This window comes from Sphingomonas adhaesiva, from assembly GCF_036946125.1.
In the GTDB taxonomy this organism is placed as follows: Bacteria; Pseudomonadota; Alphaproteobacteria; order Sphingomonadales; family Sphingomonadaceae; genus Sphingomonas; species Sphingomonas adhaesiva_A.
In genome coordinates, this window is record NZ_JAQIJT010000002.1 from 669,173 (window position 1) to 723,867 (window position 54,695).

Genomic DNA, 54,695 nt, shown 5'->3' on the forward strand with positions numbered 1-54,695 from the left:
GCCGGATCGGTTCGATCGGGAAAATGCGAAATCGCGCAGGGTGTGATTGAGAGAGGCGATTAGAGCCTTCTCGTCATGCCGGGCTTGTCCCGGCATCCAGGGTTCCGCGCCCCCCCGACGACCATCGGCGCGCGGAACCCTGGACCCCGGGACGAGCCCGGGGTGACGTTCCGTGCGCGGCAGGCGTGGCGAGCTCAGTCCTCCGCATCCTCCGGCACCGGAACCGGCGGATGGAGGCGCAGGCGGTTGATCCGGCGCTCGTCGGCGTCGACGACCTCGATCCGCCAGCCGCTGGGATGATCCAGGCAATCGCCCGGTTGCGGCACGTGGCCCGCCAGCACCGCGGTCAGCCCGCCGATCGTGTCGACGTCGCTTTCCGCCGCGGCGAGGCGGGGGTCGACGGTCTTGCCGACGTCCTCCAGTTCCATCCGCGCGTCGACTTCCCATGCCCCGCCGTCGAGCGGGACCAGCAGCGCCTCAGGCGCTTCGTCATGCTCGTCCTCGATCTCGCCGACGATCTCCTCGATCAGATCCTCGATCGTGACCAGGCCCTCGGTGCCCGAATATTCGTCGAGCACCACCGCCAGGTGGATGCGCGACTGGCGCATGTCGGCCAGCAGGTCGAGCGCGCCGCGGCTCATCGGCACGTACAGCGGCTGGCGGATCAGCGCCTCGATCGAGGCCGGATGCTCGCCGCCCGCGGCCAGGATCGCGAACACGTCCTTGATGTGGACCATGCCGATGATGTGATCCAAGCTGCCGCGATAGACCGGCAGGCGGCTGACCCCGGCCTCCGCGAACACCTGCACCAGATGGCCGAAGGTCGTCGCCTCCTCCACCGCGATCACGTCGGCGCGGGGCACGCCCACGTCGCCGGCATCGCGCTCGCCGAAATGGAGCAGGTTGCGCAGCATCTGCCGCTCGAGCGGGGTCAGGTCGCCCTTGGCGTCGGGCGCGGGATCGTCCTCGTGCCGGTCGATCGCCTCCTCCAGCTGGTCGCGCAGCGTCTCCTCGTGCTGCTCGCCGAAGATCAGGTTGCGCAATCCGGCGAAGATGCCGCTGTCGTGATGCTCGCCGTTGCCGGCGCTACTTCGGTCCTCGGCCATCGCCGCCCGTTCAGCCCTCTCTTATCAGATAGGGGTCCGCGATGCCGAGGTCGGCGAGCGCCGCACGCTCGATCTCCTCCATCGCATCCCCCTCGTCGTCGGTCAGATGGTCGTATCCTAGCAGATGCAGCACGCCATGCACCACCAGATGCGCGAGATGATCGTCGGTTCCGATCCCGCGCTCGCCGGCCTCCGCCACGCAGACGCCGTGCGCGAGCACGATGTCGCCCAGCAGCACCTCGCCATCGTCCGAATTCTGGCTGACGGTGTCGATCAGGTCGCGCTGCACCATGGGGAAGGACAGGACGTTGGTCGCCTTGTCCTTCGCCCGGTACTGGTGGTTGAGCGTGCGCACCTCCTCGTCCGAGGTCAGCCGCACGCTGATCTCGACATGCGCGCGGGTCGTCAGCAACCCGCCGTAAGGCGTGTGCGCGATCGCGGCGCGCGCGGCGGCGTTGGCCAGCTCGTCCCAGCGGCCATCGGGCCAGGGCTCTTCACGGGCGAGTTCGATGTGGATCATGCGAGCGTGGCGTCCTTCAGATCGGTCTGCGCGAAGTCATCACCCTTGAACAGGATCGTGTCCGCGTGACGGCGCGTGCTGGCGTAGGCGAAGCAGTCGCCCATGTTCAGCCCGGCTGGATGTATCCCTTTTCCGAAACGTATGTGGGCGTCGATCGCGACATCCGCGTCGTTCCGATCGATATCGATCAACCCGACATGGGCATCGCGCAAGAAATCGGCGACCAGGATCCGGGCTTCCTCCATGTCGACCCGGCGCACGCGCGATACCGCTCGTGCCGCCTCCCAGATCGCGATCGGCGAGGTGAGCCGCGTCGATGCGTTGCCGATCACGTGGCCGAAGGTCGTCGCCTCGGGCTCGCGCCCGATCATGGCGACGATCGCGGAGGCGTCGACGAAGACCTTCACTCTTCGTCGTTGAGCGTATCGTAGAAGCGCTTGTCCGCTTCCAGGCCGGTCGGGAGCGGGAGCGGGTGCTCGCGCCAATAACGCTGCAACCAATCCGGAGCGGGCGTGGCGAGCGAATGGCGACGGGCATAATCCTCGACCGCGCGGGCGACGATCTCGTGCATGGCGGTTCCCCGCTCGTCCGCCAGCCGAGCGATCGCGCGCACGACCTCCTCGTCTTCGATGAGGAAAGGCGCGGACAGCGCCTGCCGCTCGCCGCGGCTCAAAGGCGAAGGGGGTGCGTTCATCTCAACCGTCCGCTCCCTCATACGCCTCCACGATGCGGCCGACAATCGGGTGACGGACGACGTCGGCGGCGGTGAAGCGGCAGAGCGAGATGCCCTCCACCCCCTCCAGCCGGATCGTGGCGTCGGCCAGGCCGCTCGCCGCGACGCCGCCGGGAAGGTCGGTCTGGTTGGGATCGCCGCAGATCACCATGCGGCTGTTCTGGCCGAAGCGGGTCAGGAACATCTTCATCTGCGCCGGGGTGGTGTTCTGCGCCTCGTCCAGGATCACGAAGGCGTCCGCCAGCGTGCGCCCGCGCATGAACGCGATCGGCGCGATCTCGATCTCGCCCGACGCGATGCGGCGCTCGACCTGTTCGGCGGGCAGGCAATCGTACAGCGCGTCGTAGAGCGGGCGCAGGTACGGATCGACCTTCTCCTTCATGTCGCCGGGCAGGAAGCCGAGCCGCTCGCCCGCCTCCACCGCGGGACGCGACAGGATAAGCCGCTGGACGCTGCCGGTGATGAGCTGCGCCACCGCCTGCGCGACCGCGATATAGGTCTTGCCCGTGCCCGCCGGGCCGAGCGCGAAGATCATGTCGTGCGTGGTCAGCTCACGCATGTAATGCGCCTGTGCTGGGGTGCGCGGGACGATCGTCTTCTTGCGGGTGCGGATCATCACCGAGGGCGCGGGCGCACGCTCGGTCGAGATGATGCCGTCCAGCACCGGCTCGGACGCCATCGCGATCGAGGCGTCGACCAGCCCGCCGTCGACCTCCTCGCCGCGCTGGATCCGCGCGTACAGGTCGTGGAGCACGTCGCGCGCCAGCGCCACCTGCTCCGCGGTACCCTCCAGCCCGACACGGTTGCCGCGCGCGGTGATATAGACGCCGAGCCGGTTTTCGAGCGCCACGAGGTTGCGGTCGTATTGCCCGAACAGCTGCGCCAGCAACTGGGGACGGTCGAACAGCAGTTCGGTGCGCGAACGCTCGCCCGACTGGGCGGGAACGGGTTTACGGCTCATGCAGCTCCTGTGCGGGGAAGGGACGCGGACGGCTCGCGGCACCCGCAGGTGCGATGTGGGGGCGAGTCGGGGCGACGCAATGGCATCGCCGGCGAATGTGGCAGCGCGACGCCCCAGCGAACAGCGAAAAGTCGCGGCCGGCGCCCTCAGTCGAACGCCGCAGGTGCCGGACGGCCCGCGCGATAGGCGCTCGCCGGGGCGTCGAACGGGAAGCCCTGCGCCGCGAGTGCTCCCATCAGGCGGCGCAGATTGGCGTAGCTCGCCGCGCTCGCCTCGCGCGCCATCGGGCTGGACAGCCATGCCTCGCGCGTGACCAGCCCGCCGTCCAGCATCACCAGCGGCCCCTCGATCAGGCGGTCGATGCGGCGGCGGACGGTCGCCTCGGACAGGCCCAGGAGCGCGGCGAGGCGACGGGTGCGCACCGGGCGCTTGGTCCCCTCCGGCGGGACGACGTCCAGCGTGGCGTAGGCGCGCGCCAGCACGGGGTCGAGCGTCAGCGCGCGACTGCTGGCGCACAGCACCGTGGAGAAGAGGACGAGGTCCATCCGGTCCTGGTGCGTCTCGGTATTGGTGCTGGCGACCGACAGCATCAGGTCCGCCGCCGCCGCCAGCCCGGCGTACCAATGATAGGGCCGCGCCGCCGGCGGATAATCGGGCAGTGCGTCGATCGCGCCCATATCCTCGATGAAGCGCACCATTGCGTCGTGGGTCACGGTGGCGAGCCGGGCGACGGGGCCGTCCTCCACGCCGACATGGACGACGATACCGCCGCGCTCGCGCCCGACCCAGCCGGCGGCGGTGAGTTCGGCGACGTGCCGGCGCGTGGTCTCGAACGGCAGGCCGAGCGATTCGGCCACCGCCAGCACCGGGGTGGGGCGGCCGCCGTCGATCATCCGCCGCACCAGCAGCGTGAAGATCATGAAACGGTCGACGCGCCCGTCGAACAGCGGCAGCGCGGTGGACAGGATCGTCGTCTGCATCTCCGCGAGCAGCCGCGTCATCGCGCGTAAGGGCGGGGGAGGCGGAGCAGACACGGTCATGTTCGCGTTACGGCCCAACTTCCCTCAGAAAAGAACCCCTGCTGCGTCGATTCGGGTAATCACCGTCCGTCAGCAGGCGGTCGCGGCGGCCGGCGCGGTCACCCGGCCCGTCAGCGAATTCGGTCCGGCTTGCGTCAGGTCGACCTCCACCATGTCGCCGATCGCGTGATCGCCGATGACATGGACCGATTGCAGCCAGGGCGACTTGCCGAGCCACTGGCCGGGCAGTTTCCCGCGTCGCTCGATCAGGATCGTGCAGCGGCGGCCCACGGTCGCGGCGTTGAACGCGGCCTGGTCGCGGTTGAGCGCCGCCTGGAGCCGCTGCAGCCGGTCGTCCATCGCGGCGTCGCCCACCTGCGCCTCCATCGTCGCGGCAGGGGTGCCGGGGCGGGGCGAATATTTGAAGCTGAACGCCTGCGCATAGCCGACCGCGTCGACCAGCGCGATCGTCTCGGCGAACTCCGCTTCGGTCTCGCCGGGGAAGCCGACGATGAAATCGCCCGACAGCGCGATGTCCGGACAGACGGCGCGGATGCGGTCGATCAGCCGCAGATAGCTGTCGCGCGTGTGGCTGCGGTTCATCGCGCGCAGCACGCGGTCGCTGCCGGCCTGCACCGGCAGATGGAGGAACGGCATCAGCGCCGCGACGTCGCGGTGCGCGTCGATCAGACCCTGCGTCATGTCGTTGGGGTGGCTGGTGGTATAGCGGATGCGCGCCAGGCCGGGGATGCGGTCCAGCGCGCGGATCAGCCCGTGGAGCCCGCGGTCGTCGGCGTCGTTCCACGCGTTCACGTTCTGCCCCAGCAGCGTGATCTCGCGCGCGCCGGCGTCGACCAGCGCGCGCGCTTCCTCGACGATCGCGTCGAACGGGCGGCTGACCTCCGCGCCGCGGGTATAGGGGACGACGCAATAGGTGCAGAATTTGTCGCACCCCTCCTGCACCGTCAGGAACGCCGACGCGCCCACCCGCCGCCGCGCCGGCAACGCGCCGAATTTGGAGGCCAGCGGCATGTCGGTATCGAGCGCGGGGGTGCCCGCGGCGGCATCGGCGACCAGTTTCGGCAAATGGTGATAGGCCTGCGGGCCGACCACCACGTCCACCTTCGCGCGGCGCACGATCTCCTCGCCCTCGGCCTGCGCGACGCAGCCGGCCACCGCGATCATCGGGGCGGCGCGATCCTGCTCGCGCGCGTGCTTGCGCAGCCGGCCGATGTCGGAATAGACCTTCTCGGTCGCCTTCTCGCGGATGTGGCAGGTGTTGAGCACGACCAGATCGGCCGCGGCGGCATCGTCGGTCGCGGTCAGGCCATCGGCGGCCATCAGTTCCGCCATGCGCTCGCCGTCATAGACGTTCATCTGGCAGCCGAACGACTTGACGTGGAAGGTCTTCGGCGGGGTCTTGGGCGTGGCGTGGACGGGTGCGGACATGGCGGTCCCATATCCCAGCGAAGGCGTTGTCGCCAGCGTTCAGCGCCCGGCCGCCTCGATCCGCGCGCGCGCCTCCGCCGCGATCGCCTTGCGCCCGCCCTCGGGCACGAACGGTTCCAGGAAGTGGAGCGTCGCGGTGAAGCGCCCGGCGCGGTTCAGGACGCGGGCGGCGTGGTCCTTGCCGTGTTCGTCGCCGACCCAGGCGAGCTCCGCGGTGGCCTCGCCATAGTCGATCCGGACGGGCTGGATCATCAGGCCGGCGGGTGCGGGGTCCAGCGCGGCGAGCAGCGCCGGCTTGAACGGGAGGAGGGTGGAGCCGTCGCCCGTCGTCCCCTCCGGAAAGATCGCGATCGCCCAGGCGTGCGCCAGCGCGTCGCGCAGGTCCGCCACCTGCCGCTCGATCCCCATGCGATCGCCGCGGCTGACGAAGATGGTGCGGTTGAGCGTGCACAGCCAGCCGATCAGCGGCACCGCGCGCAGCTCCGCCTTCGCCACGAAGGCGGTGCCGGTCGCCCCCGCGAGCAGCGGAATATCCATCCAGCTGAGATGATTCGACAGGAAGACGACGTCACGCCGCAGCGGACGCCCGAGGATGCGCGCGCGCGCGCCGAATAGCCGCGCGGCGGTGCCGAGGAACAGTCGCGGCCAGGGGGAGGGCGCGCGGACCAGACGCCAAAGCCCGTGGAGCACCAGCGCGCCGGGCAGCACGAGGACCAGCGCGGCGAGTCGGACGTAGCGGCGGGCGATCATGGCCCTTCGTCACCCAGCCTCAAGGCCGGGGCGACGCGGCGGGGAGAAGACGAGCTCAATCCCGCTTCAGCGAGACGCCGTAGAGCTCCATGCGGTGATCGACCAGGCGGAAGCCGAGGCGCTCCGCGATCGCCTTTTGCAGCAGCTCCAGCTCGGGATCGACGAACTCGATCACCTTGCCCGTCTCGACATCGATCAGGTGGTCGTGATGCGCCTCCGGCGACGGTTCGTAGCGCGCGCGCCCGTCGCCGAAATCGTGGCGGTCGAGGATGCCGGCCTCCTCGAACAGACGCACCGTGCGATAGACCGTGGCGATGGAAATGCCCGGATCGATCGCCGAGGAACGGGCATAGACCTTCTCCACGTCGGGATGATCCTCCGCCTCGGACAGGACGCGCGCGATGACGCGGCGCTGTTCGGTGATGCGGAGCCCCTTTTCGTGGCACAATGCTTCGAGATCGATCTTGCGAGCCATGAACGGGTAGATAGTGCGAACCCCTTGTTGCGAAAAGCGCTACCGACTCGCAACAGGCCGAAATCGCGTCAGTCCAGCGCGCGGGCGTAGGTGCAGGCGTCGAACGTCTCGCCGCTGCGGCTGCGATAATAGTCGCGCCGCGTGCCGACCGGCGCGAAGCCGTGCGCGACATAGAGCGCGATCGCGGGGTTGTTGGCGCGCACCTCCAGGTGGAGACGGCGCACGCCGCGCCCCTCGCACTCCGCGATCACGCTGCGCAGCAGGGCGCCGCCGATTCCGCTGCGGCGGCGCGACGGGTCGACCGCGATCAGCAGCAGTTCCGCCTCGTCCATGATCGCGCGCGACAGCGCGAAGCCCGCCAGCGCGCCATCGACATGCGCCAGCGTCAGCCAGACGCCGGGCATCGCCAGGATGCCGACGCACTGGCTGCGCGTCCACGCCTCGCCGAAGCGCGGGTCGAACGCGCGGGCCATGATCCGCTCGACGGCCTCGGCATCGGCGGCGCCGCCGTGCGACAGCTCGATCACGCGCGTCGTCATGCGGCGCGGGGCGCGGGCGGCTTCGCGTCGGGCGCGCGACCGTAGAAGGGGGCGGCGGGCAGCGCGCGCTCGATTGCCGGCAACAGCATCGCGTGGCGCGCATCGGGCAGGGTGTCGTCGCGGGGAACACGATCGTCGAGCGCGGCGAGCCAGCGCGTGCCCGTGCCGACCGCGCGACGTCCGTCCAGCGCGGCGAGCGCGGCCTGCGGCGTCAGCGAGCGCGGCGCGTCGAGGGCGGCGAACGGAGCGTCGAAGGCCTGCATGAAGACCTCACCGTGCCCGCCTTCGGTCACGACCGCAAGCGGGCCGCCGTCCAGCGCCGCGGCGGCGATGATCGCCAGCGTGCCATAGCCCGACAGCCTCGCGCCCCAACCCAGCGCCAGACCGCGCGCGGCGGCGATACCGACGCGGATCCCGGTGAAGCTGCCGGGGCCGACATCCACCAGGATGCGCGAGGCACGCCCGCCGCCCGCCAGATCCGCGATCATCGGCACCAGCCGTTCGGCATGGCCGCGTCCGACGACGTCGTGACGCGCATCGATCAGGGTCGCTCCATCGAAGAGCGCGACGGAGCAGGCGGCGGTGGCGGTGTCGATGACGAGGGTGCGGGTGGACATGAGATGCGTTCGGCTGTCGCGTGGGAGAGGTTGAGATGCAAGACCACGTCGATCCGCCGTCACCCCGGCCTTGAGCCGGGGTCCCGCTGTTTCACGACCGCCGGAGGAAAGCGGGACCCCGGGTCAAGCCCGGGGTGACGAAGGTGTCGAGCGCGGAAAACGGCATCAAACGATACGGTTGAACTTCTCGAACGCCGGGCGCGGGCTGCGGTCGAAGATGGTCGACGGGTCGCCGTAGCCGAGCGTGGAGATGAAGTTGGTCTTCACCGACGGCGTGTCGGCGAAGAACGCGTTGTCCACCGCCCCCGCGTCGAACCCCGACATCGGCCCGGTATCGAGCCCCAGCGCGCGCGCCGCCATGATGAAATAGCCGCCCTGGAGCGAGGAATTGCGGAACGCCGATGCCTCCCGCAGCGCGCGGTTGCCGTCGAACCACGCCTTCGCATCGGTGTGCGGGAACAGCTCGGGCAGATGCTCGTGGAAATCGATGTCCATGCCCAGCACGACCGTGACCGGCGCGTTCAGCACCTTGGGCTTGTTCGCCGCGGAGCAGGCATCCGCCACCTTGGCCTTGGCCTCGTCCGACACGCACCAGACCAGCCGCGCGGGCAGCTGATTGGCGGAGGTCGGCCCCATCTTCATGAGGTCCCAGATGGCGCGCAGCGTATCCTCGCCCACCGGCTGGTCACGATAGCCGTTGTAGCTGCGCGCGGTGCGGAACAGCTGGTCGAGCGCGGCATCGTCGAGGATGTGGGACATGGTTCACCCGGTAGCGAAAGGGAGGGAAGGCAAGACGGAGCGCGCGCGCGTCAGACCGCGCGCACCTCGGTAACCTCGGGGACATAGTGGCGCAGCAGCTGCTCGATGCCGTTCTTCAGCGTCGCGCTGGACGAGGGGCAGCCGGCGCACGCCCCCTGCATGCGCAGATAGACGCGGCCCTTGTCGAAGCCGCGATAGACGATGTCGCCGCCGTCGTTGGCGACCGCGGGGCGCACGCGCGTCTCGATCAGGTCGCGGATCTGCGCGACGATATCCGCATCGGCGGGATCGTCGGCGAACGCCTCCTCCTCGGGCGGGACCGAGAAGCCGGCGGAGGGCGCGCGGAACAGCGGCATCTGCGCGGTGAAGTGATCCATCAGGATCGCGAGCACGTCGGGCTTGGCCTCGCGCCAGTCGACGCCGGGCGCCACCGTGACCGAGACGAAGTCGCGCCCGAAGAACACGCCGGTGACATCGCCCAGCCCGAACAGCGCCTCGGCCAGCGGGCTGGCCTCCGCTTCCTCCGGCGTGGCGAAGTCGCGGGTCCCCGCGTCCATGACGGTGCGACCCGGCAGGAACTTCAGCGTGGCGGGGTTCGGGGTGGCTTCGGTTTCGATCAGCATCGCTGCGATGTGGCCCGCGCGCGCGCGCGGATCAAGCGCCGGGCGCGAAAGGGATCGTTTCTCCGCCCGAAGCCGAGCGTCCGGCGCCGGGACATTGTCACGCAACCGACATGGATGAGTCATGCGGCTGTCTCCAAACCTGCATTTGCGTGTCACGCAACGCGCCTAGCGGCGCTCCCAGGACGAAAGCGGATGGGCAGCAGCCCGGTGCCGCGTCCGGGTTCCGGGGGACGGACCCGCCATCATTAGGGAGTGTTTCATGCTCAGCTTCACGCGCCGTCGCACCCTGCTCGCGACCACCGCCTGCCTGTTCCTCGCATCGTGCGGCGGCGCTGACGACATCGCGTCGCCGGGCGAGGGGTCGTTCCCGCCGGGCGTCGGCACGCCGACGCCGTCGCCCACCACCTCGCCGTCGCCGACCCCCACGTCGGGCGTGCCCGCCGCATCCTGCCCGAGCAACACGATCGACGCGGGCGTCGTCGGCAACTACCGCGGCTGCCGCCTGCCGAGCCGGATCGAAGGCACGCTGTCGCTCGCGCGCCTGCCGGGCGTCGCCTATGAGATCAACGGCCGCGTCGACGTGGGCGTCGACGTCGGCGGGGCCGGCACGGCCGTGGGCGGCGCATCGGCGACGCTGAGCATCGCGCCGGGCGTCATCGTCTATGCCAACACGACGAACGGCGACAACGACTATATGGTGGTCAACCGCGGCTCGCGCCTGAACGCCGAGGGTTCGGAGACGCTGCCGATCATCTTCACCACGCAGGAAAATCTGCTCGGCACCGTCACCGACGAGACGCAGGGGCGGTGGGGCGGCATCATCATGGCGGGCCGCGCGCCGATCTCCAACTGCAACGCGACCGTCACGCCGGGCAGCGCGCAGTGCGAGAACGTGGTCGAGGGCACCACGACCGCGCTGTACGGCGGTGCGACCGCGACCGACAGTTCGGGTATCATCCGCTATGTCCAGATCCGCTACTCGGGCACCGTCATCTCGCCCAACAACGAGCTTCAGGGCCTGACCCTCGCCGGCACCGGCTCGGGTACGGTGGTCGACCACGTTCAGGTCCACAATTCGTCGGACGACGGCATCGAGGTGTTCGGCGGCCGCACCAACCTGCGCTACCTGGTGCTGACCGGCGCGGACGACGACGGCCTGGATACCGATGTGGGCTGGCAGGGCTTCGCCCAGTTCGTGCTGGCGATCCAGAAGCCGAACAACAACCAGACCGACAACTATTCGACCGAGATCGACTCCAACGGCAACGAGGATGCGCTGCCGCGTCAGCGCTACACGCTGGCGAACTTCACCTTCGTCCAGACCTCGACCGCGACCAACGCCGCGATCCGCCTGCGCGGCGGTGCCGACGCCACGTTCGTCAACGGCATCGTGACCGGCCCGCGGGCCTGCCTCAACATCGTCGCGGGCGTCGATGCGCAGGGCAAGTCGACGATCCGTCCGGCGAATGCCGGGCTGGAGGACAACGGGCCTCCGGTGTTCAGCTCGGTGCTGTTCGGCTGCGCGCAGCCGTACGCGGAAACGGCGGTCAACAGCATCACCGTCACCGAGGCGGAGCAGCGCGCGGTGTTCACCGCGGGCACGAACAACCTGGAGAGCGGTACGGGCCTGCTGACGGGCACGTACCTGCCGGCCGGGGCCGCGACGTCCGCGACCGCGTTCAACGCCGCGACGCTCAACCCCGCGGGCACCTCGTTCCTGGTGCGCACCAGCTACGTCGGCGCGGTGAACGGCTCCACCGACACCTGGTACCAGGGGTGGACCTGCAACTCGGACCGGGCGAACTTCGGCAACCGTTCGAGCGCGTGCACCAGCCTGCCGAACTGATCGTCGCCACTTCCCGCGGGCGGCCGGCGGTCGCCCGCGAACATCATAGATAAGGCGCGGCCTTCATGACATTCTCGATCCATTCCCTCCTGCTGGCCAGCACGATGCTGATGCCGGCCGTCGCCGCGGCGCAGACCGCGTCGCCCGCCCCGACCTCGCCATCGGCCACGCCGCCGGCCGGCGTCGCGCCCGATGCCGCCGCGGAGCCGCAGGCCGCGGAGGAGCAGGTGGAGGTGTCCACCCCGGGCGGCGCGCTGGAAGGGGACATCGTCGTCGTCGGCCGCAACATCCCCAATGCGGTGCGCGCCACGCCCGCGGTGGTGAACATCCTGTCGAGCGCGGACATCGCGCGCACGGGCGAGGGCGACATCGCCGGCGCCCTGTCGCGCGTCACCGGGCTGTCGGTGGTCGGCAACGGCTTCGTCTATGTCCGCGGCCTGGGCGATCGCTACTCGTCGTCGCTCCTCAACGGTTCGCCGCTGCCGAGCCCCGAGCCGCTGCGCCGCGTCGTGCCGCTCGACATCTTTCCGACCAGCGTCGTCGCGTCGTCGCTGGTGCAGAAGAGCTATTCGGTCAATTATCCGGGTGAGTTCGGCGGCGGCGTCATCAACCTGACCACGAAGGCGGTTCCCGACGAGACCTTCCTTCAGATCGGCGGATCGCTGGCCGCGGACACCGTCACCACCAGCGAGCTTGGCTATACCTATCGCGGCGGCGACTATGACTGGACCGGGTTCGACGACGGCACCCGGCGGGTGCCCGGCGCCGTCCTGGCGGCCGGGGCCGCGGGGCGATCGGTCCAGACCGCCGACGTCGTCGGCCTGAACAATGCGCAGACCACGGTCCTCCAGCGCAACCGTCATCTGCCCGCCAACTTCTCCTACGAGGCGAGCTTCGGCAGCTCGACCGACCTGGGGTCGGTGCGGCTGGGCGTGATCGCGGCGGCGGGGCTGTCGAACACCTGGCGCACGCGCAGCTCGCGCCAGCAGCTGACCGACGATCCCTCGGGCGGTCTGCTCAGCGATTTCCAGACCGTGCTGACCGACCACCGCGCGGTCGTCAACGGCCTGCTGGGCGTCGGGCTGGAGTTCGACGAGCACAAGATCCGCCTGACCAACCTCTACATCCACGACACGCTGAAGCAGGGGCGGTTGTCGAGCGGGCAGACCGCCAACATCGGTACGCTCCCCAACGGCATCGACCCGTTCAAGGTGCAGAACACCAACTGGTTCGAGCGCGAGCTGCGCGACACCCAGCTGGTCGGCGAGTTCAAGTTCGGCGACGTGTCGCTGGACGCGCGCGGCGCCTATGCGCGCACCAAGCGCAACAGCCCGTACGAGCGCGCCTTCACCTATCAGTATAACGAGGGGCTGGGCCGCTACACCAACACGCTGACCGGATTGCAGAGCGCATCGGTGGCGTTCAGCGCGCTGCAGGAGGAATTGTGGTCGGGGCAGGTCAATGCGACCTGGAACGTGCCCTTCGATCGTCCGCTCGCGCTGTCGGCGGGCTATGCCTATACCGACACGACGCGCACCTCGAGCCGCTATACCTTCCGCTATCAGACGCGGTCCAATTCGGCCCTGTCCGATGCGGTGTCGTTGCTGCGGCCGGACTATCTGCTGTCCGACTTCATCATCCAGAACCAGGGCATCTACCTTCAGAACACGTCGAGCGACAGCGGGACCGCGGCCTATGATGCGTCGCTGCGCGTCCACGGCGCCTATGTGCAGGCCGAGGGAGAGATCGCCGATGGCCTGCGCGCGACCGCGGGCGTCCGCTACGAGAGCGGCGACGAGCGCGTCGTCCCGGTCGGGGCGGCGGCGGGGACGCGGATCCAGAACAACTACTGGCTGCCCGCGCTGACGGTGACGTGGAATTTCGCCAGCGACATGCAGCTGCGCGTGCACGGGTCCAAGACGATCGCGCGCCCGCAATTCCGCGAGCTCGCGCCGCAGCTGTACCAGGATTTCGAGAGCGACCGCCTGTTCTCGGGCAATCCGTTCCTGAAGGACTCGCAGCTGTACAACGCCGAAGCGCGCTACGAATGGTATTTCGCGCGCGACCAGCGCGTGAGCGTGTCCGGCTTCTACAAGCGGATCGACGATCCGATCGAGGCGGTCGCGTTCTTCCCCGGCGGTGCCTCGATCCTGCAGACGGGCTTCGCCAATGCGCCGCGCGCCAAGCTGTATGGCGGCGAGTTCGAGCTCCAGAAGTACGTGCCGCTCGACACGATCGGCGTCGATGCGCTGTCGACCTACCGGATCGTCGCGATCGCCAACTACACCTATACGCAATCGTCGATCACCGCCGGCAGCGAGGCGATCGCCAGCCCGCTGAGCGGCAACCAGCTGGTGCTGACGCCGGCGAACGTGCTGCTGCGCAACGGCGGCGCGCTGACCGGCCAGTCGGACCATCTGGTCAACCTCCAGCTCGGGCTGGAGGACAAGGAGCGCCTGTCGCAGCTGACGTTCCTGTTCAGCTATGCCAGCGACCGCGTCACCAATCGCGGCCCGGTGGCGGGCGGCGGCGGCGTCCGCCTGCCCGACCTGATCGAGCGCCCCGGCGTCCGGCTGGACATCGTCGCGCGGCAGGGCGTCAGCGCGTTCGGCGGCCAGTTCGAGATCAAGGCCGAGGCGCGCAACCTGACCGGCACCGGCTATCGCGAGTTCCAGACGTTCGCCGACCGGCAGGTGTTCACCAACCGCTACCGGCTGGGCCGCATCTTCTCGCTGGGCGCCAGCGTCACGTTCTGATCTGCTTCGTCACCTCGGGCCTGACCCGGGGTCCCGCTTCCTCTGCGACGGAGCGTGGAAAGCGGGACCCCGGACCTGTTCGAAACCTCTGCGAAACTCGGTTCCTTGTTCCCCGGCGAAGGCCGGGGCCCAGGTGGGGGACGGTGGTAACGGACGGAAAAGCCACGCCAACTGGACCCCGGCCTTCGCCGGGGAACGGCGAAATCGTCCAGCGATCCACGACCTTCGCAGAGGTTTCGATCACGTCCGGAGTGACGAGATACGAGGCTCACCAGCCCCACGGCCGCTCGCGGTACCATTTCGTGATGACGTGCTTGGTCCCGGCGCGCACCTTCATGCCGTGGTGGATCGTCGCGGGGTTGAGCGAGCCGTCGGGACGGCGGTTGTTCCAGCATATCAGCTTGCCGGTTTCCGGCTGGATCGTCTTGTCGACCGCCTTGAAACGCGTCGCGCCGCCTGCGTCGGGCACGTTCAGATAGACCATCGCGGTCCACGTGCGGTTGCCCGCGACGCTGCAATAGCGGTCGTAGTCGATGCCATCGGGCTCGAAATAGTCGGTGTGCGCCTTGAACTCCTGCCCCACCGCATAGCGCTGCCCCTGGAGCGGCTCGCCGTACGCGGGGTCCAGGCCGGTGACGTCGGCCAGCGCCGCATCCACCCGCGCCACGACCGCGTCGCCGGCGGGGAGGTCGCAGGTCTCGCTGGTGCGGAAGGCGGCGTCCCCGTTCGAATCCGAGATGGTCGACGGCCGCCGGTGCGCGTCGATCTGCGCGACCAGCGCGGCGCAGGTGTCGGGATCGAGGAAATCACGCCTGATGAACAACGTCAGCTTCGGGCTGGGCACGCGCTGGATGCCGGGCTGTGCGGCGAGCCGCGTGACGATGGGATCGCTGGCCATGCCGATGCCCTTGCCACAGCGCCGCCACTGCACCCAAGCGGAGAAATATTACACAAGGCCGCAACGCCGCTGTAACATGGCGACCCTAGCCGGGCGGTGGCCGGGAGTTGGGGCGGGGAGTTGGGCCGACCGAATGCGATTGAAGTTCGACGCCCGCGCGCGGGCGATCCTCAGGCGGCTGCCCGTCGTGAACGTCTATTCCGCGGCCGAACTGGCGCTGCTGGGCGTGCTGGCGGTGCAATGCGCGCGGCTGATGTGGGTCGTCGTGACGCCGGTATCGCCGCTGGGCGCGTGGATTCCCGCGGGGCCGGCGATTCCGGCCGATCCGGCGGCGGTGATCTCCGCCTTCGATCCCTTCTACCGGGGCGCTGCGGCGCAGGCGCCGGGGACGGCCGGCGTTGCTGCGCTACAGCTGACGCTGTTCGGCACCCGCATGGATAGCGCGCAGGCGAAGGGCGGGGCGATCATCGCCGGGCCCGACGGCGTCCAGCGCAGCATCGCCGTGGGCGAGGAAGTGGCGCCGGGCGTCACGCTGAAGGCGGTCGCCTTCGACCATGTGACGCTCGACCGCGGCGGCGCGAGCGAGGAGCTGTTCCTCGACCCATCCCAGGGCGGCGGCGGAAGCGCGGCACCGCCGCCGCCGGCACCCGGCGGTCCGCCGCCCGCCAATGCCCCCGCGCTCGCCGGGCGCACGCTGCCGCTCGACGAACTGCGCGGCGACATCAACGCCATCCCGCGGATCGAGGGCGGCCGGATCAGCGGCCTGACCGTGCGCGGACAGGGCGGCGAGGCGTTTCGCGCCGCCGGCCTGCGCGACGGCGATGTCGTGACGCAGGTCGGCGGCCGCCCGATCAACGGCCCCGGCGACCTGGAACAGCTGACGCGCCAGGCCGCGAGCGGCGGCACCCTGTCCCTGACCGTGGAGCGCGACGGCCGTCCGCTCCCGCTGACCATTCCGGTACAACAATGATGCGCTCGCTGACCCCCGCCATTCTTCTCGTCCCGGCGTTGTTCGGGGCTGCGGCGGCTCCCGTCGCGGCGCAGACCACGCTCAACGTGCGCGACGCCGATATCCGCGCCTTCATCGCCGATGCGGCGAAGGTGACGGGGCGCACCTTCATCATCGACAATCGCGTCCAGGGGAAGGTAACCGTCGTCACCGACCGCCCGCTGTCGCGCTCCGAATATCTGGAGGTGTTCCTCTCCACGCTGCGCGCCAATGCGCTGGTCGCGGTGCCGACCGCCAACGGCGCGTTCCGCGTCCAGCCGATCGACAATGCCGCGCAGCAGCCCGGCCGCGTCGGGGTGGCGGGGGCGGCGCGCAACCAGCTGGTGACGGAGATCGTGCGGCTGCGCTCGATCGACGCGGCCCAGGCGCTCGACACCGTCCGCCCGCTGGTGAGCGCGCAAGGGTCCGTCACCGCCAATCGCGGCGGAAACAGCCTGGTGGTGGTCGACTTCGCCGACAACGTCCGCCGCGTTCGCGAGGTGATCCGGCGGATCGACGCGGATACCGCCGCCACCCGCATCATCGCGCTGAAGAACGCGCGCGCGCAGGAGGTGGCGACCGCGCTGCAAGGGCTGATCGGCGGCAATGCCGGCGCGGGCGCGGCCGGGGGCACGGGCGGCGTCTCCGCGGTGGCGATCGAGAGCAGCAATGCGGTCGCGCTGCGCGGCGATCCGCAGACGGTCGCGCGCCTCGCCGCGGTCGCGCGCGATCTGGACCAGAGCGCGCGCAACGCGACCGAGATCAAGGTCGTGTTCCTGGAGAATGCCGACGCCAACCAGCTGCTGCCGGTGCTGCAACAGCTGGTGGGGCAGGCGCCCGATGCGGTGCAGGAGCAGGGGCTGACGCGCACCGGGCTGACGTCCAGCACCGGCGCGACCGGCACGGGGGCCACGCCGCAGCCGATCACGCGCGCGCCGGCCGCCAGCGCGCCGGTGCAGCAGGGCAGCCAGCCGCAGCAGGCCGCGATCACCGGGCAGGGCGGGCGCACCGCCGCGGTCGTCACCCGCTATGCCGGCGCCAACGCGATCGTCATCGCCGCGCCCGGCGACGTGCAGCGCCAGTTGTCGGACGTGATCCGCCAGCTCGACCAGCGCCGCCAGCAGGTGCTGGTGGAGGCGATCGTCGCGGAGGTGTCCGACAGCACAGTCAACCGGCTGGGCGCGCAGTTCATCCTGGGCAATCTGGACGGCGGCGCGTTCGCGGCGTCGACGTTCAGCAATTCCGCGCCCAACATCCTCCAGATCGCGGGCGCGATCGGGGCGCAGAGCCTGGGCAGCACGCGCACCGTGGTGACCGCGGCGGACGGGACCCGGACGGAGACGACGACCAACAATTCGGCGTCGAACACGCTGACGCAATCGGCGATAAATTCGATCATCGGCTCGACCGGCGGGTTCGGCGGCTTCGGCGGGCAGATCGGCCAGACCGTGTTCGGCGCGATCATCAATGCGGTGAAGAGCGATACGCAGTCCAACCTGCTGCAGGTCCCGCAGATCATGACGATCGACAACCAGGAAGCGCACACGCTGGTCGGTCAGGAGATCCCGATCACCACCGGCGAGGCGCTGTCGGGCAATTTCGACAACGCCTTCCGCACGACGCAGCGGCAGAATGTCGGCATCGGGCTGGACGTGCGGCCGCAGGTCAATTCCTCCGGCACGATCAAGCTGAACCTGCATCTGGAGGTCAGCTCGATCGCGGGGCCGGTGTCGAACGACAATTCCGACCTGATCCTCAACAAGCGCGAGGTGGAGACGGTGCTGACCGTCGACGACGGCGCGATCGGGGTGATCGGCGGGCTGCTGAGCGACGAGGAGCGCCGCACGATCGAGAAGATCCCGCTGCTGGGCGACATCCCGGTGCTGGGCAACCTGTTCCGGAGCCGCGCGAAGAGCCGGGCGAAGACCAACCTGATGATCTTCATCCGCCCGACCGTGATCCGCAGCGCCGCCGACAATCGCCGCGTGACCGAGCAGCGCTATGGCTACCTCCGCCTCCAGCAGGGGCAGCAGGACCCGCTCGGCGAGCCCTCGATCGACACGCTGGTGCGCGATTACATGGGTACCACCCCGCCGCTGCCCCCGGCGGGTCAGCCCGGCAGCATCGAGGATCTGCGCATCGGCGTGCCGGTCTATCGCAACTCGGTCGTGACGATCCCGGGGAAGCGGAAATGATCGTGCGCACCGGCGCGGACGTGGAGGCGGCGCAGGAAGCGACGTCTGGGCCGACCGCGGCAATTCCCATTGTCGTGCCGCCGGTGCAGCTGCCCTATGCCTTCGCGCGCAAGTTCGGCGTGGTGCTGGACGGCGCCGGATCCGACCTGCGCGTCGCGCTGCGCGAGGGGAGCGATCCGCGCGCGCTGATCGAGGTGCGCCGCGTGCTGGGGCGCGCGTTCGATGTGGCGGTGGTGGAGCCGCCCGCATTCGACCGGCTGCTGAGCGACCATTATGCGATGGACGGGCAGGCGACCGCCGCCGCCGCGGTCGGGATGGGGGATGAGCTGGACCTGCTGGCGGAGGGGCTGCCGACCGCGGAGGACCTGCTCGACACCGCCGACGACGCGCCTGCGATCCGCCTCATCAACGGCGTCATCGCGGATGCGGCGCGCAACGGCGTGTCGGACATCCATATCGAGCCTTATGAGACGGGCCTCGTCGTGCGGATGCGGATCGACGGCGTCCTGCGCGAGACGCTGCGGATGCCGCCGCATGTCGCGCCCGTCGTGGTCAGCCGCATCAAGGTGATGGCCAGGCTGGACATCGCCGAGCGGCGCGTGCCGCAGGACGGGCGCATGGGGCTGACGCTGGGGGGCAAATTGCTCGACGTGCGCGTGTCCACCTTGCCCAGCCGTGCGGGCGAGCGGGTGGTGCTGCGTATCCTCGACAAGGAGAATGCGGGCATCGACCTCGACGCGCTGGGCATGTCGCCGGCGATGTACGCGCTGCTGCGCGAGGCGATCGCGGAGCCCAACGGCATCGTTTTGGTGACGGGGCCGACCGGCAGCGGCAAGACGACGACGCTCTATGCCGCGCTGCGGCTGCTGAACGACGGCAGCCGCAACATCCTGACGGTCGAGGACCCGGTCGAATATGCGGTCGAGGGCGTGGGGCAGACGCAGGTCAATCCGAAGGTCGGGCTGACCTTCGCCGCCGGGCTGCGCGCGATCCTGCGGCAGGACCCCGACGTGGTGATGATCGGCGAGATCCGCGACCGCGAAACCGCGGAGATCGCGGTGCAGGCGTCGCTGACCGGGCATCTGGTGCTGTCGACGGTCCACACCAACGACGCGGTCGGTGCGATCACGCGGATGCGCGATATGAAGGTGGAGCCGTTCCTGCTCGCCAGCACGCTGCGGGGCGTCATCGCGCAGCGGCTGGTGCGACGTTTGTGCCAACATTGCGCACGTCCGGTGGCAGCATCCGCGACGGTCGCGCCGCTGCTCGGCATCGATCCGAACGCGACCGTGCACGAGGCGGTCGGGTGCGAGCAGTGCAACCGGACCGGCTTCCGCGGCCGGATCGGCGTGTACGAGGCGGTCCGCGTCGACGCGACCGTCCGCCGCCTCATCAACGAGGGCGGCGACGAAGATGCCATCGCGCGTCACACCTTCGCCAACAACGACACCCTGGCCACCGCCGCGCGGCGGCTGGTCGAGGCGGGCGTGACCACCGCCGAGGAAGCGGTGCGGGTGAGCCGCAGCGAGAATGCGGACGTCGCGCAGGAGGTGATGGGGGATGGGTGAGGCACGACCTGCCCCCCTCCCTGCAAGGGAGGGGCCGGGGGTGGGTAGAGGCCGGGTGATACGGACCCGCTCACCAGCGGGAGGCCGCATCGCGAGCACGCGACCCACCCCCAGCCCCTCCCTTGCAGGGAGGGGGGCGTCACATGCCTGACTTCGACTATCTCGCGATCGACACGCGCGGGCAGGAGACGCGCGGGCATGTCGCCGCGGCCACCGTCGAGGCGGCGCGCGCGGCGCTCGACCGGCGGCGGCTGTATGTCGTGCGGATCGAGCCCGGTGCGGCCCCTGCCGCGCGCGGGCGGCCGTTGTTCGGGCTGGATATCGCGCGCACCCGGATGTCGGGGAAGCAGCTGACGCTCTTCACGCGCCAGCTCGCGACGCTCAACCGCGTGTCGCCGCTGGAGGAGAGCCTGCGCACGATCACCCGCCAGACCGAGCAGGAGGGGGTGCGCGCGATCGTCCAGACCGTCCATGCCGGGGTGGTCGAGGGGCGGCGACTGGCGGACGCGATGGCGCGCGAGGCGAAGAGCTTCCCGCCGCTCTACCGCGCGATGGTAGCCGCGGGCGAGAGCTCGGGCTCGTTGCCGGAGATCATGGAGCGGCTGTCGACGCTGCTGGAGCGGCAGGCGGAAATCCGCGGCAAGCTGTTGACCGCGATGGCCTATCCAGCGGTGCTGGCGACGGTGGCGATGGGCGTGGTGATCGCGCTGATGGCGTTCGTGGTGCCGCAGGTGGTCGAGCAGTTCGATACCGTGGGGCAGGAATTGCCATTGCTCACGCGGTTGGTGATCGGGCTGTCGGACCTGCTGGTCAGCTGGTGGTGGCTGATCCTGCTGGTGATCGCGGGCACCGGGTTCGCCGCGTGGGCGGCGCTGCGCCAGCCGCCGGTGCGGCTCGCGTTCGATACCTGGCTGTTGCGCGTGCCCTTGCTGGGGCGGCTGCTGCGCGACCTGCATGCGGCGCGGATGGCGCGCACGCTGTCGACGATGGTCGCCAGCCGCCTGCCGCTGCTGGAGGGGCTGACGCTGACCGGCAGCACGATCCACAACCGTCGTCTGAAGCTCGCATCCGACGAGATCACCGAATCGATCCGCGGCGGCGGCAGCCTGTCGTCCGCGATGCGGCGCGCGGGCGTGTTCCCGCCGCTGCTGGTCTATCTGGCCGCCAGCGGCGAGGCGGCGGGGCGGCTGGACGAGATGCTGGAGCGTGCCGCCGACTATCTGGAGCGCGAGTTCGACCGCTTCACCGCCACCGCGCTGTCGCTGCTGGAGCCGTTCATCATCGTGGTGATGGGCGCCATCGTGGCGACGATCGTGCTATCCATCCTGCTTCCCATCCTCCAGCTCAACACGTTGGCAGGGCAATAGGGGCAGGCCAGTGAGGGTTTCTATGCGGACCGAGACGAAAAGGCGGAAGAAGCGCAACGGCTTCACCCTGGTCGAGCTGATGGTGGTGATCGTCATCATCGGCCTGTTGGCGACGATCGTCGCGCTCAACGTGCTGCCGTCGGGCGACACCGCGCGGGTGCAGAAGGCGAAGGCCGACATTGCGACGATCGAGCAGGGGCTGGAGCTCTACCGGCTGCAGATGGGCACCTATCCGACGACGCAGCAGGGGCTGGCGGCGCTGGTCTCCCCGCCTGCGGGCGCCGACGCGGCGCGCTACCAGGCGGGCGGCTACGTCAAGCGGCTGCCCAAGGATCCGTGGGGGCGCGACTATCTCTACGCCTCGCCGGGGCAGCACGGGCAGGCCGACGTCTGGACGCTGGGCGCGGACGGCAAGGACGGCGGCGACGGGATCGATGCCGATATCGGGTCGTGGCAGTGACGACCGTCACCCCGGACCTGATCCGGGGTCCCGCTTCCGCGCCGTCGTGCGAAAGAAGCGGGACCCCGGCTCGAGGCCGGGGCGACGGGAAGGAGGCGGGCTTCACCCTCATCGAACTGATGGTGGTCATCACCGTCATCGGGCTCGCCTCAGCGGCGGCGGTGCTGGCGATGCCGGATTCGCGCGGGCGATTGATGGACGAGGCGACACGCTTCGCCGCGCGCACCCGCGCTGCGCACGACAGCGCGATCATCGAGGCGCGCCCGGTCAGCCTGTGGATCACCCCGACCGGCTATGGCTTCGAACGGTGGCGCGGCGGGCAATGGGCACCGATCGTGGAGGGCGGGTTGAGGGTCGAGCGCTGGGGCAACGGTACCTCCGCCGGCAACGGACTGGTCCGCGAACGGGTGACGTTCGACGCCACCGGGCTGGCCGACCGGCCGATCACGGTGACGCTACGCCGCGAGGGCGCGCGCGCCGACGTGGAGATCGCTGCGGATGGAAGCGTCCGTGTCGCGGGGTGACGGGATGGTGCGCTCCGCCCCCAGGCGCCGCCACAGCAACGGCTTCACGCTGATCGAGATCATGGTGGCGCTGGCGGTATTCAGCCTCGCGGCGCTGGCGCTGATCCGGCTGGAGGGGCAGACGATCCGCTCCACCGGCATATTGTCCGCCACGCTGCTGGCACAGACGGTCGCGCGCAACGTCGCGATCGAGGCGGTGACCGAGGCGCAGCCGCCGCTGCGCGGACGCGCCACGGGGGTGGAGCAGAACGGCGGGCGCGCCTGGACGTGGACGCGCAACGTGAGCGCGATCGGCGACGGCGATGTGATGCGTATCGATGTCGCGGTTGCGGGGGCGGACGGCGCGGTGCTGGGGCGGATGACGATGGTTCGACCGCCCGCCGACCCGACGCTGGCGACCGCATCGTGAGGCGCGCCAACGGCTTCACCCTCGTCGAGGTCATGATCGCGCTGATGATCTTCGGCATGATCGCGGCGGCCGGGGTGGCGCTGCTGTCGTTCAGCGTCAAGGCGCAGGGGGCGACCGCGGTGGCGCTGGACGATACCGGCGCGCTCAACCGGCTGTCGTCGATCCTGACCGCCGATCTGGCGCAGGCGCAGGACCGGCCGACGCGCGACGTGCGCGGCGTCCGTCTGCCCGCGTTCAGCGGCGATGCGATGGCGACGCCGATGCTGCGGCTGGTGCGCGCCGGCTGGAGCAACCCCGATGCGGCCCCGCGCGCGACATTGCAGAAGGTGGAGTATCGCCTGAACGCCGGGGCGCTGGAGCGGGTGGCCTATCCCGCGCTCGACGGGGCGCCGTCATTGCCGCCCGCGGTGCTGCTGGAGCGCGTACGGGGGGTGCGCTGGCGCTTCCGCTTCGCGGGTGCGTGGAGCGATACGTGGAATGGCAACCCGCGCGCCGCGCTGCCGCAGGCCGCGGAGATGGTCGTGACGCGCGCGGACGGCACCACGCTGCGTCTGCTGTTCCTGGTCGGTACCGGCGCGGTGCGCCTGCGCGCGATCCCCACCGCCGCACCGACCGCGGGACCGACGAATGCGCCCGCCTGATCGTGAGCGCGGGGCCGCGTTGCTGACCGTCCTGCTGCTCGTCGCGGTCATCGCGGTGATGGCGGCGACCGCGCTGGAGCGGCTGCGGCTGTCCACGCGGCTGACGGCGAATGCGGTCGCGCTGGATGGCGCACGCGGCTATGCCTATGCCGCGGAGACGCTGGCGACGACGCGCGTGACCGCGCTGCTGCGCCAGGCGACGGACCGCGTGACGCTGGACGGTGGATGGAGCGGACGGCCGTTCGGGCTGCCGATCCCCGGAGGCACCGCGGTGGCGCGCGTGGTCGACGGCGGCAATTGCCTGAACCTCAACGCGCTGGTCGCGCGCAACCCGGACGGGACGTCGATCGCCAACCCGCTGGCGGTGGCGCAGTTCGCGCGACTGCTGCGGTTGCTGCGCGTACCGGGCGCTGAGAATATCGCTGCGGCCACCGCGGACTGGATCGACAGCGACGACGTCGCGCTGCCCGGCGGGGCGGAGGACGAGAGCTATCGCGGGTATCGCACCGCCGGCACCGCGATGGCCGACCCCAGCGAATTGCGCGCGGTGCGCGGCGTCACCGCGGAGGCGTATCGCGCGATACGGCCATGGGTCTGCACGCTGCCGACCGCGGACCGCTCCGTCATCAATATCAACACGCTGCTGCCCGAACAGGCGGTGTTGCTCGCGATGCTGCTGCCCGATGCGGCGGGGACGGCGCAGGCGGAGGCGCTGATCCGCCGCCGCCCGCCCGGCGGTTATGGCAGCGTCGATCCGTTCTGGAACCAGCTGTCGCTGGCGGGCGGCGGGACGCCCGCGATGGATGCGCGCGCACAGACCGGGGTGACGTCGCGCTGGTTCGCATTGGCGGTGGATGTGACCAGCGGCGACGCCGAATTGCACGAACAGGCATTGATCGACGCGAGGAGTCTTCCCGTCCGCGTCGTGTCGCGGCAATGGGGGGATGCGCCATGACAGCCGCCACGGTCCTTTTCCTGCCGCCCGACGATTCGCTGCCCTGGCGCTGGTGGCGGATCGAGGGCGAACGCGTCGCGGACGAGGGCGAGGGAGCGCCCGTGGCCGAGGCGGATCGCGCGGTGATCGCGGTCGCGCCCGCCGATGCGGTGACGCTGCACTGGGCCGCGCTGCCCGCCCGCTCCACCGCTCAGGCGAGTGCCGCGGCACGGATCGTGGTGAGCGATGCGACCGCCGAGCCCGCGCACGACCTGCATGTCGCGGTGGGCGAGGAACGCGATGGCGAGCGGGCCATCGCGGTCGTGGCACCGGCGCGGATGGCGGCGTGGCTGGCGGCGCTGGCCGAGCGCGGGATCGATCCCGCCGCGGTCGTCCCCGCGCCGCTGCTGCTGCCGGTGCCCGAGGAAGGCTATGTCCGCGCCGATCTGGCGGGGCAGAGCGTCGCGCGCGGGCGCACCACCGGCTGGGCGGACGAGGCGCGCCTGACCGATCTGGTCACCGCGGGCGAGGCGCCGGTGTCGCTGGAGCGCAGCGTGGTGCAGGCCGCGGCGATCGCGGCGGCGGCGGCGCCGGTGGTCGACCTGCGGCAGGGACCGTTCGCGCGCAGACGGCGGCGCGCGATCGACTGGGCGCTGGTACGGCGGCTGGCGGTGCTCGCCGGGCTGATCCTGCTGGCGACGCTCGCGATCGATGTGGTGCGGGTGATGCGCTATTCCTTCGGCGCGGATGCGATCGAGGCGCGCGCCGACGTGATCGCGCGCCAGGGGCTGCCGCGCGGCGCGCCGAAGGGCGGCGACCCGGCGCGGCTGCTGGCGGACCGGCTGGCGCGGCTGCGCGGGCCGGGGCAGGGGTTCACGCGCACCGCCGCCGCCGTCTATCAGGCGGTCGAGGCGGTGCCGGAGGGTGAGGTGACGGCGTTGCGGTTCGAGCCCGACGGATCGCTCAAGGTGTCGCTGCTGCTGCCGGGCGAGGTGCAGGCCAATGCGGTGAAGGGGCGGCTGGAGGCGGCGGGGTTCCGTGTCGACGCCAGCGTGTTCCAGCAGATCAACGGCCGGCTGGCCGGCGACATGACGGTGCGGCCGTGATCGCGCCCCTGCGCGCCTGGTTCGACGCGCGGTCGCTGCGCGAGCGGCGGCTGATCCTGGTGATGGTCGCGCTGGCGGTGGTGACGGTGCTGTGGGCGGGCGTCATCCGTCCGGTCCGCGGCGGGCTGTCCGACTCGCGTGAACGTTATACCCAGGCGGTCGTCAGGCTGGGCGAGGCGGAGGCGGCGCTGTCGCAGGTGAAGGCGATCCAGCGACGCCAATTGCCCACGCCCAACGGCGCGCTGGTCGACGTGGTGCGCGCGCGTGCCGAGTCGGCGGGGCTGACGCTGGCCGGGCTGGATGCCGAATCGCCTGAGCGCGTGCGCGTGTCGATCGCGACCGTCCGTGCCGGCGCGCTGACGCAGTGGATCGCCGCGCTGGAGGGCGAGGGGGTATTGGTCGATTCGCTGACCGTCAGCGGTGCGGGCGGGACGGCGGTCTCCGCGCAGATGACGCTGACGGCGCGGGGCGCATGATGCGCATCCGCCTCGCCACCGGCCGCCGCGCGATGTTCCTGGCGATGTTCGCGATCGCGGTGGTCGCGCTCCTGCCGATGCGGCTGGCGCTGGGCTGGGCCGGGCTCGACGCGCAGGGCTTCTCCGCGCGCGAGGTCCGCGGCAGCCTGTGGTCCGGGCGGCTGGTGGAGGCGCGTTTCGGCGACATCGCGCTGGGCGACCTGAGGGCCGGGGTGTCGCCGTTGGCGCTGCTGATCGGGCGCGCGCGTATCGCGCTGTCCGCGCCGGGTGACGGCCTGTCGGGGGTGGTGGAGATCGGGCGCCGCCGGGCGGCGATCCTGAACGCCACCGGCCCGCTGTCACCGGGAAGCGCCTTTGCGCCGCTGCCGGTCACCGCGCTCGACCTCGACGATGTCAGCGTGCGGTTCGTCGATGGCGCGTGCGAGGGGGCGGAGGGACGCGTTCGCGCCAGCCTGTCGGGCAGCTGGCAGGGGCAACCGTTGCCGGGTGCGCTGAGCGGCGCCGCGCGGTGCGATGTCGGCGCGCTGTTGCTGCCGCTGTCCAACGGCGCGGGGGAGGGGGCGGCGCTGCGGCTGTGGCCCGATGGACGGTATCGTGCGGAGCTGACGCTGGTCCCGACCGATCCGTTGATCGCCGGACGGCTCGACGCCGGCGGCTTCGTCGCCAACGGCGCGGCGAGGACGCTGGCGGTGGAGGGGCGGTTCTAGGCGCGCCGGACATTCGTTCGTGCCGGGCGTAGAGGTGCCAATCCGCTTGACGTCCTGCCCCGGTCACCGCTAGGGGCACGGCCTTCGCGGCGATCGTAGCTCAGTTGGTTAGAGCATCGGTTTGTGGTACCGAGGGTCGCGGGTTCAAGTCCCGTCGATCGCCCCATCTCCCCATCACCATCGGCAATGGGGCTGGTATTTCCGGCCTGCAAAGAATATTGCGTGCGCACGACATATCATTTCGCGCGTGATGGAGTGGCCGGTGACATCGATCTGGGATTATACCGATTTCGACGCTCATGAGGGCGTGCACCTGTTCAGCGATCCGGCATCGGGGCTGAAGGCGGTGATCGCGGTCCATTCGACCGCGCTGGGGCCGGCGGCGGGCGGCGTGCGCTTCTGGCATTATGCCGACGATGCACGCGCGGTGACCGATGCGCTGCGGCTGTCGCGCGGCATGAGCTACAAGAATGCGATGGCGGGGCTGGCGCTGGGCGGCGGCAAGGGCGTCGTGCTGGCGCCGCGTCCCGGCGAGACGATCAGCGAGGGGCAACTGGTGGCGTTCGGCAAGGCGGTCGAATCGCTTGGCGGTCGCTACGTCACCGCCGAGGACGTCGGCATGTCCGAGGCGCGGATGAAGGTGATCGCCGGCCAGACGCGCTACGTGTCCGGCCTGCCGGTGGCGCAGGGCGCGGCGGGCGGCGATCCCGGGCCGTATACCGCGTACGGCGTGTATCTGGGCGTCAAGGCAGCGGCGAAGCGCGGACTGGGCACCGACGACATGCGCGGCGTCCGCGTCGCGATCCAGGGCACCGGCTCGGTCGGCGGCGGTCTGGCGCGGCTGCTGGCGAAGGACGGCGCGGTGCTGACGCTGGCGGACGTGGACACCGCGCGCGCCGCGGCGCTGGCGGCGGAACTGGGGGCGACCACCGCCTCGCCGCAGGAGATCCTGTCGCTGCACGTCGATATCGTCAGCCCCAATGCGCTCGGCGCGATCCTGACCGAGACGTCGATCGCCGCGCTGAAGGCCCGGATCGTCGCGGGCGGGGCGAACAACCAGCTGGCGACGAAGGCGGACGGCCGTCGCCTGCACGAGGCGGGGGTGGTCTATGCGCCCGATTATGTCATCAACGCGGGCGGGATCATCAACGTGGGGCTCGAATATCTCGGCCACGGCGACGAGGCGGAGGTGATGGCGCGCATCGCGCAGATCCCCGGGCAGTTGGAGCAGGTGTGGGACGAGGCGCAGGCCACGGGCGATCCCACGGCGGAGGTGGCCGATCGTATCGCCGCGCGGCTGATCGGGCGGTAGCCCGACGGCAGCGTATCGCGCGTCAAGCCGCGGTCGGGACGGCGCGGGCCGTCGCCAAGCGCATCGGACGATCGTTCGGGGGCGGACGCGTCGGGTGGCGTGCGCCATGTTGCCGTGGAAGAGCGGCCTCCTCGTCATGCCCGGCTTTTCGGGCATCCCCTGCACCGCGCACACGCCGACGGGCGATTTCGCGGAGCGCGCGATCCGGGACCATGTGCCGGGCGGAGCATACGCCCCGCGAGATCGCGGTATGCCGGCAGCCATGGCGAACACCGCGATCGTGCGGGCAAAAAAATAGCGGCCCGAAGGCCGCTATTTCTCCCGTCAGGGAAGCGACCAGCTTAGTTGCTGGCGCTCGAATCCTCGTCCGCAACCACGACGATGCCGGCGACAACCGCCGCCGCCGCCAGGATCGCGACCAGAACGCCGCCACCGGCGAGCTCGTTCTTCTTCGCCGAAGCCGTGCCGGCGCGAGCCGACTTGGCGACGGAGAGGCTGGCCGCCGGATTGGCGGGGGCAGCCATCGCCGGGGCAACCGCCATGGTGGCGGCGGCGGCGGCGAGCATGTACTTGGCCAGACGCATGTGAAACTCCCTTTGCGTTCGAGCTTGTGCCATAACCTGACACTCCCGGAAAGCAATATGCTAAATGTTCGGGACGCTATTGGTTCCGCCCGATTGTGGCGTCGCCGCCACACCGCATCAGGTTTGCAGCACCCAGACGTCGGCCCCCTCCAGCCCGATCGCGCTCAGCCGGCCGCTGGCATAGGCGCCGGTGTCGACGCCGATGCGGTTCGGGCGGCGATCGACGTCGTCGGTGATGGTGTGGCCGTGGACGATGATCTTGGGATGCGCACGACGATAATCGAGGAAGGAGTTGCGGATCCAGCGCAGGTCCGCCCCACGCTGCGCGTCCAGCGGCACCTCCGGCCGGATCCCGGCGTGGACGAAGGCATAGTCGCCCGCGACGATGACATCCTCGAACGCGTCCATGAAGGTGCGGTGCTCGGCGGGAACGATCGCGGCCATGCGCTCGTGCAATTCGGCATAATCCATCCGCTCGTAGCCTTCGGCATCGATGCCGTAGCTGAGCACCGTCTCGCGTCCGCCGACGCGGCAGAACAGGCGCAACGCCTCGCGGTCGGCGGACAGTGCGCGCAGGAATACCTCCTCGTGATTGCCCTTGAGAAAGCGCGTGCCGGGCCGCGATCGCGCCAATTCGATCAGGCGCGACAGGACGCCCGCGGAGTCGGGGCCGCGGTCGACCAGATCGCCCAGGAAGATCAGCGTCGCCGGCCCCGCACCGCCCGCGGCGGTCCGGGCTTCGTCGTCGGCAGCGATCATCGCCAGCAGCCGGTCGAGTTCGGCGAGGCAGCCATGGACATCGCCGATGGCGTAGATGCGCAGGCCATCGCCGGGCGTCGCCGCGGGCGACGACGACGGCCGGGCCGCGCGGAGGAGGTTTCGGATCATGTTGGGGAACGTGCGCTGGACAAGCCCGCTATCTAAAGCCGCGCCCGGATAGCTGCAACCGCACGATTATGTAAGATTGTGCGGTGCAGAACGGTTTGAAGCCATGGCGCGGTCCGGCTAGACAGCCGCCGCCAACAGGAGGTCCGAATGACGATCAAGCCGGTACGCAAGGCCGTTTTCCCCGTGGCGGGGCTGGGGACGCGTTTCCTTCCCGCGACCAAGGCGATGCCGAAGGAGATGCTGACCGTCGTCGACAAGCCGCTGATCCAATATGCGGTGGAGGAAGCGCTGGAGGCGGGGATCGAACAGCTGATCTTCGTCACCGGGCGCGGCAAGGGGGCGCTGGAGGATCATTTCGACATCTCCTACGAGCTGGAAGCGACGATGAAGGCGCGCGGCAAGAGCCTGTCCGCGATCGAGCATATCCGTCAGCAGCCCGGCTCGCCCGTCTATGTCCGCCAGCAGGAGCCGCTGGGTCTGGGCCATGCGGTGTGGTGCGCGCGCGAGATCGTCGGCGACGAGCCGTTCGCAGTGCTGCTGCCCGACGAGCTGATGGTGGGGACGCCGAACTTCCTGGCGCAGATGGTCGGCGCCTATGAAAAGGTCGGCGGGAACGTCATCGGCGCGCTGGAGGTCGCCGAATCGGAGACGAGCAAGTACGGCGTCATCTCGCCGGGTGTGCGCGACGGCGCGCTGACCGAGGTGACCGCGCTGGTCGAGAAGCCCGCCGCCGGCACCGCGCCGTCGAACCTGATGATCCCCGGGCGCTATATCCTGCAGCCCGAGGTGATGACGATCCTGGACGCCAAGGAAACGGGCGCCGGCGGCGAGATCCAGCTGACGGACGCGATGGCCAAGCTGATCGGGCAGCAGCCGTTCCACGGCTTCACCTTCAATGGCGAGCGCTACGACTGCGGCGACAAGGCGGGGTTCATCATGGCGAACCTGGCACTGGCGCTGGAGCGCGAGGACATCGGCCCGGGCGTTCGCGCGTTCGCGCAGGCGCGGCTGGGGTGAGGAATGGGGGCCGGACGGCGTTCGGCCCCGTCCCCGGTCAGCCCGATCCGCAGGCGGAGCAGCCCGGATCCTTGGGCAGCGCCAACGTGCGGAAGCGCAGCGACAGGAAGTCGAGCAGCACCAGTCGCCCCGCGCTGTCGTCGCCGAACGGCGCGATCTGGCGAATGACCTCCAGTGCGGCGAGGCTGCCCAAGACCCCGGTGACGGGGCCGAGCACCCCCTCCTCGGCGCAGGTCAGCCCGTCGCGCGCCGGGGCGTCGCCCACGAAGCAGCGGTAGCAGGGGCGCCCCGGCTCCCAGCCGCGGAACACGCCCAACTGCCCCTCGAACCGCCCCACCGCGGCGGAGACGAGCGGGATGCGCTGCGTCAGCGCGGCGTCAGCGACCGCGAGCCGGGTATCGAAATTGTCGCATCCGTCGAGGACGACGTCGGCGCCTTCCAGCAGCGCCGCGACATTGTCGTGGTCGAGGCGGAGCGCCCGTGTCGCCACGGTGACGTGCGGCGTCAGGCGGGCGACCGCGTCGGCGGCGGCCTCGACCTTGGCGCGGCCCGCGTCGGCGGTGGTGAAGATCGTCTGGCGCTGAAGGTTGCTGGGCTCGACGTGATCGTCGTCGATCAGCGTCAGGCGACCGATACCGGCGGCGGCGAGATACTGGATCGCGGGCGAGCCGATCCCGCCCGCACCGATCACCACGACATGGCCCGCGCGCAGTCGCATCTGCCCCGTGCCGCCGATCTCCGGCAGCACGATGTGACGGGCATAGCGCGCCAGTTCGTCGGCGCTCAGCGTCACCGTGGGGCCTGCGCGGGAGCGGCGGTGGTCCAGCTGTAGGTGAGGCCGGTGCGCAGCCAGCGGTCCGCCTCCGGCCAGGGCTCGGCCACGTTGTCTGCCGCGAGGCGGCCGATCACGCCGACGGTGAATTGCTCGACCGTCGGACATCCGATGGCGGCCGGGACGAGGCGGCGGACGCGACCGTCCGGCGCGACCAGGGCGGCGAGCGGCACGCGCAGCCGCGTCGACCCGGCGTCGTCGGTGACGGCGGCGGCGCAGCGGCCCGCCTCCACCTCGGCGCGCACGAAGCGGGCGAGCGCCACCGTGTCGAGTTCGGCGCGGCGGAATTGGACCGGCGGCAAGGCTTCCCACGTATCCGACGTGGGTGCCATGGGGGCGTCCGGTGCCTGCGCGAGCGCGGCGGCGAGCAACAGCGCGGCGATCACCGGCCGGTCGATCCGAAGCCGCCCGAACCGCGCGCGGTGTCGTCCAGCGACTCCACCTGCGCGAGCGTGGCGGTCAGGACGGGGGCGGGGACGAGTTGCGCGATGCGTTCGCCGCGCACCACCGCAAACGGTTCGCTGCCGAGATTGGCGAGGATCACCTTCACCTCGCCGCGATAGTCGCTGTCGATCGTGCCGGGCGTGTTGAGGCAGGTGATGCCGTGCTTGAGCGCCAGCCCGGAGCGCGGCCGCACCTGCACCTCATAGCCCGCGGGGATGGCCATCGCGAAGCCGGTGGCGACCGCATGGCGCGCGCCGGGCGCGAGCGTCAGCGCCTCGGCGGCGACGACGTCCATGCCCGCCGCTCCGGGTGTGGCATAAGCGGGAAGCGGCAGCCCGGCGCCATGGGGCAGGCGCCGGATCGCGATCGAGATCGATGTGGTCATGCGCCCCTATCTAGAGGCTGTGGCCGCGAAGGTGAACCGCGCGGCGCTCATCCGTTGTGGACGATCGCCAGCTTGTTACCGCTGGGGTCGCGGACATAGGCGGCATACCAGTCGGGGCCGTAGTGGGGACGCGGCCCGGCCGCGCCCTCGTCGGTGCCGCCATGCGCCATCGCCGCGGCGTAGAAGGCGTCGACCTGCGCCGGTGAGGCAGCGGCGAAGCCCAGCATCGTGCCGTTGCCCGACGTCGCGGCGCCACCATCGAACGGCGTGCAGATCCACAGCGTCAGCCCCGTGCCCGCGCCCCCCTTCGAATAGGCGCGCCAGCCCGGGAACGCCGCGTGCGACGACCAGCCGATCGTGGCGAGCGCGGCATCGTAGAAAGACTGCGCGGCGGCGGCGTCATTGGCCCCGAGCGTGACGTAATGATCCATCGAACATCCTCCCTTGCGCAGCGCAGGATGCCCGATTCCGCGAACGAATCAAGAACAATCAGCGGGTGAGCGCATCGGCGATCCGGCCGGCGAGGCGGGCGGCCACCGCATCCTTCGGCAGGCGATCCCAGCTCTCCACCCCGTCCGCGGTGACGATGTGGACGGTATTGGCATCGCCGCCCATGACATCGCCCGATACGTCGTTGGCGACGATCCAGTCCGCGCCCTTGCGCGCCCGCTTAGCGGTGGCGTGGTCGACGACGTGCTCCGTCTCCGCCGCGAAGCCGACGACCAGCGCGGGGCGCGCGGGGCTGCGCGCCAGCGTGGCGAGGATATCGACATTCTCGACCAGATGGAGCGGCGCGGGGGGGGCGCCCGCCTGCTTCTTGATCTTCTGTCCCGCGGCATCGCCGACCCGCCAGTCGGCGACCGCGGCGACCATCACCGCGGCATCGGCGGGCAGCGCGGCGGCGACCGCATCGGCCATGTCCTGCGCGCTCTCGACATCGATGCGGGTCACCTCGGCGGGGGGTGGCGAGCGTGACCGGCCCCGCGATCAGCGACACGCGCGCGCCGAGCGCAGCCAGCGCGCCGGCGATCGCGAAGCCCTGCTTTCCCGACGAGCGGTTGGCGATGTAGCGGACCGGGTCGATCGCCTCGTGCGTCGGGCCGGCGGTGACCAGGATATGGCGGCCGGTCAGTGCCCTGGGAGCGTTCCCTGCCAGCCGTTCTTCGATCCGCGCGACGATCGCCTCGGGCTCGGGCAGGCGACCGGGGCCGTATTCGCCGCACGCCATCGCGCCCTCGTCGGGTTCCATGACGTGGATGCCGTCCGCGCGCAGCTGCGCCACGTTGCGCATGGTCGCGGGATGCCGCCACATGCGGACGTTCATCGCCGGCGCGGCCAGAACGGGCTTGTCGGTGGCCAGCAACAAGGTGGTGGCGAGGTCGTCGGCAAGGCCCGCTGCCATCCGCGCAAGCAGATCGGCGGTCGCGGGCGCGACGACGACCAGATCGGCCTGCCGGCTGAGCTGGATATGTCCCATCTCCGCCTCGTCCTTCAGGTCCCACAAGGTGGTATAGACCTTGTCCTCGCTGAGGGCCGCGAGCGTCATCGGCGTGACGAAATGCTGCGCGCCCTCGGTCAGCACGCAGCGCACCGAATGGCCGCGCTTGCGCAGGCCCCGCACGATCTCGCACGCCTTGTACGCGGCGATTCCGCCGCCGACGACCAGCAGGATCCGGCTCATCCCTCGACCTCTCTCTTGGTGATGCGGGTGACGGTGAAGCGACGCGGATCGGCGGCGGCGCGCACCAGATCGGCCAGCGCATCGGGCACGAGCGCGATCCCCGGCGCGACCAGCGCCGCCGCCAACGTCGCGGGGTGCAGCCCGAACCATCCCTCGGCCAGGACGCCGACCGCCAGCAACGCGACGACCCGGAGGCCGAGCGGATGCGACAGGCCCGCCCAGCCGAGCGCGCCCAGCAGCAGCAGCGGGGCGGCCAGCCACGACGGGACGCCCGGCAGCGCGGCGAGCATCAGCCGCGCCGCCGCGCTGCTGCCCTCCGGCAGATCGGGCGCGGCGACGACGCCCAGCCCGGCCAGCGCGTGCCGATGCGCGGCGAGCACCGCCGCGGCGACCAGTCCCGCGATCAGCCAGCCGACGACCTCGCGCCGCGACGAATCGATTATGGCCAGGAGCATCAGCACCGCGACCGCCCACAAGGCGGCGGGGTCGATCACGGCGGCGATGCAGACGAGCGCGGCCGGCTCGACGATGCGTCCAGGGCGCCACAGCACCGCCAGCGCCACCAGCAGCGTTGCCCAGCCGGCATGCGGCGCCCCCGCCCACAGGAGCGCCGCACCAGCGCTGCCGATCGCGAGCAGCACGACCGCGATCCAGCGGGCGGGGTCGCGCGCGAACAGGTCCGACAGCCCGGCTGCGCCGATCCACAGGATCGCGGTCACGGTCAGCGCCATCGCGGCGATCGACACCCAGACCGGCAGCGCCACGGTCGCCACCGCCAGCGTGGGCGGCAGCATGATCGCATCGCGTGTCGCCAGGTCGCTTTGCGCCATGTCGGCCCAGGCGTCGTAGAAGCCGGCGCCGTGGCGCATCGCGGCGAACAGCGCATCGTGGAGCGGTTCGGTGGGATAGGCAGCCACGGTGCCATAAGCGCCGACTGCGGCGAGCAGCAGCGCCAGCACCAGCGCGGCGAGCAGCCAGCGCGCGGTGCGCCGCTCCACCGCGACGAAGCGCGACGGGCGCGCCAGCCAGACCGGACCCCCGCGCCGGATCATGCGCGTCACCAGCCGCCGGCGGCCCACATCGCCGCCGCGCCTGCCAGCGCGCTGCCGACCGCGACCAGCGCATAGCGCCAGCCGCCGCCGACCCGGACCAGCTGAATTTCGCGCAGCGGCGGAGCGGGGGGGGCACCGCCCGGAGCCGGAAAGCGCGCCTCGATCCGGCGGACGAGTTCGGGCAGGCGCGAGAGCGTACGCACGTCCTGAACGATGCGATCGGCGATCGCGGCCTCCGGCCCCAGTTCGGTGCGGATCCAGTCCTCCACCAGCGGGGCGGCGGTGATCCACAGATTGATCTCGGGATCGAGCGCGGTGGCCACGCCCTCCACCATCACCATCGTCTTCTGCAGAAGCAGCAGGTGGGGCTGCGTCACCATGTCGAAGTCGCGCGTGATCGCGAACAGGCCGTCCAGCATCATGCCGATCGACATGTCCTTGACCTTCATGCCGCGCATCGGCTCGCCGACGGCCCGCAGCGCGGTCGCGAATTCCTCGACGCTGTGGTGCGCGGGGACGTACTGCGCCTCGAAATGGATCTCGGCGACGCGGCGGTAATTGCCGGTGATGAGGCCGTAGAGGATTTCCGCCAGCCACAGCCGCGCGCGCCGGTCGATCCGCCCCATGATGCCGAAGTCGATCGCGGCGACGCGATTGCCGGGCAGCGCGAACAGATTGCCCTGGTGCATGTCGGCGTGGAAGAAGCCGTCCGCGATCGCCTGCCGCAGGAAGGCATGGACGAGCACGCGCGCCAGTTCGGGGAGGTCGTAGCCCGCCGCGATCAGCGCCGCGCGGTTCGACAGCTTGATCCCGTCGATCCACTCGATCGTCAGCACGCGCCCCGCGGTACGCGACCAGTCGACCGCGGGCACGAAGAAGCCGGGCTCGGCGGTCATCGTCTCCGCCAGCTCGGACGCGGACGCCGCCTCGCGGGTGAAGTTCAGTTCGCGCGCGGTCCAGCGCTTGAACGTCTCGATGACCAGCCGCGGCTGAAGACGCGCGATCTCGCCGCCCATCGGCTCGACCTGGGCGGCGGCCCATTCATAGGTATCGATCGCGCGCGCGAAGTCTTCCTCCACGCCGGGGCGCATCACCTTCACCGCGACCTGCCGCCCGTCGGTCGTTACCGCGCGGTGGACCTGCGCGATCGAGGCGGCACCGACCGGCGTCTCCTCGATCGAGGCGAACAGCGTGTCGAGCGGGCGGCCGAAGCTCTGCCGCATCACCTGCGCCACCGCCTCGAACGGGACGGGCGGCACCGCGTCCTGAAGCCGGAGCAGGTCGGCGGCGGCTTCCTCGCCCACCAGGTCGGGGCGGGTGGCGAGCGTCTGCCCCAGCTTGATCGCCGCCGGGCCGATCGCGGTGAAGGCGGCGGCATATTGCGGCTGATCGGGGACGCGCGCGCCCAGCCGCGCCAGACGCAGCAGCCGGCGCAGCCGCGCGGGGGTGTGGGGATCGTGCTCGATCCCGCGCAACGCGCCGTGACGCGCCAGCGTGCGGCCCCATTTCAGCAGCCGCCAGGCATGGACGATGGGGGAGGTCAAATCTTCCAGCCGCTATGGATCGCGACCAGCCCGCCCAGCATCGGCTCGACCCGCGTCTGGACGAAACCGGCGTCGCGGATCATCCGCTCGAACGTCGGCATGTCGGGGAAGCGGCGGATCGATTCGATCAGATAGCGGTAACTGTCGGCATCCTGCGCCAGCAGCTGGCCCAGTTTCGGCACGACCTTGTGCGAATAGGCGTCGTACACCTCCGCGAAGCCAGGCCACAGCGTCGTCGAGAATTCCAGGCAATAGAAGCGCCCGCCCCGCCGCAGCACGCGGTGCGCCTCGCGCAACGCGGCAGGAATGTCGGTCACGTTCCTGATTCCGAACGCGATCGTATAGGCATCGAAGAAGCGGTCGGGGAAGGTCAGCGTCTCGGCATTCGCCTCGGTCCAGACCAGGCCGTCGATCCCGCGCTGCTGTGCGCGCGCCATGCCGACCTCGAGCATCTCCGGGTTGATGTCGGCAACGGTCACCGCGGGGCCATGTTCGGCGAGGCGGAAGGCGATGTCGCCGGTGCCGCCCGCCATGTCGAGGATCTGTTCGTCGCGCTTCGGCTTCACGCGGCGCACGAAGCGGTCCTTCCACACGCGGTGCATGCCCGCGGACATGGCGTCGTTCATGATGTCGTAGCGGCCGGCGACGCTGGAGAAGACGCCGCGCACGCGCGCGGTCTTCTCGCTCGGGGTGACGTCCTCGTAGCCGAAGGAGACGGTATCGTTCATGCCCGCCGCTCTAGCGAGGCGGGCGACGACCCGCTAGGGGGCGGACATGCCGGAGCTTCCCGAGGTCGAAACCACCGTGCGCGGGCTGACGCCGGTGCTGGAGGGGCAGGTGCTGAGCGCGGTCGAGACGCGCCGCGCCGGCCTGCGCCGCGCCTTTCCCGAGGATCTGCGCCAGCGGTTGACCGGCGCGCGCGTCACCGGATTGTCGCGGCGCGCCAAATACGGGCTGATCGATACCGATCGCGGCGACACGATGATCTTTCACTTAGGGATGTCGGGGCGCTGGCGCGTCGACCCCGGGGAGGTGCTGCCGCACGATCACCTGCTGCTGGAGACGGCGGCGGGGCGGCGGCTGGCGCTCAACGACCCGCGGCGATTCGGGTCGGTCGATCTGTGGCCGAGCGACCGGATCGAGGAGTTTCCGGCGTTCCGGGCGCTGGGGCCGGAGCCGCTCGGCCCCGGTTTCACCGCGCGCTACCTGCGCGGGGCGCTCGACGGACGGCGCACCTCGATCAAGCTGGCGCTGCTCGACCAGCGGATCGTCGCGGGGCTGGGCAATATCTACGTCTGCGAGGCGCTGTACCACGCGCGGATCCAGCCGCGCCGTGCGGCGGGGCGCCTGTCGCTGTCGCGGCTCGAGCGGCTGGTCGCGGCGGTGCACGAGGTGCTGGACGCCGCGATCGAGGCGGGCGGCTCCACCTTGCGCGACTATGCGCGGCCCGATGGCGAACTGGGATATTTCTCCAAGCAATTCGCGGTCTATGGTCGCGAGGGCGAGGCGTGCGGATGCGGTGGTCACGTGCATCGTTACGCCGAGGGTGGACGCTCCACCTTCTGGTGTCCGGCGTGCCAGCGTGGTTGACGCTGATCGCCATCCGCGCTAGGGGCGCGCCTTAACAGGGGCGTTGGGTCTTCCCGACGTCCTTTTTCATCGATTCGATCTAATTAGAGGACGTTCATGGCGAACACGCCGCAAGCCAAGAAGCGCATCCGCCGCAACCAGCGCCGGGCCGAAATCAACGGTATCCGGGTCGGCCGCATCCGTACCTTCGTGAAGAAGGTCGAGGCGGCGCTGGCGGCGGGCGACAAGGCCGCGGCCGCCACCGCGCTTCAGGCGGCGCAGCCGGAGATGGCGCGCGGCGTGGCGAAGGGTGTGCTTCACAAGAACACCGTGTCGCGCAAGTTCTCGCGCCTGACGAAGCGGGTCGCCGCGCTCGCCTGAGCGCGCGACTGACGTTTCTTACAAGTTGACGAACGCCCGTCGGGAGTCCCCTGGCGGGCGTTTTTCGTGCGCGCGCGCGGTGCCGTTTTGTACCCCGTGAGGAACAAAATGAGAGGCCCCGGAAAAGCGCCGAAAGTCCGCGATTCGCGCTTTGCGGAATGCGGGGCGCTACCGATAAATGGCGCAAATACAGCGGCGTAGAAGAAATATGACGCATTTGCGCGGCTGGGGGGCTGTCAATCCGCTATATTTCGATTTTGTGGCTGATCCCGGACTTGATCGACTCACGCCGCTGTTCCTAATCCTGTCGAACCGCAGCGGCGTTCGTCCGCTGTGGGACCAGGAACAGGTCGAAACTGCTGCCGCGATGGGGATCGCGTGCCGGGGGACGTGTGACTTCGTGATGGATCGGGCCGCGCGCCAGCGTGCGCGGCAGCGGGAGGGTATTGCGTGGCGTCAGGGCAGGAAACGACGGTCGGGAATGGCGATGTGGCGCGGGCCTGGGCTCGCGTGCGCGCCAATCTGCGCCTGTCGGCCGGCGCCCGGTTGTTCGACCAGTGGCTGGCACCGATCCAGCTGGTGGAGAGCGCCGATCGGGCCGACGTCCGCCTGACGCTGCCGTCCGCCTTCATGACGACCTGGGTGAAGAGCCATTACGCCGATCGGCTGGTGCACGAGTTCCGCGCCATCCTGCCGGGCATCCGCAGCGTCGAGATCGACACCGCGCCGCGCGTCGCGCCGGTGGAGGTCGTTGCCGCCGAACCGGCGACCCCGATCGCGGCGGCGAGCGTGCCGGCAGGCGAGCCGGTGTCGACCAGCGGGCGCCCGTCGCTCGACCCGCGGCTGACCTTCGACCGCTTCGTCGGCGACGCGTCCAACATGGTCGCGCTCAATGCCGCGCGCGCGCTGGCGCAGCCGGGGCCGGTGCGGTTCAGCCCGCTGTTCCTCCACGGCGGCACGGGGCAGGGCAAGACTCACCTGATGAACGCGATCGCGCACGATTTCCTCGCGGCGCATCCCGACGCCCGCGTCATGCTGATGTCGGCTGAGCGGTTCATGTTCGAGTTCGTCTCGGCGATGCGCGCGCGCGACACCTATTCGTTCAAGGCGAAGCTGCGCAGCTGCGACCTGCTGCTGATCGACGACCTGCAATTCATCGCGGGCAAGGACGCGACGCAGGAGGAATTCTTCCACACCGTCAACGAGATCATGGCCGCGGGCAAGCGGCTGGTGATCGCGGCCGATCGCGCGCCCCAGGCGCTGGAGGGGGTCGAGCCGCGGATCGTCGGGCGGCTGGCGTCCGGGCTGGTAGCGGATATCCGCCCCTCCACCCCCGAGCTGCGCCGCGCGGTGCTGACGCGCCGGATCGCCGACCTGCCCGACGTGACTGTGCCGGCCGACGTGGTGGACCTGCTGGCCACGCGCATCACCAGCAGCATTCGCGAGCTGGAGGGCGCGCTGACCCGCGTCACCGCCTATGCGATGCTGACCGGCGAGACGATCGACCTGGAGTTCGCGCAGGTCACGCTGGGCGACATGCTGCGGGGCGCGCAGCGCCGGGTGACGATCGACCAGATCCAGAAGGCGGTCGCCGACCATTTCGAGCTGAAGCCGCTCGACATGCTGTCGGCGCGCCGCGCGCGCGCGGTGGCCCGCCCGCGCCAGATCGCGATGTATCTGTCCAAGCGGCTGACGACCCGCTCGCTGCCCGAGATCGGGCGCAAGTTCGGTGGCCGCGACCATTCGACCGTGATCCATGCGGTGCGCCGCATCGAGGAATTGCGCGACTCCGACCGCGACGTGGACGGCGCGGTGCGGGTGCTGCTGGGGCAGCTGGAGGGTTGAGGCCGTACGCGTCACCTCGGACCTGATCCGGGGCCCCGGCGCAGGGCCTGGGTGACGGTGGAATCAGGCTGCCTGCCGGTACTCGATGGGTTCGACGTCGGGCTGCGCGATCGGCTCAGGTGTCGCCGTGGGCGTGCGGAACGCGAGGCGGCTGACCAGCACCAGCAGCCCGAGCGCGGCATAGGCCATCAGCACATGCTCCATGTCGAAGAGCAGCGCGACCGCGAACGCCATCCGCAGCCAGAGCGGGTCGAAGCCGAAATCCTCGCCTACCGCGGCACAGACGCCGAACAGATTGTCCTTGCGGGCGGGTTGGTCGGTGGTGGTCATCGTCGCAAACTCCGTTGTTGCGGAGTGCTTTGCAGGTGGCGTGCCAAGTCGCGTGCAGGAGGGGAGGGCGCGCGGCGGCGGGGGCTATGTTGGCGCATGTTGCGGAACGTTGGCGCATGCCGCCACTCCACCGTCATTCCCGCCTCCGCGGGAATGACGGTGTGGGGGGGCGGGTAGCAGCCCTTAGATCACCAGTCCCATCGCCTCCTGCGTGCGGCGGAGCAGCGGGCCGGCGAGGTCGGCGGCCTTTTCCGCGCCGGTCTTCAGGATTGCATCGATCGCGCTGGCGTCGTCCAACAGCCGCTGCATCTCGTCGCGGATCGGACCCAGCGTCGCGACCGCCAGATCGGCGAGCGCCGGCTTGAACTGGCCGAACCCGCGGCCGGCATATTCCGCCAGCACATCCTCCGGTGTGCGATCCGCCAGCGCGGCGAAGATCGTGACCAGGTTGCGCGCCTCCGGTCGTCCCTCCAGCTCGTCCCAGGTGGCGGGGAGCAGGTCCGGGTCGGTCTTGGCCTTGCGGAACTTGTCGGCGATCATCTCGTCGCTGTCGATCAGCTTGACGACCGACTGCTCGGACGGGTTCGACTTGGACATCTTGGCGCCCGCGTCGCGCAGCGACATGATGCGCGGCGCGGCCTTGCTCACCAGCGGCTCGGGCAAGGTGAACAGATCGGTCGCATAGTCGTTATTGAATTTGGTCGCGATGTCGCGCGCCAGCTCCAGATGCTGCTTCTGATCCTCGCCGACGGGAACGTGGGTGGCATTGTACAGCAGCACGTCGGCGGCCATCAGCACCGGATAGTCGTAGAGCCCGACGCTGGCGCCCTCGCGATTCTTGCCCGCCTTGTCCTTGAACTGCGTCATCCGGTTGAGCCAGCCGACGCGCGCGACGTTGTTGAGCAGCCACGACAGCTCGCTGTGCGCGGACACGCGCGCCTGGTTGAACAGGATCGAGCGTGCGGGATCGATCCCGGCGGCGACCAGCGTCGCGGTCATCTCGATCGTCTGCGCGCGCAGGTCGGCGGGGGCGATCCATTCGGTCAGCCCGTGGAGATCGGCGATGAAGTACATCGTCTCCCCGCCCGCGCGCTGGATCTCGTCCTGCATCGCCACCCACTGTTTCACCGCGCCGAGGTAGTTGCCGAGGTGGAGATTGCCGGTGGGCTTGATGCCGGAGACGACGCGCATGATGGGGTTCAGACCTGCTGGGGACGACGGATGAGCCTGCGCACGTCGGCGACGTGGAAGGCGCCGAAGAGGAAGGTGGCGGCGAAATAGACCAGCGCGCCCGTGGCCACCAGCGCGAACATCGCGATCCAGCGGTGCAGGCTCGGGCCGGTGGTCCACGGCGCGAGCGGCGCGTTGGCGAACCACATCACCGCGCCCATCAGCAGTGCGGCGGCCAGCAGGCGCGGCGCACGGCGCGCCAGCTGCGCATCGGCGACGAAATGCCCGCGCCGCGCCAACGCGCGCCACAGCATCGCGACGTTGACGCTGGAGGCGATCGCGGTGGCGAGCGGCGGGCCGACATGGCGCAGCGGCAGGATGAAGGCCAGGTTGAGCGCCAGATTCACCGCCATCGAGATGGTGGCGTAGCGCACCGGGGTACGCGTATCCTGCCGCGCGTAGAAGCCGGGAGTCAGCACCTTGACCAGGATGTAGGACGGCAGCCCCAGCGAAAAGGCGGCGAGCGAGGCGGCGGTGGCGGCGGTATCGGCCGGCGTGAACTTGCCGTGCTGGAACAGCGCCGCCACGATCGGCGCGCCGCACACCACCAGCGCGACCGTGGCGGGCAGCGTGAGGAACAGCGCCAGCTCCATGCCGCGATTCTGCGTGTCCATCGCCGCCGTCTCGTCGCCGCGGCCAAGCTGCGCGGAGATGGTGGGGAGCAGGACGGTGCCGAGCCCGATGCCGATCAGCCCCAATGGCAGCTGGTTCAGCCGGTCGGCGAAATAGATGTAGCTGACCGACCCCGCGCCCAGCAGACTGGCGGCGAGCGCGGTGGAGACGACGAGGTTGATCTGCATCGCGCCCGCGCCGGCGGCCGCGGGCCAGATCAGCGACAGAAGCCGGCGGACATCGGCGTTGATCGTGGGGCGCTTCAGCCGCAATCGCACGCCCGCGCGGCGGCAGGCCCAGATCAGCCACGCCAGCTGGAGCACGCCGGAGACGGTCACGGCGATCGCCTGATTCCGCGCGGTGAACAGCGGCTCGTGGTCGTGGAACAGCAGCAGCGCGACGATCAGGCACAGGTTGAGCAGGATCGGCGCGGCGGCGGCGACCCAGAAACGGTGCAGCGAGTTGAGGATGCCCCCCAGCAGCGAGACGAGGCTGATGAGCAGGAGGTAGGGGAAGGTGATCCGCGCCAGTTGCACCGCAAAGGCGAAGTCCGCCTCGCTCGCGTCGTTGAACCCGCCGGACAGGGCCCAGGTGACCGGCCAGGCGGCCAGTTCCATCAGCACCGTCATCGCGATGAGGACGGGCAGGAGCACCGACAGCGCATCCTCCGCGAACGCGACGCCGCGGGACAGGCCGGCGTCCTCGGCCTCTCCCTCACCCCGTTCCGCGACCTTCTTGTTGAACATCGGGATGAAGGCGGCGGAGAAGGCGCCCTCCGCGAACAGGGCGCGGAACATGTTGGGCAGGCGGAACGCGATCAGGAAGGCGTCCGATGCGAAGCCCGCCCCGACGAAGCGCGCGAACAGCGAGTCGCGCACCAGCCCCAGCACGCGGCTGGCGAGGGTCAGCCCGCCAATCGAGCCGAGCGCGCGTGCGAGGTTCACCGGCGCTCCGCCCGATCAGGTGACGGCGTCAGGCCTGGCCGACGTCGTTGCCGAACTGGATGCCCTGCTGCTGCGCCTGCTGGAGGAACAGCGCCTGGAAATCGATCGGCTCCAGCAGCAGCGGCGGGAAACCGCCGTCGCGGATCGCATCGGCGACGACGCGGCGCGCGAACGGGAAGAGCAGCCGCGGGCCCTCGCCCAGCAGGAACGGCTGGACATGCTCCTCGGGCACGTTGCGCAGCCCGAACAGGCCGGCATAGGCCAGCTCGGCGATGAAGGCGGTCTTGCCCGCGATCGTGGCGCGCACCTCGATCTTCAGCGTGACCTCGTGGACTTCCTCGCCGACCTGCGCCGCGCCGATGTCGAACTGGACGTTGATCTCGGGCGCGGTCTGCTCCTGGAACACGGCGGGCGCGTTCGGATTCTCGAACGACAGGTCCTTCACATATTGCGAGATCAGCCCGGCGGCGGGTGCCGTGTCGGCACCGTTCATATAGGGTTCGTTCGCAGCGCCTGCGTTGCCCTGTTCGTCCATCATCCGTTCCTTCGACCTGGGTCGCGCGTTCCTGCGCGCGAAAGTGTCGGGCGGTTAGCAGCGTGCCCGCGGCGACACAATCCACTCGCGGCCGCAGGATCACGGATACAAAGCGCCCTTCACGCGATTTGAAACATCGGGCGGCTACGCCTATGTTGGCATCACAGCATTCTGGAGTTGCCGTGTTCTACGTTGTCCTCCTCGCGATGGTCGCCGGTTTCCTGGCGCTGCGACTCTATTCGGTGCTCGGCAAGCGCAGCGGGCACGAGCAGCCGCTGCCCAGGCCGGCCGACGAGCGCGCGGTGCCCCGCGCGGCCACCCGTACGGTCGACGTGACGCCGGAAGTGCGCGAGGTCGCGTTGCCCCCGTTCGACGGTGCGGCGGAAGCCGGACTGCGCCAAGTGGTGCAAGCGGAGCCGGGGTTCGACGTCGCCCGTTTCGTGGAGGGCGCGAAATCGGCCTACCGCATGATCCTGGAGGCCTTCTGGCGCGGTGACGAGGAGGCATTGCGCGGGCTCGTCACGTCCGACGTCCATGCCGCCTTCGCCGAAGCGATCGCCGCGCGCAAGGAGGCCGGGCACGTGCTCGACAACCGTCTGGTGTCGATCGAAAAGGCGCATATCGCCGCGGCGGGGGTGCAGGGCGGAGAGGCGCGGATCACGATCCGTTTCGATGCCGATATCGCGGCGGTGACGCGCGATGCCGACGGCGATCTGGTCGCCGGATCGACGACGGATGCGGTCGAGACGCACGACGTGTGGACCTTCGTCCGCACCGTGCGCAGCTCGGACCCCAACTGGCTGCTGGCGGACACCGACGAGGCGTAAGAAGCGGTGCGGGCGGCCGCGCCGTACTTATCTCTCCCTTTCACGACGGTCCGGGGTGACGCGGTCCCGTCGCGTCCGTAAGGCTGCGCGATCGTTCAATTGCGCGAGGCCGGAAGTGGCATGACGATAGCGGGAACAAGGGCGGGTTGGTCCGCGCTGGCGGGCGTGGTGTTGCTGGCCGGTTGCGTCGGTCCGGGCGACGGCCCGCAGCGGCCGGCGATGCCGTCGACGCAGCCCGTCGGTCGGCCCGTCACCCGCACCCCGGCGCGCGACGTGCCGCAGCTTCACGTTCCCGTGCGCCAGCCGGTCGCCTCGATACCTATGGCGGGCATGCCGGCGACGGCCACCCCGGGCGCGACCAATGCCGCCGCTGCCGGGATCGTGCCCGGTCCCGCCGCCGCCACGCTCCCGATCGAGGCCGATCAGGCCGCGCAGGCGCTGGCGGCATTTCGGATTTCCTGCCCCAGCCTCGTGCGGCGTAACGACGCCTCGGGACTGACGACGGGGGCGGACTGGCAGCCGGCCTGTGCCGCCGCGGCTCAGACGCCACCGGCGCAGGCCGCCGCCTTCTTCGCGCGCTGGTTCGAGCCGGTGCAGGTCGGTGACGGGCGCGCCTTCGCCACCGGCTATTACATCCCCGAAATCCCCGGATCGCTCGGCCCGCGGGCCGGCTCCGCGCCGATCTATGCGCGGCCGTCCGACCTGATCGACGTCGACCTCGGCACCTTCTCGCCCGCGCTGGCGGGCAAGAAGGTCCGCGGCAAGGTGAAGGGCAGCAACCTCGTCCCCTATGATGACCGCACCGCCATCGAGGGGGGATCGCTGACCGGGCGCGCGCGCGTGCTCGGCTATGCCGACGATCCGGTCGAGCTGTTCTTCCTTCAGGTGCAGGGGTCGGGGCTGGTGCGGCTGCCCGATGGCGACGTGCTGCGCATCGGCTACGACAGCCAGAACGGTCGCGACTATACCGGAATCGGCGCCCTGATGAAGTCGCGCGGGCTGCTCGGGCCGGGGCAGGCATCGATGCAGGGGATCGTCGCCTGGCTCCATGCGCATCCGGACGAGGGGCGCGCGATCATGCGCGAGAACAAGAGCTACGTTTTCTTCCGCGAATTGTCGGGACCGCCGCTCGGCGCGCTGGGACTGCCGGTGAGTGGCGGCGCGACGGTCGCCGCGGACCCGGCGTTCGTTCCGCTGGGCGCGCCGATCTTTCTCTCGATGGACCGCACCGACGCCAACGGCATCTGGATCGCGCAGGATACCGGGGGCGCGATCAAGGGGGCGAACCGAGTCGACACGTTCTGGGGAGCGGGTGCCGATGCGCGCGCGATCGCGGGCGGGATGAGCGCGCGCGGCACCGCCTTCGTGCTGTTGCCGGTCGGCAGCTACGATCGCTGGATCGCGCGCGGCGGAGCCGCAGGCGGAGCGGGGGGCGCGCGTGGCGGGTCGACGCCTCGGCCCTGACGAGGAGGCGCTGTGGGCGCGGGTGCGCGCCACGGTGCGTGCGCTGCCCGGCCGGCGCAACGATCCGCTGCCGCCCGCCAAGGCTGCACCCGCGCCGGAGAAGAAGGTTAAGGTGGCGCCCGTGCGCGTCGCCGCGCCGGTTCGGCTGCCCCCGGCCAGGAAGCGTGAGCCGGGGCAGACGCTGGACGGCGGGTGGGACCGGCGGCTCGCGGGGGGTGTGGTGGCGCCCGATCGCATCATCGACCTGCACGGCCACACGCTCGCCTCCGCCCATGCCGCGCTGGATCATGGGCTCGCGCAGGCGGCGGCGGGGGGCGACCGCGTCATCCTGCTGGTGACGGGCAAGCCGCCGCGTGCCGGGAGCGAGCGACCGCATGCCCGCGGTGCGATCCGCGCCTCGATCGAGGACTGGTTGCGGCTGTCGCGGCACGCCGGGGCGATCGCGGCGGTGCGCAATGCGCATCCGCGGCACGGCGGGGCAGGGGCGCTGTATATCGTCCTGCGTCGCCCGCGTGAGTCAAACTTTTAACCCCTGGCTGCGACTGTCGCGCCGGCCGCGGATGGTTCGCGGTCACGGGGGAATACGGCAGCATAATGCAGAGCGATGCGTCAGCGAAACGCACGGCGGGGGGCCGTGTGCTATGGGGTGTCGCCGTCGTGGGGCTGGGGGCGGCGATGCTGTCGTGCGCCGCCGGCGGCGGGCACCATATCGCGTTCGTGGCGCTGGCGATCGTCACGATGCTGGCGCTGGGCGGCTGGGCGATCACGCAGCGCCGGCTGGGGCGCGTGATGTCGGGTACGCAGGCCGCGGCGTCGCGGCTGGACGCGGCCACGGGGGGCGACCTGGCCAGCGAGGCGCCGGCGTCGACGCACGACGCGCTGCCGCGGCTCGCCTTTGCGATGGAAACGCTGTTCGACGGACTGTGCCGCGACATGGAGGAAGTGACCGGGCGCGCCGCGCGCGACCCGGTGACGGGGCTCGCCAGCCGCGCATTCTTCCGCAACGAGGCGGAGACGCTGCTGGACGATGCGCCGGAAGAGGTGACCGCAGCGCTCTTCTTCATCGACCTCGACCGTTTCAAGGTCATCAACGACACCCGCGGGCACGCCTGCGGCGACAAATTGCTGGCGAAGGTGGCGGAGCGGCTGCGCGTGGTGGCGAGCACCGCGTGCGGCGATGGTGCGCTCGTAGGGCGGCTGGCGGGGGACGAATTCACCCTGCTGTGCCCCGGGATCGATGCGCCCGACCATATCCGGTCGATCGGCGACAGTATCGTCGCGACGCTGGGGGCACCGTTCACGATCGACGATGCGATGATCTCGATCGGCGCCTCGGTCGGTGTGGCGCAGCGGCCGCAGCACGGGCTGACGCTGCACGAACTGATGGGCGCGGCGGACGCGGCGATGTATCGGTCGAAGGCGGCGGGGCGCGCGCGCGTATCCAGCTTCGACGCGGGACTGGCGGCGGAGTTGACCGATCGCGACCGGCTGGACCAGGATCTCCGCGGCGCGGTGCGGCGCGACGAATTCGCGCTGGTGTTCCAGCCGCAGGTGTCGCTGCGCGACGGCGCGCTCGTCACCAGCGAGGCGCTGTTGCGGTGGCGGCACCCGACGCTGGGATTGCGCCCGGCGGCGGCGTTCCTGGCGCGGGCCGAACAGACCGGGCAGATGGCGGCGATCGGCGACTGGGTGGCGTCGAGCGTCGCGGCCGCGGCGGCGCGCTGGCACCGGCTGGGGCGGCCGGGGCGCGTCGCGCTGAACGTCGCGCAGCAGCAGGTGGAGGACGTGACGTTCTTCGACCGGCTGAGCGAGGCGTTCTCACGCGCGCAGGTGCCGCTCGACCGGCTGGAGCTGGAGCTGGCGGAGGGGGTGGCGATGCAATGCCCGCCCGCGGCGCTCGACATGCTGGAGGCGCTGCGGAGCGCCGGGGCGAGCGTGACGGTGGACGATTTCGGCGCCGGCGATTCGAACGTCCAGCGGCTGCGCGCGCTGCCGATGGACCGGATCAAGCTGGACCGCGCGCTGGTGCGCGACGTGGCGAGCGACGCCGATGCGCGCACCATCCTGCAGGCGCTGGTCGGGCTGGTGCACGGCCTCGGCTGCGAGGCGGTGGCCGAGGGCGTCGAGACGGCGGCGCAGATCGACGTGCTGCGCGTGATCGGTTGCGACGCGGTGCAGGGCTATGCGGTCGCTCACCCAATGGACGAAGGCGCGCTGGAGGCGTGGATCGCCGGCGCTACACGTTTCGCACGCGCCGGATGACCGCGGCATAGATCGCGGTCAGCTGCGCCAGATCGGCGATGGCGACCGCCTCGTCGGTCTTGTGCATCGTGGCGTTGAGCAGGCCGAATTCCACCACCGGGCACACGGCACGCAGGAAGCGCGCATCGGACGTACCGCCGGTGGTCGACAGGTCCGGGACGCGGCCGGTCACTTCCTGGATCGCGGCGGAGACCAGCGCCGAGAGCGCCCCGGGCTCGGTCAGGAACGCCTCGCCCGAAATGCGCGGGGTGACGATCGCGTCGGGGGCATGCTCGCGGACGATGTCGGTGATGCGCGCCGCCAGTTCGTCGCCCCGGTGCAGGTCGTTGAAGCGGATGCTGATCCGTGCGGAGGCGTGCGCGGGGATCACGTTGGTGGCCGCGTTGCCGACGGTGATGTCGGTGATCTCCAGGTTCGACGGCTGGAACCAGTCGCTACCCTGGTCCAGCACCAGCGCGTCGAGTGCGGCAAGCGCCGCCACCAGCCGCGGGATCGGATTGTCCGCCAGGTGGGGGTAGGCGACGTGACCCTGCCGGCCGGGCACGTCGATCCAGATGTTGACCGAGCCGCGCCGCCCGATCTTCACCATGTCGCCGAGCGCGTGGACCGATGTGGGCTCCCCGACGAGGCACAGGTCGGGCGCGATGCCGCGCGCGCGCATCCGCTCGATCAGCGACACGGTGCCGAAGGTCGCGGGGCCTTCCTCGTCCCCGGTGATGATGAGGGTGAGGGGGCCGGTATCGCCCGCCTGCGCCACCGCCGCGACGAAGGCCGCGATCGCGCCCTTCATGTCGACCGCGCCGCGTCCGTGGAGCAGGTCGCCGCGCACATCGGGGACGAACGCGCCCGCGGTCCAGCCCTCGCCTGCGGGCACGACGTCGACATGGCCGGCGAAGGCGAGATGCGTGCCCGTCCCGCCGCGGGTGGCGAGCAGATTCTCGACCGGGCCATCGGGCGCCCCGCCGGCGACGAATCGCTCCACCGCGAAGCCGAGGGGAACCAGCGCCGCCTCCAGTACGTCGAACACGCGGCCGCGCGCGGGGGGTGACACTTTCCGCCGCGATCAGGTCGCAGGCGAGCGGCAGGACGTCGGTCATGGAAGGGAGGCCTCATGCCCAGGATTGATGTGGAGCGTGTCGAGCGCGCCGTCGGCAGCGACTATCCCGCGCCGTTCGTGGAGGCGGCGTCGAACCGCGTGGTGCGCGACCTGTCGGCGGCGGGCGGGCTGACGGACTTCGTCGCGACGCATGTGGTGGTGCCGCCCGGCGGCTGGTCGTCGCAGCGGCATTGGCATGAGGGCGAGGACGAGATCGTGCTGGTCGTCGCGGGCGAGGCGGTGCTGGTCGACGACGACGGCGCGCATCCGATGCGCAGCGGCGACGTGGCGGTCTTCCGCAAGGGGGAGGCGAACGCGCACCATTTGCGCAACGAGAGCGATCGGCCCTGCGTGCTGTTCGCGGTCAGCCTGCCCGAGCGCTCGACGGTCCATTATCCCGATATCGCGATGCGCTGGCACCCCGAAGAGGGTTATGCCGCGGAGTGACCGATCCACCGTCCGATCACTGTCCGGCGGGCTGTTCGAACTTCTCGATCACCCAATCCTCCGCCTGCGCCGCGGCGATCCAGTCCTGCATGAACGGATGGCGCAGGACCGCGGCGATATAGGCGGCGGCGAAGCGGGGCGTGGGAAGCGAGTAGGTGACGATCCGGGTGCAGACCGGCGCGAACATGATGTCGGCCGCGCCGAACTCGCCGAACAGGAAGTCGCCCGCCCCATCGGCGCCGCCGCCGAACCGGGCGCGCGCCTGCGCCCACAGCTCGAAAATGCGCGACAGATCGGCCAGCACGTCGTCGTCGGGCGCCACGGGGGCATAGACCTGGCGGATATTCATGCTGTGCCTGCGGCGCAGCGCGACGAAGCTGGAGTGCATCTCCGCCGCCATCGACCGCGCCATCGCGCGCGCAGCGTCATCGGCCGGCCAGAAGCGCTCGCGCCCGACCTTGTCGGCGAGATAGTCGACGATCGCCAGACTGTCCCACACCACCGCATCGCCATCCCACAGGATCGGGACCTTGCCGGAGGACGGGGCGAACTCCGCGCCCTCGCGCCGCTTGTCCCATTCCTCGTCGTAGAGCGGCACCACCACCTCCTCGAACAGCAGCCCCGACTGGCGGCAGGCGAGCCAGCCACGGAGCGACCATGAGGAATAGGCCTTGTTGCCGATGATGAGTTTCATGCGCCCGGTGTAGCGTCATCGGGGCGCAGGGCAACGTGTGACCGCGCGTTTAACCGGGTTCCTCCACCCCGCGGCAAAGGAGCGTGCGCTACACCGGCAGGATCGCACCATCGGGGTGCGACGATCCTGTTTCGGGGAGCGTCCATGACCTGCACCGCCGACCTGTCGTCCTCCACGCCCGTCTACGTCCGCGCACCGACCTTCGTCTTCGAACGTCCGCTTGCCGGCGCGAGCCGCTCGGAAGCGCTGCGGCTGCGCATCGCCGCCGCACGCGAGGCGCACGCGCTGCGCTGACGGCGCGTCAGCGCGCCTCCGGGATCGCTGACATGCAGCGGTCCAGCCGTGCCTGCCCGCCCCAGCGTTCGAACTGGGCGCGGGTAGCGGCTGTGACGCTGGCACCGCTCAACGGGCGCGCGATGCGGTTGGCAGTACCGGGCAGCAGCAGGATGATGCTGCGCGGTGCCTGGAAGCGAGCGACCGCATCGCGATAGTTCGCCGGGCGCTCGCTGTCCGGCAGGCCGTTCAGCGTCCGGTTCATCGCGACCGATGCCTCGCCCAGTTCGTTCGTCGGCCCCTTGTCGCCGACCAGGCCATAGGCTATGCGCCGCGATTGCAGCGTCATCGCCACCACCGGCGTGCGGTTGTCGGCGCCGCGTGCTGCGAACTCGGTCCGGCCGGACGGCAGGACCAGCGCGTTGACATCCAGTGCATCGAGCCACTTCGCCTGCGCGCAATCCCCGTCGCGCGCATGGCCGCCGTCTACCGCGACCTCCGAGGTCTTCGACACCAGATAGCGGTCGGCGTCGAGGCATGGCTTGCCGGTACGACGATCCTTCTCGATCACGCCGGGCAGCAGTGCCTGCCATGTCGCGGGGAGAGGAAATCCCGCGGCGGCCAGCCGGCGGAACGTCGCCACCTTGTCCGGTACTCCGTTGCGCATCGCGTTGGCGATGTTGTTGATCGCGAGGCGCTGTGCGGTGGGATCGTCGGCGTGGTAGGAGATGCGCGTACCGTCGGTATTCACCTTCAGCGTGCTGACAAAGATCAGCGCGCGCGCACCGCCCGCGTCCGGAACTGCCTCATAGACCTGCACCCGCCGCGTTCCGCCTTCGTCGGCACGGGTGAAGGCGGGCGCAACGCGGCACGTCTGCGCGGCGACGGACTGGAACGGGAGCATAATGAGCGCGAACGTGGCGGCGAGCTTGGCGACAGGCATCGTACGTCTCCGGCGAAGGGTGACACGGTGCGACTCGTTCGGGCTTTTCGTCAGGATACGCCGCACGATGCCGGCGCGAAAGTCTCTGCGCCTAGCCGATCGCCTCGATCACCGCGGCGCGCAGCTCCGGGATGCCCATCCCCGTTTCCGAGGAGGTGACGATCAGGTCTGGGTGCGCCGCGGCGCGCTTGCGCGCCTCCGCCTGGGTCGCGGCAACGGTGTCGGCCAGGTCGCTCGCCTTCACCTTGTCCGCTTTGGTCATGACCAGGCGATAACCGACCGCGGCGCGGTCGAGCATCTCCAGCACCTCGCGGTCGACGTCCTTGATGCCGTGGCGGCTGTCGATCAGCACCAGTGCGCGCTTCAGCACCTGCCGCCCGCGCAGATAGTCGTTCACCAGGAAGCGCCACTTCTTGACCATGTCCTTGGGGGCCTTGGCGAAGCCGTAGCCGGGCATGTCGACGAGGCGGAAGACGATGGGGCCGCCCTGTTCGTTGCCCCCGACGTCGAAGAAGTTCAATTCCTGCGTGCGCCCCGGCGTGACCGAGGTACGCGCCAGCGCCTTGCGCCCTGCCAGCGCGTTCAGCAGCGACGACTTTCCGACGTTGGAGCGGCCGGCGAAGGCGATCTCCGGTGCCTGTGCGGGCGGCAGGAAGTTCAGCGCGGGCGCCGACTTCAGGAAGTCGATACGCCCGGCGAACACCTTGCGCGCCGCCTCGATCTGGTCGTCGGTGAAGACGGGTTCGGCGTCGGTCACTTGGCGGCCGCTTCCTTCAGCTGCGGATGGCGGCTGTAGAGGAACTTCTGCTGCGCGATCGAGATGCAGTTGGTGGTGATCCAGTAGATCTGCAGGCCGACCGCGAACGGCGCCATCACGAACATCAGCACCCACGGCAGGATCGCGAACACCTGCTTCTGCGTGTCGTCCATCGGGGCCGGATTGAGCCGGAACTGGAAGAACATCGAAATGCCCAGCAGCACGGGGAACACGCCGATCGCCAGGATGTGCGGCACGGTGAAGGGCAGATAGCCGAACAGGTTCAGGATCGTCGCGGGATCGGGCGCGGACAGGTCCTTGATCCACAGCGCGAACGGCTGATGGCGCATTTCGATCGTCAGCATCAGCGCCTTGTAGAGCGCGTAGAAGATCGGGATCTGGATCAGCGTCGGCAGGCAGCCCGCCAGCGGGTTGACCTTCTCCGCCTTGTACAGCGCCATGATCTCCTGCTGCTGGCGCTGCTTGTCGTCCTTGTAGCGCTCCTGAATCGCCTTCATCTTGGGCTGGAGTGCGCGCATCGCGGCCATGCTGGCGAACTGGCGCTGCGCGACGGGGAAGACGAGCAGGCGGATCGTCAGCGTCAGGATGATGATCGCGACGCCGAAATTGCCGATCAGGCGGAACAGCCAGTCGAGATAGTAGAAGATCGGCTTTTCGACGAGGCGGAACCAGCCCCAGTCGATCGCATAGTCCAGCTTCACCACCGCGCCGGTATCGGTATAGCGGTCGAGCAGCTTCACTTCCTTGGCGCCCGCGAACAGCTTGGCGGTCTGCGTCAGCTGGCGGCCGGGGGGCAGCAATTGCGCGGCGCTGGTGAAATCGGCCTGATAGGCCCTGTTCGTACCGGCGCCGGCGCCGGCGCGGAACTGGCCGTCGAACGCGCGGGTCTGGTCGGGGACCAGCGCGGCGAGCCAGTATTTGTCGGTGAAGCCCAGCCAGCCGCCGGTCGTGGTGAAGCCCTGCGGCCCCTCGTCCAGGTCCTTGAAATTCGGGCTGTAATGCGCCGCGCCGTTGTTGACCGACATCGGGCCGGTGTGGATCGTCCAGCTGTCGGGGTCCTTCGACACGCCGATACGGTTGACGAGGCCATAGGCCGACACCGGCACCGCGCCGCGACCGGCATTGGCGACGGTCTGCTGCACGGTGAACAGATAGTCGTTGTCGATCGCGATCCGGATCGCGAAACGCTGCCCCTGCGCATTGGCGGCGGTGAGCGTTACCGGCTGCGTCGGGGTCAGGACCGGCGCGGAGGCGGTCCAGACGGCGTCGGCGGCGGGGGGCTGGAGCCCCTGATCGCGCCAGCCGAACGCGGCGAAATACGCATCGGGCGCACCCGCGGGAGAGAACAGGCGGATCGGCGGCGAGTCCTTCGCCACTGTCTCCTTGTAGCGGGTGAGGACCAGGTCATCGATCCGCGCGCCCTTCAGGTTGATCGAGCCCTTCAGCGCGGGCGTCTCGATGCGGACGCGCGGGGAGGAGGCGAGCACGGTGGCGCGGTCGCGCAGCGCGGCGGGCGAATCGGCGGTGGGGTCCGCGGCGGGATTGGGCAGCGGGCGCGACTTGCCGTCCACCACCTTCGTCGCGGGCGGATTGGCGGTCGGGAAGAAGCGGTTCTGGATCAGCGGCCATCCGAACAGGATCAGCGCCGCGATGACCGCGAACAGCACGAAGTTCTTGCTTTCGTCCTTCACTTGGACCCCAATTCCGTCTTCATGGCACCGGATCGTGGCCGTGCCCGCCCCATGGATGGCAGCGCGCGATACGCCGCAGCGCCAGCCAGCCACCCTTGGCCGCGCCATAGCGGCGAAGCGCCTCGATTGCATAGGCGGAACATGACGGCTGGTAGCGGCATGACGGCGGCAGCACCAGCGACGGCCCCAGCTGCCACGCGCGCGCCACCAGGATCAGGGCGCGCGCGATCATGCGCGGCGTCGCGGCCGGCGCGGCGCATCGGCGGGCGCCGTGCGTGCCTTCGCCAGCGCCTTCGCCAGGTCGGCGGTGAGCAGCGACCAGTCGCGATCCGTCGCGGGCAGCCGCCCGATCAGCACATGGTCCGCGCCGCGCCAGCCGTGCACGGGCAGGACCTCGCGCGCCAGCGCGCGAAAGCGGCGTTTGATGCGGTTGCGCACCACCGCATTGCCGACCTTCTTGGTCACGGTGATCCCGATGCGCATCGCGTCGTCCGCATCGTCGCGCGGACGCACCAGAAGCACGAAGCCGGGCATCGGAGCCCGACGCCCGGCATTCGCCGCCAGATAATCCGATCGCTTCGTCATCCGGCCGATCACGGCCGGAGCAGC

At 70.3% G+C, this 54,695-nt stretch carries 58 protein-coding genes, 1 tRNA gene and 2 pseudogenes; 26 read left to right on the forward strand and 35 right to left on the reverse strand.

All coding sequences use genetic code 11. The annotated features are described in order from the left end of the window. Window positions 1-194: 194 nt before the first annotated feature. From PGN23_RS09405 to PGN23_RS09465, 13 genes are all read right to left on the reverse strand, one after another. The gene (locus tag PGN23_RS09405) at window positions 195-1,106 is read right to left on the reverse strand and encodes a hemolysin family protein (protein ID WP_335302622.1); all 912 of its coding nucleotides are present in this window, start codon (window positions 1,104-1,106) and stop codon (window positions 195-197) included. Window positions 1,107-1,116: 10 nt separating this feature from the next. Further along, entirely contained in the window at window positions 1,117-1,626 is a 510-nt protein-coding gene (gene ybeY, locus PGN23_RS09410; RefSeq protein WP_335302623.1) for an rRNA maturation RNase YbeY, read from the reverse strand. Further along, on the reverse strand, window positions 1,623-2,033 hold the full coding sequence (locus PGN23_RS09415) for a type II toxin-antitoxin system VapC family toxin (RefSeq protein ID WP_335302624.1): 411 nt from the start codon (window positions 2,031-2,033) through the stop codon (window positions 1,623-1,625). The genes ybeY and PGN23_RS09415 overlap by 4 nt, the downstream gene beginning before the upstream one ends. After that, on the reverse strand, window positions 2,030-2,239 hold the full coding sequence (locus tag PGN23_RS09420) for a hypothetical protein (RefSeq protein ID WP_335302625.1): 210 nt from the start codon (window positions 2,237-2,239) through the stop codon (window positions 2,030-2,032). The genes PGN23_RS09415 and PGN23_RS09420 overlap by 4 nt, the downstream gene beginning before the upstream one ends. Window positions 2,240-2,321: 82 nt before the next feature. Continuing rightward, window positions 2,322-3,320, reverse strand: coding sequence for a PhoH family protein (locus tag PGN23_RS09425; RefSeq protein ID WP_335302626.1), 999 nt, complete (start codon window positions 3,318-3,320; stop codon window positions 2,322-2,324). Between the two features lie 146 nt (window positions 3,321-3,466). Next, window positions 3,467-4,360 (reverse strand): AsnC family protein, encoded by an 894-nt coding sequence (locus PGN23_RS09430; RefSeq protein WP_335302627.1) that lies wholly within the window; start codon window positions 4,358-4,360, stop codon window positions 3,467-3,469. A gap of 69 nt (window positions 4,361-4,429) precedes the next feature. Then, window positions 4,430-5,788: a tRNA (N6-isopentenyl adenosine(37)-C2)-methylthiotransferase MiaB gene (miaB, locus tag PGN23_RS09435; RefSeq protein ID WP_335302628.1), complete on the reverse strand. Its 1,359-nt coding sequence runs from the start codon at window positions 5,786-5,788 to the stop codon at window positions 4,430-4,432. A 39-nt stretch (window positions 5,789-5,827) separates the two neighbouring features. Further along, entirely contained in the window at window positions 5,828-6,538 is a 711-nt protein-coding gene (locus PGN23_RS09440) for a lysophospholipid acyltransferase family protein (protein ID WP_335302629.1), read from the reverse strand. A 55-nt stretch (window positions 6,539-6,593) separates the two neighbouring features. After that, complete coding sequence (locus tag PGN23_RS09445) at window positions 6,594-7,013, reverse strand: Fur family transcriptional regulator (protein WP_335302630.1); 420 nt, start codon at window positions 7,011-7,013, stop codon at window positions 6,594-6,596. Between the two features lie 68 nt (window positions 7,014-7,081). Continuing rightward, a complete protein-coding gene (rimI, locus tag PGN23_RS09450; protein WP_335302631.1) occupies window positions 7,082-7,552 on the reverse strand; it encodes a ribosomal protein S18-alanine N-acetyltransferase in 471 nt (156 codons plus the stop codon). Next, complete coding sequence (tsaB, locus tag PGN23_RS09455; RefSeq protein ID WP_335302632.1) at window positions 7,549-8,169, reverse strand: tRNA (adenosine(37)-N6)-threonylcarbamoyltransferase complex dimerization subunit type 1 TsaB; 621 nt, start codon at window positions 8,167-8,169, stop codon at window positions 7,549-7,551. The genes rimI and tsaB overlap by 4 nt, the downstream gene beginning before the upstream one ends. A 165-nt stretch (window positions 8,170-8,334) precedes the next feature. Then, window positions 8,335-8,928: a malonic semialdehyde reductase gene (locus tag PGN23_RS09460; protein WP_335302633.1), complete on the reverse strand. Its 594-nt coding sequence runs from the start codon at window positions 8,926-8,928 to the stop codon at window positions 8,335-8,337. A gap of 50 nt (window positions 8,929-8,978) precedes the next feature. Next, the gene (locus tag PGN23_RS09465) at window positions 8,979-9,551 is read right to left on the reverse strand and encodes a NifU family protein (RefSeq protein ID WP_335302634.1); all 573 of its coding nucleotides are present in this window, start codon (window positions 9,549-9,551) and stop codon (window positions 8,979-8,981) included. A 259-nt stretch (window positions 9,552-9,810) separates the two neighbouring features. Between PGN23_RS09465 and PGN23_RS09470 the strand changes: the two genes are divergently transcribed. Both PGN23_RS09470 and PGN23_RS09475 read left to right on the forward strand, forming a co-directional pair. Further along, complete coding sequence (locus tag PGN23_RS09470; protein WP_335302635.1) at window positions 9,811-11,397, forward strand: hypothetical protein; 1,587 nt, start codon at window positions 9,811-9,813, stop codon at window positions 11,395-11,397. A 65-nt stretch (window positions 11,398-11,462) separates the two neighbouring features. Continuing rightward, a complete protein-coding gene (locus PGN23_RS09475; RefSeq protein WP_335302636.1) occupies window positions 11,463-14,153 on the forward strand; it encodes a TonB-dependent receptor domain-containing protein in 2,691 nt (896 codons plus the stop codon). Window positions 14,154-14,421: 268 nt separating this feature from the next. Here PGN23_RS09475 and PGN23_RS09480 read toward each other — a convergent pair whose 3' ends face one another. Further along, window positions 14,422-15,051, reverse strand: a complete 630-nt coding sequence (locus tag PGN23_RS09480) for a prolyl hydroxylase family protein (protein ID WP_335302637.1) — start codon at window positions 15,049-15,051, stop codon at window positions 14,422-14,424. A 133-nt stretch (window positions 15,052-15,184) separates the two neighbouring features. Here PGN23_RS09480 and PGN23_RS09485 point away from each other — a divergent pair, with 133 nt between their 5' ends. The 14 genes from PGN23_RS09485 (at window position 15,185) to PGN23_RS09550 (ending at window position 27,738) form a co-directional block, all read left to right on the forward strand. Further along, the gene (locus tag PGN23_RS09485) at window positions 15,185-16,021 is read left to right on the forward strand and encodes a type II secretion system protein N (protein ID WP_335302638.1); all 837 of its coding nucleotides are present in this window, start codon (window positions 15,185-15,187) and stop codon (window positions 16,019-16,021) included. Further along, a complete protein-coding gene (gene gspD, locus PGN23_RS09490) occupies window positions 16,021-18,234 on the forward strand; it encodes a type II secretion system secretin GspD (protein WP_443019807.1) in 2,214 nt (737 codons plus the stop codon). The genes PGN23_RS09485 and gspD overlap by 1 nt, the downstream gene beginning before the upstream one ends. Then, on the forward strand, window positions 18,231-19,802 hold the full coding sequence (gene gspE / locus PGN23_RS09495) for a type II secretion system ATPase GspE (RefSeq protein ID WP_335302640.1): 1,572 nt from the start codon (window positions 18,231-18,233) through the stop codon (window positions 19,800-19,802). The genes gspD and gspE overlap by 4 nt, the downstream gene beginning before the upstream one ends. A 143-nt stretch (window positions 19,803-19,945) precedes the next feature. Then, window positions 19,946-21,169 (forward strand): type II secretion system inner membrane protein GspF, encoded by a 1,224-nt coding sequence (gspF, locus tag PGN23_RS09500; RefSeq protein WP_335302641.1) that lies wholly within the window; start codon window positions 19,946-19,948, stop codon window positions 21,167-21,169. 22 nt (window positions 21,170-21,191) lie between these two features. Continuing rightward, window positions 21,192-21,629: a type II secretion system major pseudopilin GspG gene (gene gspG, locus PGN23_RS09505; protein ID WP_335302642.1), complete on the forward strand. Its 438-nt coding sequence runs from the start codon at window positions 21,192-21,194 to the stop codon at window positions 21,627-21,629. Window positions 21,630-21,649: 20 nt separating this feature from the next. After that, entirely contained in the window at window positions 21,650-22,153 is a 504-nt protein-coding gene (locus tag PGN23_RS09510) for a GspH/FimT family pseudopilin (RefSeq protein WP_335304562.1), read from the forward strand. Further along, complete coding sequence (gspI, locus tag PGN23_RS09515; protein ID WP_443019759.1) at window positions 22,140-22,562, forward strand: type II secretion system minor pseudopilin GspI; 423 nt, start codon at window positions 22,140-22,142, stop codon at window positions 22,560-22,562. The genes PGN23_RS09510 and gspI overlap by 14 nt, the downstream gene beginning before the upstream one ends. After that, a complete protein-coding gene (gene gspJ, locus PGN23_RS09520) occupies window positions 22,559-23,203 on the forward strand; it encodes a type II secretion system minor pseudopilin GspJ (RefSeq protein WP_335302643.1) in 645 nt (214 codons plus the stop codon). Before gspI ends, gspJ begins: the two co-directional genes overlap by 4 nt. Beyond that, entirely contained in the window at window positions 23,190-24,158 is a 969-nt protein-coding gene (gene gspK / locus PGN23_RS09525) for a type II secretion system minor pseudopilin GspK (RefSeq protein WP_335302644.1), read from the forward strand. The genes gspJ and gspK overlap by 14 nt, the downstream gene beginning before the upstream one ends. Then, entirely contained in the window at window positions 24,155-25,243 is a 1,089-nt protein-coding gene (gene gspL, locus PGN23_RS09530) for a type II secretion system protein GspL (protein WP_335302645.1), read from the forward strand. The genes gspK and gspL overlap by 4 nt, the downstream gene beginning before the upstream one ends. Further along, complete coding sequence (gene gspM, locus PGN23_RS09535; RefSeq protein WP_335302646.1) at window positions 25,240-25,719, forward strand: type II secretion system protein GspM; 480 nt, start codon at window positions 25,240-25,242, stop codon at window positions 25,717-25,719. The genes gspL and gspM overlap by 4 nt, the downstream gene beginning before the upstream one ends. After that, on the forward strand, window positions 25,716-26,426 hold the full coding sequence (gspN, locus tag PGN23_RS09540; RefSeq protein ID WP_335302647.1) for a type II secretion system protein N: 711 nt from the start codon (window positions 25,716-25,718) through the stop codon (window positions 26,424-26,426). Before gspM ends, gspN begins: the two co-directional genes overlap by 4 nt. Before the next feature lie 89 nt (window positions 26,427-26,515). Continuing rightward, window positions 26,516-26,592: transfer RNA gene (locus tag PGN23_RS09545), tRNA-His, on the forward strand. An 84-nt stretch (window positions 26,593-26,676) separates the two neighbouring features. Next, window positions 26,677-27,738 carry a Glu/Leu/Phe/Val dehydrogenase dimerization domain-containing protein gene (locus PGN23_RS09550; protein ID WP_443019808.1) on the forward strand — a complete coding sequence of 354 codons (1,062 nt, stop codon included), beginning with the start codon at window positions 26,677-26,679 and terminating at the stop codon, window positions 27,736-27,738. Window positions 27,739-28,079: 341 nt separating this feature from the next. Here the strand turns inward: PGN23_RS09550 and PGN23_RS09555 are convergent, their stop codons facing one another. Further along, the gene (locus PGN23_RS09555) at window positions 28,080-28,322 is read right to left on the reverse strand and encodes a hypothetical protein (protein ID WP_335302649.1); all 243 of its coding nucleotides are present in this window, start codon (window positions 28,320-28,322) and stop codon (window positions 28,080-28,082) included. A 117-nt stretch (window positions 28,323-28,439) separates the two neighbouring features. Next, entirely contained in the window at window positions 28,440-29,210 is a 771-nt protein-coding gene (locus tag PGN23_RS09560) for a metallophosphoesterase family protein (protein ID WP_335302650.1), read from the reverse strand. A 147-nt stretch (window positions 29,211-29,357) separates the two neighbouring features. Between PGN23_RS09560 and galU the strand changes: the two genes are divergently transcribed. Then, window positions 29,358-30,227: a UTP--glucose-1-phosphate uridylyltransferase GalU gene (gene galU / locus PGN23_RS09565; RefSeq protein ID WP_335302651.1), complete on the forward strand. Its 870-nt coding sequence runs from the start codon at window positions 29,358-29,360 to the stop codon at window positions 30,225-30,227. Between the two features lie 37 nt (window positions 30,228-30,264). Here galU and PGN23_RS09570 read toward each other — a convergent pair whose 3' ends face one another. The 8 genes and pseudogenes from PGN23_RS09570 to PGN23_RS09605 all read right to left on the reverse strand — a co-directional run bounded on the left by PGN23_RS09570 (window position 30,265) and on the right by PGN23_RS09605 (window position 36,893). Continuing rightward, window positions 30,265-31,020, reverse strand: coding sequence for a HesA/MoeB/ThiF family protein (locus PGN23_RS09570; protein WP_335302652.1), 756 nt, complete (start codon window positions 31,018-31,020; stop codon window positions 30,265-30,267). Continuing rightward, window positions 31,017-31,445 carry a hypothetical protein gene (locus PGN23_RS09575; protein ID WP_335302653.1) on the reverse strand — a complete coding sequence of 143 codons (429 nt, stop codon included), beginning with the start codon at window positions 31,443-31,445 and terminating at the stop codon, window positions 31,017-31,019. The genes PGN23_RS09570 and PGN23_RS09575 overlap by 4 nt, the downstream gene beginning before the upstream one ends. Further along, a complete protein-coding gene (dut, locus tag PGN23_RS09580) occupies window positions 31,442-31,888 on the reverse strand; it encodes a dUTP diphosphatase (protein WP_335302654.1) in 447 nt (148 codons plus the stop codon). The genes PGN23_RS09575 and dut overlap by 4 nt, the downstream gene beginning before the upstream one ends. Before the next feature lie 47 nt (window positions 31,889-31,935). Continuing rightward, the gene (locus tag PGN23_RS09585) at window positions 31,936-32,319 is read right to left on the reverse strand and encodes a VOC family protein (RefSeq protein ID WP_335302655.1); all 384 of its coding nucleotides are present in this window, start codon (window positions 32,317-32,319) and stop codon (window positions 31,936-31,938) included. A gap of 58 nt (window positions 32,320-32,377) precedes the next feature. Then, window positions 32,378-33,569, reverse strand: a pseudogene (coaBC, locus tag PGN23_RS09590) (bifunctional phosphopantothenoylcysteine decarboxylase/phosphopantothenate--cysteine ligase CoaBC). Beyond that, the gene (locus PGN23_RS09595; RefSeq protein ID WP_335302656.1) at window positions 33,566-34,621 is read right to left on the reverse strand and encodes a hypothetical protein; all 1,056 of its coding nucleotides are present in this window, start codon (window positions 34,619-34,621) and stop codon (window positions 33,566-33,568) included. The pseudogene coaBC and the gene PGN23_RS09595 overlap by 4 nt, the downstream one beginning before the upstream one ends. Before the next feature lie 5 nt (window positions 34,622-34,626). Beyond that, window positions 34,627-36,165: a 2-polyprenylphenol 6-hydroxylase gene (ubiB, locus tag PGN23_RS09600; protein WP_335302657.1), complete on the reverse strand. Its 1,539-nt coding sequence runs from the start codon at window positions 36,163-36,165 to the stop codon at window positions 34,627-34,629. After that, entirely contained in the window at window positions 36,162-36,893 is a 732-nt protein-coding gene (locus PGN23_RS09605) for a class I SAM-dependent methyltransferase (RefSeq protein ID WP_335302658.1), read from the reverse strand. The genes ubiB and PGN23_RS09605 overlap by 4 nt, the downstream gene beginning before the upstream one ends. A gap of 46 nt (window positions 36,894-36,939) precedes the next feature. Between PGN23_RS09605 and mutM the strand changes: the two genes are divergently transcribed. The 3 genes from mutM (at window position 36,940) to dnaA (ending at window position 39,960) form a co-directional block, all read left to right on the forward strand. Then, window positions 36,940-37,755: a bifunctional DNA-formamidopyrimidine glycosylase/DNA-(apurinic or apyrimidinic site) lyase gene (mutM, locus tag PGN23_RS09610; protein ID WP_335302659.1), complete on the forward strand. Its 816-nt coding sequence runs from the start codon at window positions 36,940-36,942 to the stop codon at window positions 37,753-37,755. A 96-nt stretch (window positions 37,756-37,851) separates the two neighbouring features. After that, a complete protein-coding gene (rpsT, locus tag PGN23_RS09615) occupies window positions 37,852-38,115 on the forward strand; it encodes a 30S ribosomal protein S20 (protein WP_335302660.1) in 264 nt (87 codons plus the stop codon). Window positions 38,116-38,604: 489 nt separating this feature from the next. Then, on the forward strand, window positions 38,605-39,960 hold the full coding sequence (gene dnaA / locus PGN23_RS09620) for a chromosomal replication initiator protein DnaA (protein WP_335302661.1): 1,356 nt from the start codon (window positions 38,605-38,607) through the stop codon (window positions 39,958-39,960). 63 nt (window positions 39,961-40,023) lie between these two features. Here dnaA and PGN23_RS09625 read toward each other — a convergent pair whose 3' ends face one another. The 4 genes from PGN23_RS09625 to secB form a co-directional block, all read right to left on the reverse strand. Then, on the reverse strand, window positions 40,024-40,290 hold the full coding sequence (locus PGN23_RS09625) for a PspC domain-containing protein (protein WP_335302662.1): 267 nt from the start codon (window positions 40,288-40,290) through the stop codon (window positions 40,024-40,026). Window positions 40,291-40,473: 183 nt separating this feature from the next. Further along, window positions 40,474-41,481 carry a tryptophan--tRNA ligase gene (gene trpS / locus PGN23_RS09630; protein ID WP_335302663.1) on the reverse strand — a complete coding sequence of 336 codons (1,008 nt, stop codon included), beginning with the start codon at window positions 41,479-41,481 and terminating at the stop codon, window positions 40,474-40,476. An 8-nt stretch (window positions 41,482-41,489) separates the two neighbouring features. Beyond that, window positions 41,490-43,076 (reverse strand): murein biosynthesis integral membrane protein MurJ, encoded by a 1,587-nt coding sequence (gene murJ / locus PGN23_RS09635; protein ID WP_335302664.1) that lies wholly within the window; start codon window positions 43,074-43,076, stop codon window positions 41,490-41,492. 28 nt (window positions 43,077-43,104) lie between these two features. Further along, window positions 43,105-43,614, reverse strand: a complete 510-nt coding sequence (gene secB / locus PGN23_RS09640; protein WP_443019760.1) for a protein-export chaperone SecB — start codon at window positions 43,612-43,614, stop codon at window positions 43,105-43,107. Window positions 43,615-43,793: 179 nt separating this feature from the next. Here secB and PGN23_RS09645 point away from each other — a divergent pair, with 179 nt between their 5' ends. From PGN23_RS09645 to PGN23_RS09660, 4 genes are all read left to right on the forward strand, one after another. Beyond that, complete coding sequence (locus PGN23_RS09645) at window positions 43,794-44,438, forward strand: Tim44/TimA family putative adaptor protein (RefSeq protein WP_335302665.1); 645 nt, start codon at window positions 43,794-43,796, stop codon at window positions 44,436-44,438. A gap of 120 nt (window positions 44,439-44,558) precedes the next feature. After that, complete coding sequence (locus PGN23_RS09650) at window positions 44,559-45,902, forward strand: MltA domain-containing protein (RefSeq protein ID WP_443019761.1); 1,344 nt, start codon at window positions 44,559-44,561, stop codon at window positions 45,900-45,902. Further along, entirely contained in the window at window positions 45,877-46,431 is a 555-nt protein-coding gene (locus PGN23_RS09655) for a Smr/MutS family protein (RefSeq protein WP_335302666.1), read from the forward strand. The genes PGN23_RS09650 and PGN23_RS09655 overlap by 26 nt, the downstream gene beginning before the upstream one ends. A gap of 107 nt (window positions 46,432-46,538) precedes the next feature. Then, window positions 46,539-48,164 carry a putative bifunctional diguanylate cyclase/phosphodiesterase gene (locus tag PGN23_RS09660; RefSeq protein ID WP_335302667.1) on the forward strand — a complete coding sequence of 542 codons (1,626 nt, stop codon included), beginning with the start codon at window positions 46,539-46,541 and terminating at the stop codon, window positions 48,162-48,164. Here PGN23_RS09660 and dapE read toward each other — a convergent pair. Continuing rightward, window positions 48,139-49,261 (reverse strand): annotated as a pseudogene (dapE, locus tag PGN23_RS09665) (succinyl-diaminopimelate desuccinylase). The gene PGN23_RS09660 and the pseudogene dapE overlap by 26 nt on opposite strands. Window positions 49,262-49,275: 14 nt before the next feature. On the opposite strand from dapE, the gene PGN23_RS09670 reads away from it, so the two are divergent. Next, the gene (locus tag PGN23_RS09670) at window positions 49,276-49,707 is read left to right on the forward strand and encodes a cupin domain-containing protein (protein WP_335302668.1); all 432 of its coding nucleotides are present in this window, start codon (window positions 49,276-49,278) and stop codon (window positions 49,705-49,707) included. Between the two features lie 16 nt (window positions 49,708-49,723). Here PGN23_RS09670 and PGN23_RS09675 read toward each other — a convergent pair whose 3' ends face one another. Further along, window positions 49,724-50,401, reverse strand: a complete 678-nt coding sequence (locus PGN23_RS09675) for a glutathione S-transferase family protein (protein WP_335302669.1) — start codon at window positions 50,399-50,401, stop codon at window positions 49,724-49,726. A 144-nt stretch (window positions 50,402-50,545) separates the two neighbouring features. Here PGN23_RS09675 and PGN23_RS09680 point away from each other — a divergent pair, with 144 nt between their 5' ends. Further along, on the forward strand, window positions 50,546-50,695 hold the full coding sequence (locus PGN23_RS09680; protein ID WP_335302670.1) for a hypothetical protein: 150 nt from the start codon (window positions 50,546-50,548) through the stop codon (window positions 50,693-50,695). Window positions 50,696-50,702: 7 nt separating this feature from the next. Here the strand turns inward: PGN23_RS09680 and PGN23_RS09685 are convergent, their stop codons facing one another. From PGN23_RS09685 to rnpA, 5 genes are all read right to left on the reverse strand, one after another. After that, window positions 50,703-51,617, reverse strand: a complete 915-nt coding sequence (locus PGN23_RS09685) for a hypothetical protein (RefSeq protein ID WP_335302671.1) — start codon at window positions 51,615-51,617, stop codon at window positions 50,703-50,705. 91 nt (window positions 51,618-51,708) lie between these two features. Further along, window positions 51,709-52,374: a ribosome biogenesis GTP-binding protein YihA/YsxC gene (yihA, locus tag PGN23_RS09690; protein WP_335302672.1), complete on the reverse strand. Its 666-nt coding sequence runs from the start codon at window positions 52,372-52,374 to the stop codon at window positions 51,709-51,711. Further along, window positions 52,371-54,086 carry a membrane protein insertase YidC gene (gene yidC, locus PGN23_RS09695; RefSeq protein WP_335302673.1) on the reverse strand — a complete coding sequence of 572 codons (1,716 nt, stop codon included), beginning with the start codon at window positions 54,084-54,086 and terminating at the stop codon, window positions 52,371-52,373. The genes yihA and yidC overlap by 4 nt, the downstream gene beginning before the upstream one ends. A gap of 19 nt (window positions 54,087-54,105) precedes the next feature. Next, window positions 54,106-54,318: a membrane protein insertion efficiency factor YidD gene (gene yidD / locus PGN23_RS09700; RefSeq protein WP_335302674.1), complete on the reverse strand. Its 213-nt coding sequence runs from the start codon at window positions 54,316-54,318 to the stop codon at window positions 54,106-54,108. Continuing rightward, window positions 54,315-54,671, reverse strand: a complete 357-nt coding sequence (rnpA, locus tag PGN23_RS09705; RefSeq protein WP_335302675.1) for a ribonuclease P protein component — start codon at window positions 54,669-54,671, stop codon at window positions 54,315-54,317. The genes yidD and rnpA overlap by 4 nt, the downstream gene beginning before the upstream one ends. Window positions 54,672-54,695 lie beyond the last annotated feature (24 nt).

Bases quoted from the DNA above. Each gene is read 5' to 3' on its own strand.
- PGN23_RS09405 (WP_335302622.1), bottom strand. From the start codon at position 1,106: ATGGCCGAGGACCGAAGTAGCGCCGGCAACGGCGAGCATCACGACAGC.
- ybeY (WP_335302623.1), bottom strand. From the start codon at position 1,626: ATGATCCACATCGAACTCGCCCGTGAAGAGCCCTGGCCCGATGGCCGC.
- PGN23_RS09425 (WP_335302626.1), bottom strand. From the start codon at position 3,320: ATGAGCCGTAAACCCGTTCCCGCCCAGTCGGGCGAGCGTTCGCGCACC.
- PGN23_RS09430 (WP_335302627.1), bottom strand. From the start codon at position 4,360: ATGACCGTGTCTGCTCCGCCTCCCCCGCCCTTACGCGCGATGACGCGG.
- miaB (WP_335302628.1), bottom strand. From the start codon at position 5,788: ATGTCCGCACCCGTCCACGCCACGCCCAAGACCCCGCCGAAGACCTTC.
- PGN23_RS09440 (WP_335302629.1), bottom strand. From the start codon at position 6,538: ATGATCGCCCGCCGCTACGTCCGACTCGCCGCGCTGGTCCTCGTGCTG.
- PGN23_RS09445 (WP_335302630.1), bottom strand. From the start codon at position 7,013: ATGGCTCGCAAGATCGATCTCGAAGCATTGTGCCACGAAAAGGGGCTC.
- rimI (WP_335302631.1), bottom strand. From the start codon at position 7,552: ATGACGACGCGCGTGATCGAGCTGTCGCACGGCGGCGCCGCCGATGCC.
- tsaB (WP_335302632.1), bottom strand. From the start codon at position 8,169: ATGTCCACCCGCACCCTCGTCATCGACACCGCCACCGCCGCCTGCTCC.
- PGN23_RS09460 (WP_335302633.1), bottom strand. From the start codon at position 8,928: ATGTCCCACATCCTCGACGATGCCGCGCTCGACCAGCTGTTCCGCACC.
- PGN23_RS09465 (WP_335302634.1), bottom strand. From the start codon at position 9,551: ATGCTGATCGAAACCGAAGCCACCCCGAACCCCGCCACGCTGAAGTTC.
- PGN23_RS09470 (WP_335302635.1), top strand. From the start codon at position 9,811: ATGCTCAGCTTCACGCGCCGTCGCACCCTGCTCGCGACCACCGCCTGC.
- PGN23_RS09475 (WP_335302636.1), top strand. From the start codon at position 11,463: ATGACATTCTCGATCCATTCCCTCCTGCTGGCCAGCACGATGCTGATG.
- PGN23_RS09480 (WP_335302637.1), bottom strand. From the start codon at position 15,051: ATGGCCAGCGATCCCATCGTCACGCGGCTCGCCGCACAGCCCGGCATC.
- PGN23_RS09485 (WP_335302638.1), top strand. From the start codon at position 15,185: ATGCGATTGAAGTTCGACGCCCGCGCGCGGGCGATCCTCAGGCGGCTG.
- gspD (WP_443019807.1), top strand. From the start codon at position 16,021: ATGCGCTCGCTGACCCCCGCCATTCTTCTCGTCCCGGCGTTGTTCGGG.
- gspE (WP_335302640.1), top strand. From the start codon at position 18,231: ATGATCGTGCGCACCGGCGCGGACGTGGAGGCGGCGCAGGAAGCGACG.
- gspF (WP_335302641.1), top strand. From the start codon at position 19,946: ATGCCTGACTTCGACTATCTCGCGATCGACACGCGCGGGCAGGAGACG.
- gspG (WP_335302642.1), top strand. From the start codon at position 21,192: ATGCGGACCGAGACGAAAAGGCGGAAGAAGCGCAACGGCTTCACCCTG.
- gspK (WP_335302644.1), top strand. From the start codon at position 23,190: ATGCGCCCGCCTGATCGTGAGCGCGGGGCCGCGTTGCTGACCGTCCTG.
- gspL (WP_335302645.1), top strand. From the start codon at position 24,155: ATGACAGCCGCCACGGTCCTTTTCCTGCCGCCCGACGATTCGCTGCCC.
- gspN (WP_335302647.1), top strand. From the start codon at position 25,716: ATGATGCGCATCCGCCTCGCCACCGGCCGCCGCGCGATGTTCCTGGCG.
- PGN23_RS09550 (WP_443019808.1), top strand. From the start codon at position 26,677: ATGGAGTGGCCGGTGACATCGATCTGGGATTATACCGATTTCGACGCT.
- PGN23_RS09555 (WP_335302649.1), bottom strand. From the start codon at position 28,322: ATGCGTCTGGCCAAGTACATGCTCGCCGCCGCCGCCGCCACCATGGCG.
- PGN23_RS09560 (WP_335302650.1), bottom strand. From the start codon at position 29,210: ATGATCCGAAACCTCCTCCGCGCGGCCCGGCCGTCGTCGTCGCCCGCG.
- galU (WP_335302651.1), top strand. From the start codon at position 29,358: ATGACGATCAAGCCGGTACGCAAGGCCGTTTTCCCCGTGGCGGGGCTG.
- dut (WP_335302654.1), bottom strand. From the start codon at position 31,888: ATGACCACATCGATCTCGATCGCGATCCGGCGCCTGCCCCATGGCGCC.
- PGN23_RS09585 (WP_335302655.1), bottom strand. From the start codon at position 32,319: ATGGATCATTACGTCACGCTCGGGGCCAATGACGCCGCCGCCGCGCAG.
- PGN23_RS09595 (WP_335302656.1), bottom strand. From the start codon at position 34,621: ATGATCCGGCGCGGGGGTCCGGTCTGGCTGGCGCGCCCGTCGCGCTTC.
- PGN23_RS09605 (WP_335302658.1), bottom strand. From the start codon at position 36,893: ATGAACGATACCGTCTCCTTCGGCTACGAGGACGTCACCCCGAGCGAG.
- mutM (WP_335302659.1), top strand. From the start codon at position 36,940: ATGCCGGAGCTTCCCGAGGTCGAAACCACCGTGCGCGGGCTGACGCCG.
- rpsT (WP_335302660.1), top strand. From the start codon at position 37,852: ATGGCGAACACGCCGCAAGCCAAGAAGCGCATCCGCCGCAACCAGCGC.
- PGN23_RS09625 (WP_335302662.1), bottom strand. From the start codon at position 40,290: ATGACCACCACCGACCAACCCGCCCGCAAGGACAATCTGTTCGGCGTC.
- trpS (WP_335302663.1), bottom strand. From the start codon at position 41,481: ATGCGCGTCGTCTCCGGCATCAAGCCCACCGGCAATCTCCACCTCGGC.
- secB (WP_443019760.1), bottom strand. From the start codon at position 43,614: ATGATGGACGAACAGGGCAACGCAGGCGCTGCGAACGAACCCTATATG.
- PGN23_RS09650 (WP_443019761.1), top strand. From the start codon at position 44,559: ATGACGATAGCGGGAACAAGGGCGGGTTGGTCCGCGCTGGCGGGCGTG.
- PGN23_RS09670 (WP_335302668.1), top strand. From the start codon at position 49,276: ATGCCCAGGATTGATGTGGAGCGTGTCGAGCGCGCCGTCGGCAGCGAC.
- PGN23_RS09675 (WP_335302669.1), bottom strand. From the start codon at position 50,401: ATGAAACTCATCATCGGCAACAAGGCCTATTCCTCATGGTCGCTCCGT.
- PGN23_RS09680 (WP_335302670.1), top strand. From the start codon at position 50,546: ATGACCTGCACCGCCGACCTGTCGTCCTCCACGCCCGTCTACGTCCGC.
- PGN23_RS09685 (WP_335302671.1), bottom strand. From the start codon at position 51,617: ATGCCTGTCGCCAAGCTCGCCGCCACGTTCGCGCTCATTATGCTCCCG.
- yidD (WP_335302674.1), bottom strand. From the start codon at position 54,318: ATGATCGCGCGCGCCCTGATCCTGGTGGCGCGCGCGTGGCAGCTGGGG.
- rnpA (WP_335302675.1), bottom strand. From the start codon at position 54,671: ATGACGAAGCGATCGGATTATCTGGCGGCGAATGCCGGGCGTCGGGCT.